Origin of the sequence: Amycolatopsis sp. NPDC089917 (assembly GCF_040684635.1) — a bacterium.
Lineage (GTDB): Bacteria > Actinomycetota > Actinomycetes > Mycobacteriales > Pseudonocardiaceae > Amycolatopsis.
Window position 1 is genome coordinate 1 of sequence record NZ_JBFBGL010000037.1, and the last position, 55,607, is coordinate 55,607.

60 protein-coding genes and 1 pseudogene (1 of these 61 running past the window's edge) are annotated in these 55,607 nt (G+C 68.7%); 33 read left to right on the forward strand and 28 right to left on the reverse strand.

Annotated elements, in window-relative coordinates:
• Positions 1-245: 245 nt before the first annotated feature.
• Entirely contained in the window at positions 246-1,418 is a 1,173-nt protein-coding gene (locus tag AB0N89_RS25430) for an acyl-CoA dehydrogenase family protein (protein ID WP_364208666.1), read from the reverse strand.
• Between the two features lie 105 nt (positions 1,419-1,523).
• Here AB0N89_RS25430 and AB0N89_RS25435 point away from each other — a divergent pair, with 105 nt between their 5' ends.
• A complete protein-coding gene (locus AB0N89_RS25435) occupies positions 1,524-3,173 on the forward strand; it encodes an AMP-binding protein (protein WP_364208669.1) in 1,650 nt (549 codons plus the stop codon).
• A gap of 3 nt (positions 3,174-3,176) precedes the next feature.
• On the opposite strand, the gene AB0N89_RS25440 is transcribed toward AB0N89_RS25435, so the two are convergent.
• The 10 genes from AB0N89_RS25440 to AB0N89_RS25485 all read right to left on the reverse strand — a co-directional run bounded on the left by AB0N89_RS25440 (position 3,177) and on the right by AB0N89_RS25485 (position 10,931).
• Positions 3,177-3,839: a DUF3558 family protein gene (locus tag AB0N89_RS25440; RefSeq protein ID WP_364208876.1), complete on the reverse strand. Its 663-nt coding sequence runs from the start codon at positions 3,837-3,839 to the stop codon at positions 3,177-3,179.
• On the reverse strand, positions 3,823-4,536 hold the full coding sequence (locus AB0N89_RS25445; RefSeq protein ID WP_364208672.1) for a hypothetical protein: 714 nt from the start codon (positions 4,534-4,536) through the stop codon (positions 3,823-3,825). The genes AB0N89_RS25440 and AB0N89_RS25445 overlap by 17 nt, the downstream gene beginning before the upstream one ends.
• Before the next feature lie 2 nt (positions 4,537-4,538).
• A complete protein-coding gene (locus AB0N89_RS25450; RefSeq protein WP_364208675.1) occupies positions 4,539-4,892 on the reverse strand; it encodes a hypothetical protein in 354 nt (117 codons plus the stop codon).
• Positions 4,889-5,197 carry a YbaB/EbfC family nucleoid-associated protein gene (locus AB0N89_RS25455; RefSeq protein ID WP_364208678.1) on the reverse strand — a complete coding sequence of 103 codons (309 nt, stop codon included), beginning with the start codon at positions 5,195-5,197 and terminating at the stop codon, positions 4,889-4,891. The genes AB0N89_RS25450 and AB0N89_RS25455 overlap by 4 nt, the downstream gene beginning before the upstream one ends.
• The gene (locus AB0N89_RS25460; protein WP_364208681.1) at positions 5,194-5,619 is read right to left on the reverse strand and encodes a YbaB/EbfC family nucleoid-associated protein; all 426 of its coding nucleotides are present in this window, start codon (positions 5,617-5,619) and stop codon (positions 5,194-5,196) included. Before AB0N89_RS25460 ends, AB0N89_RS25455 begins: the two co-directional genes overlap by 4 nt.
• Positions 5,620-5,753: 134 nt before the next feature.
• Positions 5,754-6,251, reverse strand: a complete 498-nt coding sequence (purE, locus tag AB0N89_RS25465; protein WP_364208684.1) for a 5-(carboxyamino)imidazole ribonucleotide mutase — start codon at positions 6,249-6,251, stop codon at positions 5,754-5,756.
• A gap of 8 nt (positions 6,252-6,259) precedes the next feature.
• The gene (locus AB0N89_RS25470) at positions 6,260-7,444 is read right to left on the reverse strand and encodes a 5-(carboxyamino)imidazole ribonucleotide synthase (protein WP_364208687.1); all 1,185 of its coding nucleotides are present in this window, start codon (positions 7,442-7,444) and stop codon (positions 6,260-6,262) included.
• Positions 7,445-7,457: 13 nt separating this feature from the next.
• The gene (locus AB0N89_RS25475; RefSeq protein ID WP_364208690.1) at positions 7,458-8,663 is read right to left on the reverse strand and encodes a glycosyltransferase 87 family protein; all 1,206 of its coding nucleotides are present in this window, start codon (positions 8,661-8,663) and stop codon (positions 7,458-7,460) included.
• Entirely contained in the window at positions 8,638-9,990 is a 1,353-nt protein-coding gene (locus tag AB0N89_RS25480; RefSeq protein ID WP_364208693.1) for a glycosyltransferase 87 family protein, read from the reverse strand. The genes AB0N89_RS25475 and AB0N89_RS25480 overlap by 26 nt, the downstream gene beginning before the upstream one ends.
• 80 nt (positions 9,991-10,070) lie before the next feature.
• Positions 10,071-10,931: a GGDEF domain-containing protein gene (locus AB0N89_RS25485; RefSeq protein WP_364208696.1), complete on the reverse strand. Its 861-nt coding sequence runs from the start codon at positions 10,929-10,931 to the stop codon at positions 10,071-10,073.
• A gap of 258 nt (positions 10,932-11,189) precedes the next feature.
• Here AB0N89_RS25485 and AB0N89_RS25490 point away from each other — a divergent pair, with 258 nt between their 5' ends.
• The 7 genes from AB0N89_RS25490 (at position 11,190) to AB0N89_RS25520 (ending at position 18,852) form a co-directional block, all read left to right on the forward strand.
• Positions 11,190-13,466, forward strand: a complete 2,277-nt coding sequence (locus AB0N89_RS25490) for a sigma-70 family RNA polymerase sigma factor (protein ID WP_364208699.1) — start codon at positions 11,190-11,192, stop codon at positions 13,464-13,466.
• 9 nt (positions 13,467-13,475) lie between these two features.
• Positions 13,476-13,976 carry a GtrA family protein gene (locus tag AB0N89_RS25495; protein WP_364208702.1) on the forward strand — a complete coding sequence of 167 codons (501 nt, stop codon included), beginning with the start codon at positions 13,476-13,478 and terminating at the stop codon, positions 13,974-13,976.
• Between the two features lie 85 nt (positions 13,977-14,061).
• Positions 14,062-14,601 (forward strand): GtrA family protein, encoded by a 540-nt coding sequence (locus AB0N89_RS25500; RefSeq protein ID WP_364208705.1) that lies wholly within the window; start codon positions 14,062-14,064, stop codon positions 14,599-14,601.
• A gap of 236 nt (positions 14,602-14,837) precedes the next feature.
• Positions 14,838-16,196 (forward strand): MDR family MFS transporter, encoded by a 1,359-nt coding sequence (locus AB0N89_RS25505; protein ID WP_364208708.1) that lies wholly within the window; start codon positions 14,838-14,840, stop codon positions 16,194-16,196.
• Positions 16,197-16,208: 12 nt separating this feature from the next.
• A complete protein-coding gene (locus tag AB0N89_RS25510) occupies positions 16,209-17,045 on the forward strand; it encodes an NAD(P)H-binding protein (RefSeq protein WP_364208711.1) in 837 nt (278 codons plus the stop codon).
• Positions 17,046-17,418: 373 nt separating this feature from the next.
• The gene (locus AB0N89_RS25515; protein ID WP_364208714.1) at positions 17,419-18,066 is read left to right on the forward strand and encodes a response regulator transcription factor; all 648 of its coding nucleotides are present in this window, start codon (positions 17,419-17,421) and stop codon (positions 18,064-18,066) included.
• A gap of 153 nt (positions 18,067-18,219) precedes the next feature.
• Positions 18,220-18,852, forward strand: a complete 633-nt coding sequence (locus AB0N89_RS25520; protein ID WP_364208717.1) for a response regulator transcription factor — start codon at positions 18,220-18,222, stop codon at positions 18,850-18,852.
• A gap of 48 nt (positions 18,853-18,900) precedes the next feature.
• On the opposite strand, the gene AB0N89_RS25525 is transcribed toward AB0N89_RS25520, so the two are convergent.
• Positions 18,901-20,184 carry an ATP-binding protein gene (locus AB0N89_RS25525; protein ID WP_364208720.1) on the reverse strand — a complete coding sequence of 428 codons (1,284 nt, stop codon included), beginning with the start codon at positions 20,182-20,184 and terminating at the stop codon, positions 18,901-18,903.
• 1 nt (position 20,185) lies between these two features.
• Positions 20,186-20,890, reverse strand: a complete 705-nt coding sequence (locus AB0N89_RS25530; RefSeq protein ID WP_364208879.1) for a response regulator transcription factor — start codon at positions 20,888-20,890, stop codon at positions 20,186-20,188.
• Between the two features lie 42 nt (positions 20,891-20,932).
• Here AB0N89_RS25530 and hisN point away from each other — a divergent pair, with 42 nt between their 5' ends.
• On the forward strand, positions 20,933-21,718 hold the full coding sequence (hisN, locus tag AB0N89_RS25535) for a histidinol-phosphatase (RefSeq protein ID WP_364208723.1): 786 nt from the start codon (positions 20,933-20,935) through the stop codon (positions 21,716-21,718).
• A 1-nt stretch (position 21,719) separates the two neighbouring features.
• Here the strand turns inward: hisN and AB0N89_RS25540 are convergent, their stop codons facing one another.
• From AB0N89_RS25540 to AB0N89_RS25560, 5 genes are all read right to left on the reverse strand, one after another.
• The gene (locus tag AB0N89_RS25540; protein ID WP_364208726.1) at positions 21,720-21,995 is read right to left on the reverse strand and encodes a hypothetical protein; all 276 of its coding nucleotides are present in this window, start codon (positions 21,993-21,995) and stop codon (positions 21,720-21,722) included.
• A complete protein-coding gene (locus AB0N89_RS25545; protein ID WP_364208729.1) occupies positions 21,992-22,825 on the reverse strand; it encodes a TNT domain-containing protein in 834 nt (277 codons plus the stop codon). Before AB0N89_RS25545 ends, AB0N89_RS25540 begins: the two co-directional genes overlap by 4 nt.
• A gap of 117 nt (positions 22,826-22,942) precedes the next feature.
• Positions 22,943-23,875, reverse strand: coding sequence for a hydroxymethylglutaryl-CoA lyase (locus tag AB0N89_RS25550; protein ID WP_364208732.1), 933 nt, complete (start codon positions 23,873-23,875; stop codon positions 22,943-22,945).
• Entirely contained in the window at positions 23,875-24,456 is a 582-nt protein-coding gene (locus AB0N89_RS25555) for a PH domain-containing protein (protein ID WP_364208735.1), read from the reverse strand. The genes AB0N89_RS25550 and AB0N89_RS25555 overlap by 1 nt, the downstream gene beginning before the upstream one ends.
• A 97-nt stretch (positions 24,457-24,553) precedes the next feature.
• Complete coding sequence (locus tag AB0N89_RS25560) at positions 24,554-25,378, reverse strand: biotin--[acetyl-CoA-carboxylase] ligase (RefSeq protein WP_364208738.1); 825 nt, start codon at positions 25,376-25,378, stop codon at positions 24,554-24,556.
• Between the two features lie 80 nt (positions 25,379-25,458).
• On the opposite strand from AB0N89_RS25560, the gene AB0N89_RS25565 reads away from it, so the two are divergent.
• The gene (locus AB0N89_RS25565; protein WP_364208741.1) at positions 25,459-26,574 is read left to right on the forward strand and encodes an NlpC/P60 family protein; all 1,116 of its coding nucleotides are present in this window, start codon (positions 25,459-25,461) and stop codon (positions 26,572-26,574) included.
• Between the two features lie 85 nt (positions 26,575-26,659).
• On the opposite strand, the pseudogene AB0N89_RS25570 reads toward AB0N89_RS25565, so the two are convergent.
• Positions 26,660-27,489: pseudogene (locus tag AB0N89_RS25570) on the reverse strand (alpha/beta hydrolase).
• A 27-nt stretch (positions 27,490-27,516) separates the two neighbouring features.
• Between AB0N89_RS25570 and AB0N89_RS25575 the strand changes: the two are divergent.
• The 5 genes from AB0N89_RS25575 (at position 27,517) to AB0N89_RS25595 (ending at position 30,087) form a co-directional block, all read left to right on the forward strand.
• A complete protein-coding gene (locus AB0N89_RS25575) occupies positions 27,517-27,912 on the forward strand; it encodes a nitroreductase family deazaflavin-dependent oxidoreductase (RefSeq protein WP_364208744.1) in 396 nt (131 codons plus the stop codon).
• Positions 27,913-27,952: 40 nt separating this feature from the next.
• Positions 27,953-28,348, forward strand: coding sequence for a MerR family transcriptional regulator (locus AB0N89_RS25580; protein ID WP_364208747.1), 396 nt, complete (start codon positions 27,953-27,955; stop codon positions 28,346-28,348).
• A complete protein-coding gene (gene trxA / locus AB0N89_RS25585; protein WP_364208750.1) occupies positions 28,349-28,684 on the forward strand; it encodes a thioredoxin in 336 nt (111 codons plus the stop codon). It begins immediately after the preceding gene.
• A 290-nt stretch (positions 28,685-28,974) separates the two neighbouring features.
• On the forward strand, positions 28,975-29,598 hold the full coding sequence (locus tag AB0N89_RS25590) for a LysE family transporter (RefSeq protein WP_364208753.1): 624 nt from the start codon (positions 28,975-28,977) through the stop codon (positions 29,596-29,598).
• Positions 29,599-29,652: 54 nt separating this feature from the next.
• On the forward strand, positions 29,653-30,087 hold the full coding sequence (locus tag AB0N89_RS25595; protein ID WP_364208756.1) for a VOC family protein: 435 nt from the start codon (positions 29,653-29,655) through the stop codon (positions 30,085-30,087).
• On the opposite strand, the gene AB0N89_RS25600 is transcribed toward AB0N89_RS25595, so the two are convergent.
• The 5 genes from AB0N89_RS25600 to AB0N89_RS25620 form a co-directional block, all read right to left on the reverse strand.
• Positions 30,084-31,838, reverse strand: a complete 1,755-nt coding sequence (locus tag AB0N89_RS25600; RefSeq protein ID WP_364208759.1) for a prolyl oligopeptidase family serine peptidase — start codon at positions 31,836-31,838, stop codon at positions 30,084-30,086. The genes AB0N89_RS25595 and AB0N89_RS25600 overlap by 4 nt on opposite strands.
• Positions 31,839-31,842: 4 nt before the next feature.
• Positions 31,843-32,283, reverse strand: coding sequence for an SRPBCC family protein (locus AB0N89_RS25605; protein WP_364208762.1), 441 nt, complete (start codon positions 32,281-32,283; stop codon positions 31,843-31,845).
• A complete protein-coding gene (locus AB0N89_RS25610) occupies positions 32,280-32,597 on the reverse strand; it encodes a metalloregulator ArsR/SmtB family transcription factor (protein ID WP_364208882.1) in 318 nt (105 codons plus the stop codon). Before AB0N89_RS25610 ends, AB0N89_RS25605 begins: the two co-directional genes overlap by 4 nt.
• Before the next feature lie 59 nt (positions 32,598-32,656).
• Positions 32,657-33,355: a lysoplasmalogenase family protein gene (locus tag AB0N89_RS25615; RefSeq protein ID WP_364208765.1), complete on the reverse strand. Its 699-nt coding sequence runs from the start codon at positions 33,353-33,355 to the stop codon at positions 32,657-32,659.
• Positions 33,356-33,416: 61 nt separating this feature from the next.
• Positions 33,417-34,427, reverse strand: a complete 1,011-nt coding sequence (locus AB0N89_RS25620) for a helix-turn-helix domain-containing protein (protein ID WP_364208885.1) — start codon at positions 34,425-34,427, stop codon at positions 33,417-33,419.
• Between the two features lie 43 nt (positions 34,428-34,470).
• Between AB0N89_RS25620 and AB0N89_RS25625 the strand changes: the two genes are divergently transcribed.
• From AB0N89_RS25625 to AB0N89_RS25665, 9 genes are all read left to right on the forward strand, one after another.
• Positions 34,471-35,241, forward strand: a complete 771-nt coding sequence (locus AB0N89_RS25625) for an NAD(P)H-dependent oxidoreductase (protein WP_364208768.1) — start codon at positions 34,471-34,473, stop codon at positions 35,239-35,241.
• A 52-nt stretch (positions 35,242-35,293) separates the two neighbouring features.
• A complete protein-coding gene (locus AB0N89_RS25630) occupies positions 35,294-36,112 on the forward strand; it encodes an SRPBCC family protein (protein WP_364208771.1) in 819 nt (272 codons plus the stop codon).
• Between the two features lie 68 nt (positions 36,113-36,180).
• Positions 36,181-37,332, forward strand: coding sequence for a sensor histidine kinase (locus tag AB0N89_RS25635; protein ID WP_364208774.1), 1,152 nt, complete (start codon positions 36,181-36,183; stop codon positions 37,330-37,332).
• Positions 37,329-37,991 (forward strand): response regulator transcription factor, encoded by a 663-nt coding sequence (locus AB0N89_RS25640; RefSeq protein ID WP_364208777.1) that lies wholly within the window; start codon positions 37,329-37,331, stop codon positions 37,989-37,991. The genes AB0N89_RS25635 and AB0N89_RS25640 overlap by 4 nt, the downstream gene beginning before the upstream one ends.
• Positions 37,992-38,127: 136 nt before the next feature.
• Positions 38,128-39,765: an acyl-CoA carboxylase subunit beta gene (locus AB0N89_RS25645; protein WP_364208780.1), complete on the forward strand. Its 1,638-nt coding sequence runs from the start codon at positions 38,128-38,130 to the stop codon at positions 39,763-39,765.
• The gene (locus AB0N89_RS25650; RefSeq protein WP_364208783.1) at positions 39,762-39,980 is read left to right on the forward strand and encodes an acyl-CoA carboxylase subunit epsilon; all 219 of its coding nucleotides are present in this window, start codon (positions 39,762-39,764) and stop codon (positions 39,978-39,980) included. Before AB0N89_RS25645 ends, AB0N89_RS25650 begins: the two co-directional genes overlap by 4 nt.
• Positions 39,981-40,098: 118 nt before the next feature.
• Positions 40,099-40,932: a helix-turn-helix transcriptional regulator gene (locus AB0N89_RS25655; RefSeq protein WP_364208786.1), complete on the forward strand. Its 834-nt coding sequence runs from the start codon at positions 40,099-40,101 to the stop codon at positions 40,930-40,932.
• A gap of 197 nt (positions 40,933-41,129) precedes the next feature.
• Positions 41,130-41,339: a DUF397 domain-containing protein gene (locus AB0N89_RS25660; protein WP_364208788.1), complete on the forward strand. Its 210-nt coding sequence runs from the start codon at positions 41,130-41,132 to the stop codon at positions 41,337-41,339.
• The gene (locus AB0N89_RS25665) at positions 41,336-41,656 is read left to right on the forward strand and encodes a hypothetical protein (RefSeq protein ID WP_364208791.1); all 321 of its coding nucleotides are present in this window, start codon (positions 41,336-41,338) and stop codon (positions 41,654-41,656) included. Before AB0N89_RS25660 ends, AB0N89_RS25665 begins: the two co-directional genes overlap by 4 nt.
• Here the strand turns inward: AB0N89_RS25665 and AB0N89_RS25670 are convergent.
• Entirely contained in the window at positions 41,653-43,032 is a 1,380-nt protein-coding gene (locus AB0N89_RS25670) for a serine hydrolase domain-containing protein (RefSeq protein WP_364208794.1), read from the reverse strand. The two genes, AB0N89_RS25665 and AB0N89_RS25670, sit on opposite strands and share 4 nt — an antisense overlap.
• A gap of 162 nt (positions 43,033-43,194) precedes the next feature.
• Here AB0N89_RS25670 and AB0N89_RS25675 point away from each other — a divergent pair, with 162 nt between their 5' ends.
• Positions 43,195-43,821, forward strand: a complete 627-nt coding sequence (locus AB0N89_RS25675; RefSeq protein ID WP_364208797.1) for a PadR family transcriptional regulator — start codon at positions 43,195-43,197, stop codon at positions 43,819-43,821.
• Positions 43,802-45,415: a DHA2 family efflux MFS transporter permease subunit gene (locus AB0N89_RS25680; RefSeq protein WP_364208800.1), complete on the forward strand. Its 1,614-nt coding sequence runs from the start codon at positions 43,802-43,804 to the stop codon at positions 45,413-45,415. Before AB0N89_RS25675 ends, AB0N89_RS25680 begins: the two co-directional genes overlap by 20 nt.
• Positions 45,416-45,515: 100 nt before the next feature.
• Here the strand turns inward: AB0N89_RS25680 and AB0N89_RS25685 are convergent, their stop codons facing one another.
• Positions 45,516-47,321 (reverse strand): glycoside hydrolase family 3 protein, encoded by a 1,806-nt coding sequence (locus AB0N89_RS25685; protein WP_364208803.1) that lies wholly within the window; start codon positions 47,319-47,321, stop codon positions 45,516-45,518.
• A 166-nt stretch (positions 47,322-47,487) separates the two neighbouring features.
• Here AB0N89_RS25685 and AB0N89_RS25690 point away from each other — a divergent pair, with 166 nt between their 5' ends.
• Positions 47,488-48,135: a nucleoside triphosphate pyrophosphatase gene (locus AB0N89_RS25690; RefSeq protein WP_364208888.1), complete on the forward strand. Its 648-nt coding sequence runs from the start codon at positions 47,488-47,490 to the stop codon at positions 48,133-48,135.
• 100 nt (positions 48,136-48,235) lie between these two features.
• Positions 48,236-49,603, forward strand: coding sequence for a dicarboxylate/amino acid:cation symporter (locus AB0N89_RS25695; RefSeq protein WP_364208806.1), 1,368 nt, complete (start codon positions 48,236-48,238; stop codon positions 49,601-49,603).
• Positions 49,604-49,916: 313 nt separating this feature from the next.
• Here AB0N89_RS25695 and AB0N89_RS25700 read toward each other — a convergent pair whose 3' ends face one another.
• A complete protein-coding gene (locus AB0N89_RS25700) occupies positions 49,917-50,606 on the reverse strand; it encodes a hypothetical protein (RefSeq protein WP_364208891.1) in 690 nt (229 codons plus the stop codon).
• Between the two features lie 83 nt (positions 50,607-50,689).
• On the opposite strand from AB0N89_RS25700, the gene AB0N89_RS25705 reads away from it, so the two are divergent.
• The 5 genes from AB0N89_RS25705 (at position 50,690) to AB0N89_RS25725 (ending at position 54,350) form a co-directional block, all read left to right on the forward strand.
• A complete protein-coding gene (locus AB0N89_RS25705; protein ID WP_364208809.1) occupies positions 50,690-50,974 on the forward strand; it encodes an SAV_915 family protein in 285 nt (94 codons plus the stop codon).
• Between the two features lie 108 nt (positions 50,975-51,082).
• A complete protein-coding gene (locus AB0N89_RS25710) occupies positions 51,083-52,870 on the forward strand; it encodes an acetyl/propionyl/methylcrotonyl-CoA carboxylase subunit alpha (protein WP_364208812.1) in 1,788 nt (595 codons plus the stop codon).
• Positions 52,871-52,916: 46 nt separating this feature from the next.
• The gene (locus AB0N89_RS25715; protein WP_364208815.1) at positions 52,917-53,381 is read left to right on the forward strand and encodes a DUF1707 domain-containing protein; all 465 of its coding nucleotides are present in this window, start codon (positions 52,917-52,919) and stop codon (positions 53,379-53,381) included.
• Positions 53,382-53,422: 41 nt separating this feature from the next.
• Complete coding sequence (locus tag AB0N89_RS25720; RefSeq protein ID WP_364208894.1) at positions 53,423-53,797, forward strand: DUF1707 domain-containing protein; 375 nt, start codon at positions 53,423-53,425, stop codon at positions 53,795-53,797.
• Between the two features lie 22 nt (positions 53,798-53,819).
• Positions 53,820-54,350 (forward strand): GNAT family N-acetyltransferase, encoded by a 531-nt coding sequence (locus AB0N89_RS25725; RefSeq protein WP_364208818.1) that lies wholly within the window; start codon positions 53,820-53,822, stop codon positions 54,348-54,350.
• Between the two features lie 34 nt (positions 54,351-54,384).
• Here AB0N89_RS25725 and AB0N89_RS25730 read toward each other — a convergent pair whose 3' ends face one another.
• Positions 54,385-55,607, reverse strand: partial view of a benzaldehyde dehydrogenase gene (locus AB0N89_RS25730; RefSeq protein WP_364208821.1) — the 3' portion only. 241 nt of this gene lie beyond the right edge of the window; the window shows 1,223 of its 1,464 coding nt (coding positions 242-1,464); its start codon lies beyond the right edge, outside the window — the gene reads right to left on this strand; the stop codon is at positions 54,385-54,387.

Here is a 55,607-nt window from a genome sequence, read left to right on the forward strand (position 1 = left end):
GAACTGCTCCGGATACTTCGAACGAGACACCAGGACATCCTCCCTCCAGACCACTGTCTGGAATCAAGGTGTCCGCACCACAGGGGCAACTCCACACACGTGTTCGCCGTTCAATCACGCGAGTTCGCCGTCTGATCACGGGTGCGCGCTCGATTCGTCCTCCGGTCGCGGCGGCCCCAGATACATGAAGGCCCCCTTCCTTGCGCCTGGCGCAAGGAAGGGGGCCTTCATGTACTTAGGCAGACTCAGCCCTTGAGCAGGGCGCGCGCCATGACCATGCGCTGGATCTGGTTGGTGCCTTCGTAGATCTGGGTGATTTTCGCGTCGCGCATCATGCGCTCCACCGGGAAGTCGCGCGTGTAGCCCGCGCCACCGAAGAGCTGCACCGCGTCCGTCGTGACCTGCATCGCGATGTCCGACGCGTACGCCTTCGCGGCCGCGGCCACGTAGCCGCCGCGCTTGTCGCCACGCTCGGTCGCCGCGGCGGAGGCGTAGACGAGGTTCCGGGCGGCCTCGATCTTGATGCCCATGTCGGCCAGCATGAACTGGACGCCCTGGAACTCCGAGATCGACTTGCCGAACTGCTTGCGCTCCTTGACGTACGCGACGGCCGCGTCGAGCGCGCCCTGCGCGATGCCCAGCGCCTGCGCGCCGATGGTCGGGCGGGTGTGGTCGAGGGTACGCAGCGCGGTCTTCAGGCCGGTGCCGGGCTCGCCGATGATGCGGTCGGCCGGGATGGTGCAGTTCTCGAAGTGGATCTCGCGGGTCGGCGAGCCCTTGATGCCGAGCTTCCGCTCCTTCGAGCCGACGGTGAAGCCGGGGTCGTCCTTGTGCACGACGAACGCGGAGATGCCGTTGGCCTTCTTCTCGGCCTCGGGGTCGGTCACCGCCATCACGGTGTACCAGGACGATTCACCCGCGTTGGTGATCCAGCACTTGGTGCCGTTCAGCACCCAGTGGTCGCCGTCGAGCTTCGCGCGGGTGCGCATCGAGGCGGTGTCCGAGCCGGCTTCGCGCTCCGAAAGCGCGTAGGACGCCGAGGCCTCACCGGAGGCGATCGAAGGCAGGACGAGCTTCTTGAGGTCTTCCGACGCCGAAAGGATGATCGGCACCGTGCCCAGCTTGTTGACCGCCGGGATCAGCGACGCCGACGCGTCGACGCGCGCGACCTCTTCGATCACGATGCAGGCGGCGATGGCGTCCGCGCCCTGGCCGTCGTAGGCCTCTTCGATGTGGACGGCGTTGAAACCCGACTTGACCAGCGCGTTGTACGCCTCGATCGGGTAGCGCTCGTCCTCGTCGACCTCGGCCGCGTACGGCTCGATCTCCTTCTCCGCGAGGGCACGCACCGCGGCCCGCAGCTCCTCGTGCTCCTCGGCAAGCTGGTACAGACCCGGGCCGTCAGACACCTTCGTCACCTCTTCTAAGCGCGTTTGGGAGTTTGTCCGATGTTAGCGCTCGTTCACATCGTGCGACATCGCGAGCGCTTGTGTCTTTGACCGCAAAGTCCGTACGTTCGGGTGATGCAGCTCACCCCGTTCCCCCGGTCGCTCGACTATCCCGAGGTCCCCGTCGGCTCGGTACTGGCCGGAGCCGCTGCCCGCTGGGGCTCCCGCACGGCCTTCGCCCACGGAGACCGCAGCCTCACCTTCGCCGAGACGTACAGCGCAGCCTGCCGGTTCGCGAACGCCCTGCGTGCCGAGGGCATCGGCCGGGGCGACGTCGTGGCGCTCCACCTGCCGAACTGTCTGGCGTACCCGATCGCGTACTACGGGACGCTGCTCGCGGGTGCCACCTTCAGCCCGGCGAATCCCCTGCTCCCGCCGGACGACCTCGCCTTCCAGCTGGCCGACGCCGGCGCCGTCGCCGCCGTCACGGTCGGCCCGGTCGCCCGCGTGCTGGCGTCCGTCCGTGACCGGACCTCGGTCCGGCTGAGCATCGTTGTTCACCCGCCCGAGGGTCTGGCCGAGGGCGAGGTCGAGTTCACGGAGTTCCATTCCGGTCACTCCGACCAGCGGCCGGACGTGGAGATCGACATCTACCGCGACCTCGCCCATCTGGCGTACACCGGCGGCACCACCGGACGATCGAAGGGTGTCTGCCTGCCGCACCGGAACGTCGTGGTCAACAGCCTGCAAAGTTCCTGCTACCGGCTGGGCGCGATCCCCGCCGTCGACGCCTCGGGCGAGGTGATCGTCGAGCAATTCGGCGATCCGGACGAATGGCCGTCCCGGATCGGCAGCGGGATCGCCCTCAACCTGACGCCGTGGTTCCACGCGATGGGGACCATCGCCGCGCTCAACGTGCCGCTGCTCGACGGCGGCACCATCGTCCTGCACGACCGCTTCGACCCGGCCGCGTACGTCGCCGACGCCGAGCTACTGCGGGTCACCACCATCGGCGGCGCGCCCGCGCTGTTCGCCGCACTGCTCGCCTGCCCCGAGTTTCACACAGCCGACCTGTCTTCGGTACTGACCATCGGTTCCGGCGCGGCGCCGATGAACCACGAGATGATCCGCGCCCTGCGGAACCGCTTCCCCGGCGTGCTCATCATCGAGGGCTACGGCCTGACCGAGGTCACCATGGGCGCCGTCATCGCGCCGTCCTATCGCTCCGCCGTCAGGAAGGTCGGGTCGGTCGGACTGCCGCTGCCCGACACCGAGGTCAAGATCGTCTCGGCCGAAGGCGGCGGAGATCCTTTGCCCGCCGGGGAAAGCGGCGAGGTGTGCCTGCGCGGCCCGCAGGTGATGACCGGCTACCGCAACCGCCCCGAGGAAACCGCGTCCGCGCTCGTCGACGGCTGGCTGCACACCGGCGACATCGGCCTCCTCGACGAGGACGGCTACCTGTCCATTGTGGACCGCAAGAAGGACATGCTGCTGTACAAGGGATACAACGTCTTCCCGCGCGAACTCGAAGAGCTGCTGATCACCCTGCCCGGCGTCACCGCCGCGGCCGTCGTCGGCAAACCGGACACCGAGGTCGGCGAACTGCCGGTCGCGTTCGTGGTCCGCAGCGACGAGAACGTCACGGCCGAGCAGCTCCTGGAGGCCGTCGGCGCCCGCGTGCTGCCGTACAAACGGCTGCGGGCGATCCACTTCGTCGACCAGATCCCGGTTTCGGCGGCGGGGAAGGTACTCAAGCTGGAGCTGCGAAAGCAGCTCGCCGACTGACGCTCAGCGACCGCGGAGGTTGCCGATCACGAACTCCGCGGCCTTGAGCGCCGCCGCGCACCGATCGTCGCCCCAATACTGCGACTTGGCGTCGTTGACCTGGGAGTACCGGAACTCCAGCAGTTCGGTGTCCGTGACTCCGACCTCGACGGTGCAGGCCTTGAGCGTGGAGCCGTTGTACTCGAAGACCGGCGGGTTCCCGACCTGTTCGACCGCGGGAAGACCGCTGATCGACAACTCCCGCCAGTGGGAAAACTTCGCCGGATCTTCGCTCCGCCGAGTGATCCGGTCGCTGAAGTTCCCCGTTGCCGCGTCCGGGATTCCGACCACCAACGAACCAGCTCGCGATTTGTCCCACTTACAGGCGCGGTCGTACCCGATGCTGTACGACTCCGATCGCACATCCTCCGGCGGATCAGCGATCAGCGCGGCGACGTCCGTGCGCTTCAGGGCATCGCAGGGATTCAACTTGAAAGAATCCAGAGGCAGCGGATCCCGCACCGGAGTAGCCGGAATCACGTCACCGACACGGGCAGCCGCAGGCCGGTCATCGAGGAGCGGCTTTGACTTCCCGATGCCGCAGCCCGCAGCCAAGGACGCCGCCAAGAAGATCGCGCCGGCCAAGTACGTCGAACGCACGGTGATTCCTTTACTCTGGAACGGCATCAGGTTCGATCTTCCACTGTTTCTGATTGTCCATACCGGAATTCGAAGGCAGGTCGGGAATTTCAATGAAGTTGGTACCGATCTGCTCGAATCCAACTGCCGCACCGAAAAACTTACCCATTTGCTCTGCGGCAGACGCGAGCAATCCAACGAAGCTTTCCACCAATGTCCCGAACGCTTCGATGATGGTGTCGATGACGTCGGACCACATGATGGCATTGAGACCGGGAACCACTGAGGCGACCGCCGCGAGCAGCGCTTTCACATCAATGGTCGCGAGTCGCCCGGCGCAGGTTCCAAGAAATTCGATGGCCTTGGCGTATGTCTCGACAATGATTTGTCGCACATCCGACAGCACCTCGGATACACTCGCGACGGCTTCCTGCTCCTTCTCAAGGGAATTGGTCACGCTGGAGGCGTAAGTGGTGAACTGATCCGCAGCACGACCCGACCAGGTGCCGGCCAGAGACTGCACCGCCTTGCCGACATCATCGTAGGCATCGCGCATCGCCCTGCTCGTCGCGAATCGGTGAATCATCTCTTGCATTCGATTGGGATTACCCAGAAGCTTGTCACGAACATCGTCCAGCAGATGCAAGATGTCCGGGCGACCGATAAAGGGAAGATTCGCGAATTCGCGAATCTTCGCGTCCGCAACCTGCGGATATTCCGGCGGAGAACCGATAGTAGAGGTCATTTTCAGTTTCCGCCCTTCTCAAGATCGCGCAGCCGCTTGTAGTACTCGTCATCCTGGGCGTCGTAATAGTCGGCAGCCTTGTCCATCGCGCCGCCGAGCGCCATCAAGCGTTCGAAGTTCCTCCTGCTCTTGTCCTGCATATCCGCGATCATCCTGGCGAAGGCTCCAGCGATATCCACCCGTTCGCCCAGCATTCCCACGTCATTCGGGCCGAGATACAAGTCATTCAAATCGCGATCGGCGAAATCGCGGAGAACTCCACCGGCATGATAGATGCCTTCTGTCGCATTACGCAGTGATTCCGGGTAGACCTCATAGCCGGAATCACTGGAGCCCAGAGGATTGGACAACGTCAACTTTCCACTCTCCTCGATGCTTCTGCGATCATCGCGTCCTGCCTGACGGACGCAGCGTGCTCCGCGTCGTTAATGGCTCGCAGGACGTGTCCGGCCAGACTGGCGCCAGTCTGTGTTCCCACCGCATCGCGATTCAAATCGATCGACAACAGGGAACCTGAGCCCGCCACGGTTACGGTCCCCAGGCCGGCGCCGATGTTCTTGATCAAAGGCGATCTGCGGCCGCTTTCAGCGGCCTGCTCCGTGGCGATGACACTGGCATCGATCTCTTTGGCCAGGTTGTAGAGCCTGTCGTAGGTGTTCACCGGCGGTCGTCCTCCTCGTCGGAAAGAAAGTCGACCTCGTCGAAGTTTTCCTCGTAATCGGCTTCGTCACGAGCCGACCTTGGCGTCGGCCTCGGACTTGCATGATCGGCTCTGTCCCGGGAAACGCCAGGATGCGAGCTGGGCCGCGTACCGAATAGAGCGTTCACTTCGGGACCGGATGCCTCCAGCGCCGCGTTACGAGCCGCTTGGACGGCCACCACGATGCCGACCCCCAGTTCGGGCCTGCGAACACCGCTCAGCGCGGCATCGTCGATGCGGAGATCGACCAGCCGTCCTCGTCCGGTTACCGTAGCCGCGATCAGGCCGTCGGCGGATCGGCCGGCATATCTGGCGGCGGCCAGCCGAGTATCCAGGTCCGCGGCCTTTTCGCGCAGAGCGCGCAGTCTGTTCGGTGCCGTCATGAGCGCACCACGAAACCAACCATCATGTCCCCTCCTCCACTACCGGCCATTCTGACCGGCAGTGCCCACCCGACACCCTACTGTGACGATCTACGTCCGCAAGTGGTTCCGGCGCATTCAGAGGACGAAATGCGTCAGCCTTCGACGCGTTTGCGCAGGGCCGCGTCCTTGTCGAGCACGAGCTGCGCGAGATCCGCCTGGAACTGCGCCATCTTCGCCTGCAGCCCCTCGTCGGACGCGGCGAGGATGCGGACCGCGAGCAGTCCGGCGTTCCGTGCCCCGCCGACGGAAACGGTCGCGACCGGGACGCCCGCCGGCATCTGCACGATTGACAGCAACGAGTCCATGCCGTCGAGGTACTTCAGCGGCACCGGCACCCCGATCACCGGCAGCACCGTCGCCGAGGCGACCATGCCCGGCAGGTGCGCGGCACCGCCCGCGCCCGCGATGATCGCACGCACGCCGCGCGAAGCGGCCGAAGTCGCGTAGTCAAGCATCCGTTGCGGAGTACGGTGCGCCGAGTAGACACCGACCTCGTATTCGACACCGAACTCGGCCAGCGCCTGCCCGGCCGCTTCCATCGTCGGCCAGTCCGAATCGCTGCCCATGATCAGGCCAACCTGCGGCGACATTCCTACTCCTAGTGGATCTCGTAGCCGTCGAGCCAGACGGCGTGGGAAAGCCAGTGCGCGGCGAGCAGCGCGCGGTCGCGCAACTCCTCCATGCGTTCGCCCACGAGGTTGACGTGGCCGAGTTTGCGGCCGGGACGTTCGCCCTTGCCGTACAGGTGGACGCGGATGTCGGGGTACCGCGCGAACAGGTGGTGCAGCCGCTCGTCCGGCCCCATCTCCGGCGCCTCGGGAGCGCCGAGGACGTTCGCCATGACACAGGCGGGGGCGATCAGGTCGGTCAGCCCGAGCGGGTAGTCGAGCACGGCCCGCAGGTGCTGCTCGAACTGCGACGTCCGCGAGCCGTCCTGTGTCCAGTGTCCCGAGTTGTGCGGGCGCATGGCGAGTTCGTTGACCAGGAGGCCTTCGTCGGTCTCGAACAGCTCGACGGCGAGCAGCCCGGTCACGTTCAGGGTGGCCGCGATCCGCAGCGCGAGGTCCTGCGCCTCCTGCGTGCGCTCGACGCTCAGCCCCGGCGCCGGGGCGAGCACCTCGGTGTTGATCCCGCCGGACTGCACGGTCTCCACGACCGGCCACGCCGCGCCCTGCCCGAACGGGGACCGGGCCACCAGCGCGGACAGTTCGCGCCGCATGACGACCTTTTCCTCGACCAGCAAAGGAGTTCCGGCGTCGAGCAGTTCGGGGACGGTCTCGCGCGCGTGCTGCGCGGTGTCGAGCATCCAGACCCCGCGGCCGTCGTAGCCGCCCTGCGCCGCCTTGAGCACCACCGGCCAGGAGTGCTTGTCGGCGAAAGAGATTACATCGTCCACAGAGGACACTTCGGCGAAGTCCGGGCCGGGGATCTCCAGTCCGGCCATCATCTCGCGCATGACGAGCTTGTTCTGCGCCATCGACAACGCGGCCGGATCGGGCCGGATGGTGACGCCTTCCATCGCGAGCGTCAGCAGGTGCTCGCCGGGAACGTGCTCGTGGTCGAAGGTCAGCACGTCGACCCCGGCGGCGAACGAGCGCAGCGCTTCGAGGTCGGTGTGGTGGCCGTGCACGACCTCGCCCGCGACGAGGCCGGCGGATTCGTTCTCCCCGGCGGCCAGCACGCGCAGGGACTGGCCGAGGGAGATCGCCGCCTGGTGGGTCATCCTGGCCAGCTGTCCGCCGCCCACCATGCCCACGATCGGAAGACCGGTTCGTTTGTCCATAACAGGGAGCAGATTACTTGGCCGCCACCGTCGCGACCTGGGCGGACCCGCGTCGCAGCTCCCGCACGGCCAGGCCTGTGATGGCGATCGCAGCGGTGAGGACGTAGACGTTGCCCAGCAGCGACCAGCCCGGTCCCCAGCCGAACTCGGTCACCCCGCCGTTGGGCACGAACATGATCACGCCGCTCGCGAACAGCACCGCGACGCCCGCGGCCGGAACCCACGACCGGCGGATGACGAGCAGGACGAGCAACGGCACCGTCCACACCCAGTGGTGTGACCACGACACCGGCGAGACCAGCAGCCCGTAGAACGCGGTCACCAGCAGCGCGCCGACCGCGTCGCCGCGGCGGTGCAGGCGCACGACCAGCCAGACGGCGGGGACGGCCAGGACGGCGGCGATCGCGATGGCCACCGTCAGTGACCAAGGCGCGAGTTCCGAAGCGCGGGTCACCAGGCCGTTGAGTGACTGGTTGAAGATCCAGTGCACGGAGCCGACCCGGCTGGGGTCGGTCGCCGACTCGGTCCAGAACTGGACGGCGTCGCCGGGGATCACCGCGAACATCACGGCTTCGAGCCCGGCGAACGTGCCGAGCGCGCGCAGCGCGTCCTTCCAGCGGCCGGTGAACAGCAGATGCGGCACGAAGATCAACGGCGTCAGCTTGATCGCGGCCGAGATCCCGATCAGGACCCCGGCCCAGCGCGAGCCGCGCGCCGAAAGCACCAGGACGTCGAGGACGATCAGCGCCATCAGAATCAGGTTGATCTGCCCGAGGAAGATCGTCTTCCAGACCGGCTCCAGCGCCAGCGCGCCCGCCGTGGCCAGCGGCAGAACCCACCATCGGGTGATCGGGGCGCCGCAGGCGCGGGCGACCACCGAGATCACGACGCTCAGGCAGACCAGGGAGAGCGCGCCGGCGACGCCCCAGGTCAGCCCCGCCGGGACGATCGCGAGCGGCAGGAACAGCGGCGCCGCGGCCGGGGTGTAGGTGAACGGCAGCAGCACCCACGGCGGCAGCGTCGTCAGCGCTTCGCGCGTGTAGAGCGGTTCGCCCTTCAGCAGCGTGAGGGCGCCGGCGCGGTAGACGGCGCTGTCCGCCCCCAGGTGCCATTCGCCGAGCCAGGCGACGACGCCCAGCGCGAGCATCGCCAGCGCGAGCGCGCCCGCCAGCGTGACCCCGACGAACCGGGGCTCAGCCGCCGGACGCGACTTCAGCATGTTTTTCTTCGTCCCCCGAGCCCTGCTTGCGGCGCAGGTACCACCAGCGTCCGGCCAGCGCGAGCGCCAGCACCAGCGGCATGAAGATGTACGCGCTGCCGAGGATGTTCTGCCACACCTTCCAGTGCAGCTCGACGTTGCGGCCGTTCGGCAGGATCAGCAGCACGCAACTGATGAAGACGAAGAACACCGCGAAGGTGCCGAGCCAGCGTTTCCAGGCGGTGGCGGGCGTGGTCTTCGGCAGGCGCGAGACCAGCAGGACGACCAGCGGCGCCACCCACACCCAGTGGTGGGTCCAGGAGATCGGCGAGATCAGCAGGATCCAGAACGCCGTCACCAGCATCGCCGCGAGCGCCTGCCCCTTGCGGTGGAACCGCAGGACCAGCCAGATCGCCGGGATCGCGAGCAGCGCGCCGATCCCCATCGCCGCCTTCGACGCCCAGGGCGCGAGCTCGGTGAAGCGGTTCATCAGCGCGTTCAGCGACTGGTTGCCCGCCCAGTGCACCGGGCCGATGCGGCCGGTGTCGGGCAGCGTGTAGGTCCAGTACCGGGCCGCGTCGTGCGGGATGATCAGGAACATCAGGCCCTGCATCACGATGAACGTGATGAGCCCGCGGACGGCGTCCATCCGGCGGCCGGTGATGAACAGATGCCCCAGGAAGACGATCGGGGTGAGCTTGACCGCGGCCGCGACGCCGACGAGCACCCCGCCCCAGCGGCTGCCCCTGGCCCCGATGACCAGGATGTCGAGCATCACCAGCGCCATCAGGATGATGTTGATCTGGCCGAGGAAGATCGTGCGCCACACCGGTTCGAGGCCGAGGAAGACCAGGAAGAACGCGATGGTGGACCGGGCGGGCGAGGCCCACCAGCGGGGACCGTCGGTCGAGGGCTTCGGCAGCGCGCCGATGGCGATCCGGACGCACAGCGCCAGCGCGAGCAGCGAGACCGCGGTCAGGAGCCCCCAGGCGACCTGCGTCGGGACCAGCGCGAGCGGGATGAACAGCAATGCCGCCGTCGGCGGGTAGGTGAACGGCAGCAGCGCCCACCACGGTTCCACCGGAAGGGTGTTCGCGTCGTACAGCGGATCGCCGTTGAGCAGTGTCTCGGCACCGGCGCGATACACCGCGCTGTCCACGCCGAGCACCCAGTCGTGCTGCCAGCCCCAGATACCGAAACCGATCGCGACCAGCGGGATCACCGACAGGATCAGGATCGACCTCGGCCGGACGGACAAGCGGGCGAGCGACCTCCGCAACGACAGACGATGCTGCGGTCGGCTCGCCGTAACGTCGCCGTTGGTGTCGGCGGGAACAGTCCGGGTCACGCAAACAGGAAATCATGAACCGGGTCGTCGCTGGTCCGCAGGGTCGCCGTGACCTGGAGAACGTCTTGCGATAACCCGGCTCAGGACCGCGCGAGGGAACCGAGGAGATCGCACGCCTGGTCGTAGGTCGCCGGGAGCCGGACGGCCGAGATCTGCGGACGGCCGGTGTCCCGCAACTGGGCGTCCACCGAAAGCCGCTCGTTGAGCGCCCTTCGCAGCGCGACGCCGGACGAAGCGAGCCTCGCGTCCTTCGACACCAGCGCGCCCGCGACGGACGGCCCGAGCGACGCGACGCTCTCCCCGCCGTCGAACACCTGCTTCAGCGCGTCCGCGACCAGGATCATCCCGGTCAGCCGGGGCCAGCCCGCGACCGAACTGAAGTCCATCGAGACCACGAGCAGGGTGTACACGTCCGCGACCGGCCGTTCGTCACGGCGGGCCTGGCGGTACAGCTCACTCAACCGGGTCCTCAGGTACGCGGCGGTGGGCAGTCCGGTGAGCGGTTCGGTGACCTCGGTGTTCACGAGCTGATCGGTCGCGACGTCCGCCCAAGCCAGCGCGGTCACCCGGAGTAACCGGGAAGGCGTGGTGTCGACATCCGGTGCGACGAACCCGTCGACCGCGTCCGGGTCGGCGAGCACGGCGTGCAACGCCGCGAGGTCCGCGAGCGTCTCCGCCAGCCCGGCACCCGCCGCGGCGCGCGCCCGGCCGAGTCCCGCGAGCGCGGTTTCCGCCACCTCCGCGGAGGCGACCCGGCCGTTCTTGATCACCGCGGCGCAGACGGCGTCGACCTCGGGGAGGCCCCAGTCGCTGGGGAAACGCCAGCCCGCGGCCAGACTGGCCGTCCGCCAGCGGGCCCGCAGGGCGCGAAGAGAGCGATCTCGTTCGAACCGGTTCCAGGCGGCTTGCCCGTCGGGCGCACCAGTCGCCGGTACGTCCACTGCCCACCGCCCCTTCCGTTCCGGATCTTTTCGATCTTGCGATCGCTTCACGGTGGGGACGCCGGTCCACGCCGTGCGTGACGGCGTTTTCCAAGGATCTTTCCGAACTCTTCGGTAACCCGTCACGGGTGAAGGTGTTGGGCTCTCCGGGTCATCGGCAGGGCCGCGAGGTGACGTGCGTCGCCCGGTCCGTCACACTGAGCGTGTTCGGGCGTTAGGAAGAGTAGACCCGCCTAACCCGCATGATGAAGGAGTCCCGTGTCCACCGTTCCCGCCGATCTCTCCGGTAAGAGTGACGCCGAGCTGATCGCCGAGGTGCGTGACGGGAAGATCGCGTCTTACGGAACGCTCTACGAACGTCACGCCGGCGCGGCCCACAATCTCGCCCGCCAGCTCGCCCGTTCGAGTTCCGAAGCCGACGACCTCGTTTCGGAAGCCTTCGCGAAGGTGCTGGACACGCTGCGCGGCGGCAAGGGCCCCGACGCCGCTTTCCGCGCGTACCTGCTGACAGCGCTCCGGCACACCGCCTACGACAAGACGCGCAAGGACAAGCGCGTCGACCTGAACGAGGACATGTCCGACGTCGGCGGCGCCGTCGGCGAAGCGCTGACGGTCCCTTTCTCCGACACCGCCGTCGCCGGGCTCGAGCGCACGCTCGCCGCGAAGGCGTTCGCCCGGCTGCCCGAACGCTGGCAGGCGGTGCTGTGGCACACCGAGATCGAGGGGCAGACCCCCGCCGAGGTCGCACCGCTGCTGGGGCTGACCGCGAACGGCGTCTCCGCGCTCGCCTACCGCGCCCGTGAGGGCCTGCGGCAGGCGTATCTGCAGGTCCACCTGGCCGAGAACTCCGCCGAACGCTGCCGCGCGAGCGCGGACAAGCTCGGCGCGTGGACCCGCGACGGGTTGTCCAAACGTGAACGCGCCCAGGTGGAGAGCCACCTGGACGAATGCGAGAAGTGCCGCGCGCTGGCCGCGGAGCTGGCCGACGTCAACACCGGTCTGCGCGGGATCATCGCGCCGATCGTGCTCGGTGGCGCGGCTCTCGGTTACCTGGCCACGGCCGGGGCGGGCAAGGCGGCCGCGGCCACCGCGGCCGGGGCGGCCGTCACCGCGGGCACGACTTCGGCCGCCGCGGCCGGTGCGGCGGGTTCGAACTCGGGCGGCGCCGCCGGTGCCGCCGCGGCCGGACCGCGCCAGTTCGCCACCGTGGCCGGATCGGGCGCGGCCATCGTCGCCGCCGTCGCGGTGGCGCTCGCCGCCGGTGGCGGCACCCAGGAGATCCCGGCGGCCGCGGCCGTCCCGCCGCCCGCCGTGGCACCGGCTCCCACTCCGGTGAACCCGCCTGCCGTTCCTCCGGTGGCCCCGCCCCCAAAGCCGGTGCCGCCGCCCGCTCCGCCCGCGGAACAGCCGCCGCCCGCCCAGCCGACTCCTCCGCAGCAGCCACCGCCCGCCGAGCCGCCCGCTTCTTCACCGGTGATCCCGGCGCCTCCGGCGATGACGGCGTCGACCCCGCCGGGCGGTGTCCAGCTCAAGCCCGGCGAGGCCGCCGACCTGCCGATCACAGTCCGCAACGACGGCGGATCGAAGTCCGAGCCCGTGGCGGTTTCCCTGAACCTGCCGAAGGGCGTGAGCGCCGTTCCCGCCGCCGGCGGCGGTGGCGCGATGGGCGTCAACGGTTTCCGGCAACAGGGACCGGCCCCGATCGCGGTGAGCTGCCCCGGTGGCACCGGCACGGTGACCTGCAAGACCGGTACCGGCCTCGAACCGGGACAGTCCGCGGTGCTGAAGTTCCGGCTGCTCGCCGACGAAACGGCCACGGACGGCAGCACGGTGACCGGTTCGGTGACGGCGGGCGCGCAGATCCAGGTGTCGGTCGCGGTGAAGGTCAAGGTGCCGAAGCCGAAGCCGCCGCAGGACGCGCTCACGCTCTCGGCCAAGACCGATCTCGTCTCGATGTACCCCTGGAACCGCCATCCGCTGGTGCAGGTGACCGTGACGAACACGGGCGAGTCGGCGAAGCCGGTGACGATCACCCTCGACCAGCGCCTGCTCTTCTCCTGGAGCTGGTCCGGCATCCGGTGCACTCCGACCGGCGAAGGGGCGTCATGCACTTCGCGCGGCTCGCTGGCCCCGGGCGGCAAGGCTTATCTGACGGCACAGCTGAAGAGTCGCCCTCCGCAGAACGTCCCCTTGACGGTGAACGCCACCCTCGGCACCGCGCAGGCGGTGCCCGCGCGGGTCTATTTCGACTGCTGGGGTCACTGGTGTGACGACGACAACGCGCTGCTTCCGCCGACCACGGCGCCTTCGCTGCCTTCGGTCACTTCGAAGCCACCGTCCACCTCGCAAGACCCCAAGCCGGGACGACCTGGGTGGCCTTCGCCGACGAAGAAGACTTCGCCGTCCGCGACCTCGTCGGAGCCTGCGAAGCAGGAGTCCACGCCGCCTGCCGCGACCACGAGCGCGCCGCCGCGGCCGGGCAAGTCCAAGCCGACCACGCGGCCCAACGGAGTGGTGGACCGGATCTTCGAGTAGCGTGCCCGCATGCTGGGGAGGCACCGGGAGTTACTGCGTTTCGCCGTGGTCGGGGGCGCGAGTTTCGTCATCACGATGACGGTCAACTACGGGCTGAAATTCACCGTGCTGACCGACAAACCGGTGACCGCGCTGATGATCGGCGTGCTGGTCGCGACCGTTTTCTCCTACGTCGCGAACCGTGAATGGTCCTTTCGTTTCCGCGGCGGTCGCGAGCGCGCCCACGAGGCGGCGCTGTTCTTTCTGCTCAGCGCGATCGCGCTCGGTCTCAACGCGCTTCCGCAGCTGATCTCGCGGCACGTACTCGATCTGGAACAGCCGCACGTCGGGCTGCTGACGCAGGAGATCGCCGATTTCGTCAGCGGCGCGATCATCGGGACCCTGCTCGGCACGGCTTTCCGCTGGTGGTCGTTCAAGAAATGGGTCTTCCCGGTCGCCGACGCGCGACCGCGTCTGGTGCGGGGCGAGCGGCAGGACGTGGCCGACCTCCCCGAGGAACCCGCGGCCTGATCCTGAAACCGCCCAAAGGGTCATATAACGCGCTGTCCATCCCCTCCCGGCCCATTCGGCGGCCCGCGCGAATTAGACTGGTCGGGTGACCGTGGTCGAATCCGTCCTTTCCCGGACGCCCGAGCCGCTCCGATCGGTGCTGATCAAGCACCGCGAGCTGCTGAAGTTCGCGATCGTGGGCGGCACCACGTTCCTCGTCGACAACGGCGTCTGGTACCTGCTGAAACTCAGCGTGCTGGAATCGAAGCCGACCACCGCGAAGGCGATCGCGATCATCGTCGCGACGATCGTGTCCTACATCCTCAACCGCGAATGGTCCTTCCGGACCCGCGGCGGCCGCGAGCGGCATCACGAGGCGGCGCTCTTCTTCGTGATCAGCGGGATCGCCGTGGTGGTGAACCTGATCCCGCTCTACACGTCGCGGTACATCTTCGATCTCGAAGTGCCGCACGTGACCCGGTTGGTCCAGGAGGTCGCGGACTTCACGAGCGGCTCGATCATCGGCATGTTCCTGGCGATGTTCTTCCGTTTCTGGGGTTTCAAGAAGTGGGTCTTCCCCGACGAGCTGGGCGAACGCCGCCGGGACAGCGACGAGCCGGACGACGACGTCGTTCCCCTCCGATAAGTACTTGTTAAAAGACATGTGATTGCCTAGAGTCATCCATGTCAACGTTCCTTCACTGATGACGCCGACCGGGTTCGCACGGTCGAGCGGGACGAATTCGAGGTGATCGCCAAGCGCGAAGAGGACCGCATCCGGTTCGGATGACGGTTGAGCCTTTTCCCGTCTTGGCGGGGATGCGGAGCAGCGCTCCGCGTCCTTCGCGTTCCCTCGTTTCTTCCAGTGAACGGATCCTTTTCTTGAGCACCACTCTCGGCGTGCCTCCGCGCGCCCGAAACACCCTTGCCCTCGTCGGGCTGTTCGCCGCCGTTTTCCTGGCGATGCTCGACGCCCAGGTCGTCGCGACCGCCCTGCCGCGGATGGTCGCCGAACTCGGCGGCGCCACGTCGTTCGCCTGGGTCACCACCGCGTACCTGCTGGCGGGCAGCGTCAGCGCGCCCGTCTACGGAAAGCTCGGCGACCTCTTCGGCCGCAAACGCGTCGTCGCCGTCGCGATCACGCTGTTCGTCCTCGGCTCCCTCGCCTGCGCGCTCGCGCCGACGATGCCGTTGCTGATCGCCGCCCGCGTCCTCCAGGGCGTCGGCTCCGGCGGCTTGTTCGTCGCGGTCGCCGCGATCATCGGCGAACTGTTCCCCGGCCGCGAAGGCGCCCGCTATTTCGCCTGGTTCTCGATCTGTTTCGCCGGGTCCTCGCTGACGGGCCCGGTCGTCGGCGGCGTGCTGACCGATCTCGCGGGCTGGCGCTCGATCTTCGCGCTCAACGTGCCGATCGGACTGGCCGCGCTCGTCGTCGTCGCGCGATTCCTGCGGCTCGAACGACGCCGGACGTCCGCGCCGTTCGATTTCGCGGGCATCGTCGTCCTTTCCGGCGCGATCGTCGGCCTGACCCTGGCGACGCCTTGGTCGGCGTCGATCGGCGCGGTGTTGCTCGTCGCCTTCCTGCTCATCGAACGCCGGGCGGCCGAACCGGTCATCCCGCTCCGGCTGTTCCGCGTCAGGATGTTCAGCCTGAGCGTGCTGGCCAGTGTCGCGGCCGGGTTCGTCTTCCTGGGTTCGGTCAACTACCTGGCGCTCTTCCTGCAGACCGCGGGTGGCGCCGGGCCTTCGGAAGCCGGACTCCTCCTGCTGCCCATGACGCTCGCGGTCGCCGCGGCGTCGATGGTCGCGGGCCGGGTCATCGCCAAGACCGGCGCGTATCGCTGGGCGCCGATCCTCAGCATGACCCTCGGCCTCGCCGCCGCGCTCGCGATGTCCACAATGGACGAAACCACGCCGCTGCCGCTCGTCGTCGGCTATCTCGTCGTGTTCGGCGCGGCGGCCGGGCTCAACATGCAGGTGCTTTCCATGGCGGCACAACAGAACGTCGCCCGGACCGACCTCGGCGCGGTGTCCGCGACCGTCGGCTTCCTGCGCTCCCTCGGCACCACGGCCGGACTGACCGTTTTCGGCGCAGTGTTCACGAATTCGTTCGACACCGACAGTCCCGCCGGGTACGCGTCCGCGCTCGACGGCGTGTTCTGGGTGATGGTCCCCGCCCTGGTGATCGGCCTCGCCGCCGCCCTCTTCCTGCCGCGCGTTTCGTTGCGGCGCAACCACTGAGGAGTTCTTTCGATGATTCTCGTTCTCGGTTCCACCGGCAAGATCGGCCGCGAACTCGTCCCCGCGCTGCTGGACAAGGGCGCCCGTGTACGCGCTCTGACCCGTGACCCCGCCCGCGCCCGGATCGACCCGCGCGCCGAAGTCGCCGTCGGCGATCTCGACGCTTTCGACCCCGCGCTGCTCGACGGCGTCGAGCGCGTCTTCGTCCTGACCTCCGGCCACGGCTCGGACCCGCTCGCCCAGGAACGCGCCGTGCTGAAGGCCGCCGCCGACGTCGCGCACGTCGTCAAGCTCTCCACCACCGGAGTCCACTTCGGACAGACCGATCCGATCTCCCTGGTACACACCGAAGCCGAGCAGGCCGTGCGCGAGGCAGAGCCGGACTGGACGATCCTGCGTCCCGGCACGTTCATGGACAACCGGTTCACCTGGCTGCACGCTGTGCGCGGCGACGGCGTCGTCCGGGTCCCCGAAGGCGATCCGGCGTCCGCGCTGGTGCACGTCCGCGACATCGCCGCCGTGGCCGCGACGGTGCTGACGACCGACGGCCACGGGGGCAAGACGTACCCGATCACCGGCGGCGAAGCGCTGACGACGCGGCGGCAGGTCGAGATCCTCGGCGACACTCTCGGCCGACGGCTGACCTACGTCGAAGAGCCCGAAGCCGACGCCCGCGCGCGGATGCTCGGCTTCGGCTGGCCCGCTTCGGCGATCGACGGGATGTTCGAGCTCAAACGGCAGTCCGCCGGGAACGAGGAGATCGTGTTCGACACCGTTCGCGACCTCCTCGGCCGGGCGCCGCTGACGTTCGGCGACTGGGCTCGCGAGCACGCCGGCGCCTTCGCCTGACCTGCACCTGACCTGCGGCTCGCAGGCCATCGGCGTTCCGTGAAGGGCCCCTTGAGGGACCCAGAGTCCGTGAAGGCCTCCTTCACTACCTTCAGGGTAGTGAAGGAGGCCTTCACGGACTTCCGCTTATCTCAACATCGAGAGAAACGATAGCAAGGGACCCTTGCTATCGTTCGTTAGCACGCTAACCAACGTGAGCAAAGGTCCCTTGCTCCCCCGCCTGGGCCGAAAGGGTTAATGACTTGGGCGGATCCCCGCGATACGCGACACTCATCAGGCGTTTAATTCACGCCGGTCCGCTGTCCGGACCACGCGTTGTCCGCGACCGGCCCTCTCGCTAACGTGCCGCGTCGGGGAGACAGGGGGAGTCCGTATGAACGAACGCCTGCGCGTGCTCGTGGTCGACGACCATCCGCTGTTCCGGTTCGGGGTCTGCACGCTGCTCGCCAACGAGCCCCAGGTCGACGTCGTCGGCGAAGCGTCGAGCGGGGCGCACGCGATCAGCGCGGCGAGCGCGCTCGGACCCGACGTCGTGGTCATGGACCTGCACCTGCCCGACATCAGCGGCGCCGAAGCGACCCGGCACATCGTCGCCGAACAGCCCGGTGTCGGCGTGCTCATGCTGACGATGGCGGACGAAAGCGAATCCGTTTTCTCCGCGATGCGCGCCGGAGCCCGCGGATATCTGCTGAAAGACGCGGAACCCGACGAAATCATCCGCGCCGTTCACGCCGTCGCGAGTCGCGAAGCGATCTTCGGACCTGATATCGCGACGCGGGTCCTCGGTTTCTTCAACCGAACGCAACCGAACGCGGACACCGTGTTCCCGGAATTGACCGTCCGCGAACGAGAGGTCCTCTCACTCATCGCCTGCGGCCACAGCAACGCCGTCATCGCCGGCACCCTTTGTCTCAGCCCGAAGACCGTGCGGAACCACATCTCCAACGTCTTCAGCAAACTCCACGTCGCCGATCGCGCGGAGGCCATCGTGCGCGCCCGCGAAGCCGGGTTGGGCCGCTGAAGAGCGGGCCGTTGAAAAATCGACCCCGATCGGGGCGGCTTTTCGGGCAATTTCGGGACCGGAGTCCCATGCGCTCGGGACACCTCACCCGGCAGGGTGGGTCGGGGTGCGAGGGGTGGGGCCCTCGCACAGTTCGAGGGGAATGGGAATCACATGTTCGAACCGAACAGGACACCGGTGGTCGTCCGCGCCACCGATCCGATCCTGCACAACGGCGTCTGCATGACGCTCCGCTCCCGTGACGACGTCTGGCTGGTGGACGGGGAGACCGCCGACCCGGGCATGGTGGCCCTCCTGGTCACCGATCGGCTCGACGAGGCCATGACGCAACTGTTGTCCGCGCTGCACCACCAGGGATTCACCCGCATCGTCCTCATCGCGGGCGAGGTCGACGACAACGAGATCCTCAACGCCATCGAGCACGGCGTCTGCGCCGTCGCCCGACGCTCGGAGGCGGGCGCCGACGTCCTGGTCCGGCTGATCAAGGCGGCCGCCGCCGGGGAAGGCGCGCTCCCGCCCGACCTGCTCGGCAGGCTCCTGCACCGGGTCTCACGGCTGCAACGTCAGGTCCTGCAGCCGCGCGGCCTGCATCTCGGCGGCATGAGCAGCCGGGAGACCGAGGTGCTCAAGCTGGTCGCGTCGGGGTTCTCGACACAGGAGATCGCCGACCAGCTCTGTTATTCGCAGCGCACGGTGAAGAGCATCCTGCACGACGTGACCAACCGGTTCCAGCTCCGGAACCGGTCGCACGCGGTGGCTTACGCCCTTCGTGAGGGTTTGATCTGACACCGTGAGACGCTTCGCCCCGCACGGCGCCGTGCGGGGCGAAGCGTCTCACCTGGGGACCCGCTCGGCGGGCCAGCGCACTTCGGCCACATCGCCCGGCCTCGGGACCTTCAGGAACAGGCTGAACACCGCGGGCTGTTTGCTCGACAGCTCCAGCCGTCCGCCGTCGGCCTCGATGAGCGCGCGGGCGAGGGCGAGCCCGACGCCGGTCGAGCCGCCACCGGAGAATCCGCGTTCGAAGATGTGCGGCGCCAGTTCGTCGGGGACGCCCGATCCGGTGTCGGCGACCTCGATGACGACGGTGGCCTCCGTTTCGCCGCGCCGGGCGGCGAGCGTGACCGTTCCCGCGCCATGGCGCAAGGCGTTGTCGAGCAGGACGCCGACGACCTCGCGCAGACGACCTGGTGTCGCCCTCGCGCGCAGTCCGTCAGTGACGCGAAGCCGCAGATGCCTGCCTTCGGCGCGTAGCAGCTGTCGCCATTCCTCCGAAATCTCGGGAAGCATTTCCGGCAGATTCACCGGTTCCGCGCCGACCTCGCGTGCCGCCCGTGCGGCGGCGAGCAGTTCGTCGAGCGCCTCGGCCAGCCGGTCCGCCTGTTCCTGCGCGGCCTTCGCCTCGTCGACGACGTCCTGATCCGGGTGGACGGTGAGCGGTTCGAGCCGCAGTTGCAACGCGGTCAACCGGCTTCGCAGCTGATGCGAAACGTCGCCGACGAGCTGACGTTCCCGCTGGACGAGCTGAGCGAGCGCCGTGCCGGACGCGTCGAGGGCTTCGGCGACCATGTCGAGTTCGCCGACGCCGTAGCGTTTCGGATCCGGCCGGAAATCGCCGCCGCCGAGTTTGACCGCGCGATCGGCGACGTGTCTCAGCGGTTTCGCGAGCCGTCGCGCGGTCACGGTCGCCACGACCGTCCCGGTGCCCACCGACAGCACGACCAGCAGCACCACGAGCAGCGTCACCTGGGTCTGGCGGGTGCGCATCGGCCCGGCGGGCATGGCCAGTTCGACCTCGCCGTGCAACGCGATCGGCGCTTTCTCGGACACGACGTCGGAGCCCGGATCGGAGCCGTACCGCTTCTCGATCTGCCCCTGCGCGCGGACGGTCAGCAACCCGCCCTGCGGGACGGCCACCCGCACCAGGTCGAGGTTGATCGGCTGGCCGACGGCTATCTCGTTGTCCAGCGTCGCCGCGATCCCCCGCGCCGAGGACGCCAGGTTCTCGCGGTTGAGGTTCTCGACCAGCTGCCAGGCGGTGATCCCCAGCGGGATGCCGAGCACCGCGGCGGTGACCGCGACGGCGAGCAGGATCGCCAGGAGGATGCGGCGGCGCATGCTATTCCGCGTTGAACCGGAAACCGACGCCGCGGACGGTGGCTATCCGCCGTTCGCCGTCGCCGTTGCCGCCGGTCTTGCCGGTCCGCCCCGCCGCTTCGTCGGCCGCGATGGCGAGCTTCCGGCGCAGCCAGGACATGTGCATGTCGAGTGTCTTCGAAGTCTTCGATTCGAGGTCGTTCCACACCTCGGCGAGGATCTCGTCGCGGCTGACCACCTGGCCCGCGCGGCTCATCAGCACCCGCAGCAGCTCGAACTCCTTGTTCGCCAGCTGCACCTCGTGCAGGTCCACGGTGACCATCCGGGCACCGAGGTCCATCCGCACTCCCCCGGCTTCCAGCACTTCGGGCGCGCGGCGGCGGAGCAGCGCCCGGATGCGGGCCAGCAGTTCGGCGAGCCGGAACGGTTTGGCGACGTAGTCGTCGGCGCCGGCGTCGAGGCCGACCACGAAATCGACCTCGTCCGTGCGCGCGGTCAGCATCAGCACCGGGACCTCGGTGCCGCTGGCGCGCAGGCGGCGGCAGACCTCGAGGCCGTCCATGCCGGGCAGGCCGAGATCGAGGACCAGCAGATCCACGCGGTCGCTCTCGGTCGCGTCGAGGGCGGCGGGCCCGTCGCCGACGACACGCACTTCGTACCCCTCTCGCTGGAGCGCTCGGGAAAGCGGATCGGCGATGGCCGGGTCGTCCTCGGCGAGTAGCACCATGCTCACCTGGCCAACTCTACGACTGCCGGGCGTGAAAGCATCGTGACCGTGCCTGGCTACGAGAATGATCTGGAACTCGCCACCCGGCTGGCCGACGCCGCCGACGCCATCACCACCGCCCGCTTCCGCGCGCTCGACCTGGCCGTGGAACGCAAACCCGACCGGACCCCGGTCACCGACGCCGACACCGCCGTCGAAGACGCCATCCGTGCGATCCTCGCCACAGACCGGCCGGAAGACGCGGTCCTCGGCGAGGAACGCGGCGGTTCGGCCGCGACCGGCCGCGCCTGGGTCCTCGACCCGATCGACGGGACCAAGAACTTCCTGCGCGGCGTCCCGGTCTGGGCGACGCTGATCGCCCTGGTCGAGGACGGGACGCCCGTGGTGGGCATGATCAGCGCGCCGCTGCTCGGCCGCCGCTGGTGGGCCGCCACCGGGGACGGCGCCTGGATGAGCGACTCCGCCGGGGAGCGCCGCATCTCGGTGTCGAAGGTCGCGTCGCTCGAAGACGCGTATCTGTCCACAACGGACCTGAACTCGTGGGTGGAGTACCACTCGCGGGAGAAGTACCTCGACCTCGTCAACGCGTGCTGGGAAAGCCGCGCTTTCGGCGACTTCTGGCACCACTGCCTGGTCGCGGAGGGCGCGCTCGACGTCACCGCGGAGTGCGTCGTGAACCCGTGGGACGTCGCGGCGGCGCAGGTGCTGATCACCGAAGCCGGCGGCCGCTTCAGCGACCTCGGCGGCGAAGCGCGCTACGACAACGGCTCGGCGCTCTCGACGAACGGCCTGCTCCACGACGAGGTGCTGGCCATCCTGAAACGCTGAGTCACTGCGCTCCGGGGAGGAGTCCGACGGCGCCTCGCGCGACCTGAGACCACGCGAGGCGCCCGAAGAGGTAGTGGCAGGCGACCTGTTCGCTGGTGAACCGTGCCCAGTCGTACCGGTTGCCCTGCTCACGCCAGAAGACCTCCCAAGCGGGCTCGGCCCCGTCTTCCCCGGTTCGCATGAGGCACCAGGCGTTGTCGGTCTCCGCGCCGACCGAGACCACCTCGGCGGGCACGCCCAGCGCCGCCAGCCACCGCAGGATCGTCCCCGTGTTCACCGAACCTCCCCCGTGACGTCCGCCAGGAAACCCAGCGTGACGAGCTCATCCGCGCCCAGCACCGCGCGAAAACGCACCCCGCCGCCCGGCTGGCCGAACCATTCGGCGGTCACCGAACGCCAGACCGGCAGCGGCCGGACGACACGGTAGCGCCGGTACCCGCCGATCCGGTCCGGCGGCAGCGAGCGCATCGCGAACACTGTCGCGTCCTCCGCGAAAACCCGGCCGTTCTGATCCCCGAAGCGGTCGAGATGGGTGCCGACGTCAAGCATCACCGGCGTCGCCGGGTCGATGCCGCCTTCACCGGGAGGCCACAGATAGCCCGTTCCGCCGACGAAACGCTCTCGCCAGTCCTCTGAGGACTCTCCGCCCCACGGGTCGTGTCCCCGGGTCAGCTCGGGCGGCGCGGCGGCGGCCGGAGTCGTCGGCGAGCGCCGGAAACCGCTGCTGACGTGCGACAACGCGTCCAGGTCGTCCAGCACACCCGCCTCGGGGTGATCCTGCGGGCCGGAACCGCCGTCGGGCAGCGGCAACTGCCGCGCGGGTTTCCCCATCGCGACCGGGAGATGCCCGATCGGGAACATGTGCACGAGGAACAGCGCGATCACGCTCTCCCGCTCGGTCCGCAAAGCCCCCATCGGCGGCGGAGCGGCGGGAACAGGAGGCGGAGGGACGGGCCGCGGCTGCGGGAAAGGCACCCTCAGCGGCGCCACCGCGGGCGGCCACGGCGAAGGCGCGTAGGAGGCGCGCACCCCGTGAGGTGGTGTCGGGGCGTCGTAGTCGGCGGGCAGCCGGATCGGGCCCGTTCCGGCCTCGCTCGGATCGGTCACCGCACCTCCCCCAAGGAATCGATCCCACCGTGATCGGGGGAGGCAGCGGACAGGACGCGTTACGACCTTAGCGCCGACCGGTGTCCTCGTCGGCGGATACCCGAAAGCGCGTGGACCTCAGCCGGCGAGCGCGTTGACCACCCGGGACGGGCTGGGCCTGCCGAGCTTCCCTGCCATCCACTTGCTCGTCGCCACCAGCGCGTCGAGGTCGACGCCGGTTTCGACACCCAGGCCGTCGAGCATCCACACCAGGTCTTCGGTGGCGAGGTTGCCCGTGGCCGATTCGGCGTACGGGCAGCCGCCCAGCCCACCGGCCGAAGAGTCCACAGTGGACACGCCGCAGCGAAGGGCGGCCAGCGTGTTCGCGAGCGCCTGGCCGTAGGTGTCGTGGAAATGGACGGCCAGCGTGCCGACGTCGGGGAACTGCCCGATCAGCGCCTCGACCTGCCCCGCCGTGGCGACGCCGATGGTGTCGCCGAGCGAGAGCTGCGAGCAGCCCAGGTCCAGGAGCCGTTTGCCCACTCCGGCGACCTGCTCGGCCGGGACGGCGCCCTCCCACGGATCACCGAAGCACATCGACACGTACCCGCGGACGTCGAGACCTTCGGCGCGCGCCCGGGTGACGACCGGCTCGAACATCGCGAACTGGTCGTCGACCGTCGAGTTGAGGTTCTTCTTGGCGAAGGTCTCGGTGGCGCTGGCGAAGATCGCGATATGCGAAACCCCGGCCTCCAGCGCCCTGTCCAGCCCGCGCTCGTTCGGGACGAGCACCGGATAACGGACGCCTTCGCGCTTGTCGAGCCCGGCGAGGAGCTGCTCGGCGTCGGCCAGCTGCGGCACCCATTTCGGGCTCACGAAACTGGTCGCTTCGAGTGTGGTCAGCCCGGAATCGGCGAGTTTGTCCAGGAATTCGAGTTTGACCTCGACCGGGACGATGGCTTTCTCGTTCTGGAGGCCGTCTCGCGGGCCGACCTCCCAGATCGTCACGCGCTCCGGCAGGGCCGCGGCGGACGGGACGCGGTCGGGCAGTCCCAGCTCTCGCGTGCCCATCAACGACGCCGGTTTCCGCGCGGCGGGGGGCCTTGCGGAGGAAGCGGTTCGGTCTGCTGCGGCGCCCCGGCGGGCGGCGCGTAGTCGTCGTACGGGTTGTCGTTGACTTCCCGGTAGATGACCGTGTGCACGCGCTCGACCTTGGGGATGTCGTCGAACTTCAGCGGTTCGTCCGAAGCGGACTCGATCACCAGCGTGCCGCAGCCGAACACGCGGTCCAGCAGTCCGTGCTCGAACTGGACGCTGTTGATCCGCGACATCGGGATGTCGATCCCGGTCCGCTTGAGCACACCTTCACGGGCGATCAGCCTGTCCGTGGTCACGATGAAGTGCGTCGTGCGCCAGCGGACGAACGGCGCCAGGAAGAGCCACACGACGAGCCCGAGCCCGACGGCGGCGATCGCGATCTCGGAGACGAGGTCCCACGGGGCCGTCGCGTCCTTCGCGATGACGGCCAGCCAGATCCCCAGTCCGAGCGTGACGATCAACGCGAGGAAGGGGAAGATCAGCATCTTGAAATGCGGGTGACTGTGCACCACGACGTGCTCGTTCTCGCTGAGCAAATCGTCCGGATAGGCCACGACGGACGCTCCCAAAGTGTGTTCGACGCTGGTGAGCTCACCGTACCGGCGAACGGTCCCGGTGGAAGACCGGACGCCGCAAAACACACCGCACGGATCAGGCCCCGGCGGGCCGCACGTGGACGACGTCCCCGGCGAACACCGTGTACCGCTCACCACCGGGAACGTCGACCTGGAGCTGGCCCGCCGGATCGATGTCGGCGGCGCGGCCGGTCAGCGCCGAACCGTCGGGCAGCTGGACCTCGACGTCCTGGCCCAGGGTGGCGCAGTGCCGCCGGTAGTCCCCGAGCAGCCCCGCCTCGGCCAGCGACCCGCCGGCGACCCGCCAGCGGTTCTCGAGTTCGGCGAATCCGGTGAGCAGGCGGGTCGCGATCTCGGCGCGGTCGGTGTCCGTCGCCCCCTGCTCCGCCAGCGAGGTCGCGGGCAGGCCACCGGGCCCGGCCGGGACGTTCTCGCCGAGCGGCAGCACGTTCAGGCCGATGCCCAGGATCACGGTGGTCTCGTCACCGGCGACGGCCTCCGCGAGGATGCCCGCGCATTTGGCGCGTTCCGGACCGGCGAGGACGTCGTTCGGCCATTTGAGGACGGCGTCGACGCCCAGGCTCTCGGCGACCTCCCGGACCGCGAGTCCCGCGACCACGGAAAGTGAACCCAAATTGGCGAACGGGACCCCGGCCGGACGCAGCAGGACGCTGACGTAGAGGCCCGATCCCTTCGGCGAGGACCACTGCCGCGCGCGGCGGCCGACCCCGGCCGTCTGCTCTTCGGCGATCAGCACTGTGCGGTCCTCAGCCCCCTTCGCGGCGGATTCCCGCAGGTCGGCGTTGGTGGACCCGGTGCTCGCCACGACCTGGATCGCGGCGTACCGGCCGGACAGCGCGGCACTCAGACGCTCGGCGTCGAGCGCTCCCGTCTCACTCATCTGCCCAGAATATGAGAGTCCCCCTAACGTGCAAGGCGTTCGCTCGTTACGCAGAGGTGGTCTCCAATAACCTGGACGGCGTGACCGAGCCCGAGTCAGCCCCGAGCGCGCCCGAAACCAGCCCGAAGAAGTCGTGGGCGCACGGCGTGGCGATGCGTGGCCTGGTCGCGCTCCCACTGGTCGCGGGGCTCGCGACGGCGGGCTGGCTGCTCGCGGGCGGCAACGATCCGGCGCCCGCCGACGGGAACCAGCCGGTGCCCGTCCCGGCCGCCAAACAGGATCCGGCCACGGTCGGCGGCGGCGCGGGTCCGTCGGTCCTCGAAGTCAGCGCGCCGGTCAAGGCGCAGGAGACCCCGAAGGGCGTCCGGCCGCTCGAAGAGTGGGCCGAGAAGCTCGCCGGGCCGCTCGACATCCCCGCGAAGTCGCTCATCGGCTACGCGAACGGCGAGCTGGCGCTGCGCGGCGAGCAGCCGAACTGCCACCTTTCCTGGGTCACGCTGGCCGGCGTCGGCGCGGCGAGCTCGAACCACGGACGCGGCGGGGACAACCCGCTCGGCCTTTCGGCTCAGCAGTGGAAGAAGCACGGCGCGTCGATCCCCGGGATCTCGAAGCCCGCGCTCACCGACCCCGACTCCGCTTCGGTCGCCGCCGGTCGCGCGCTGTGCTCCTCCGGGGCCGACCTCGGCGGCGGCAACGGCTGGTGGAAGGCGATCGCCGGCTACCAGGGCGCCAAGGGCAACGAGGCCGAACTGTTCCGCCAGCGCGTCCTGGGCAACGCCCAGCTGTACGCGACCCTGTCGCTCGACCCGGCGCAGTCCTCGACCCCGGCGGTGAAGGCGACCCGGTTCGCCCTCGGCCAGCTGGGGCTCCCGTACGTGTGGGGCGGCAACGGGCCGGAGGCGGGCGCGGCGGGCTTCGACTGCTCCGGGCTGACGAAGGCGTCCTACGACGAAGCCGGGGTCGCGCTCCCGCGGACCGCGGACAGCCAGTTCCGATCGCTGACGCAGGTGCCCGGCGAACCTAAGCTCGGCGATCTCGTGTTCTACGGGAACCCGGCGACGCGGATCCACCACGTCGGGCTGTACCTCGGGAACGGCCTGATGATCAACGCGCCCACCGAGGGTCAGGCGATCCAGATCCACACCTATCACTCGAAGGGCGACGACTACACCGGCGCCGGACGGCCCGCGGCTTAGCTGGTCGTGGGGGGGGGTGGTGGGTGGTTGTGGCACCACAACCCCCCCCCCCCCCACCACCCGCACCGACGCCTCCCTTGCCAGGTCACAGGTGACCGGCCAGCCAGTCGAGGGCGGCTTCCGCGTGGCGGAGCACCGAGATGTGCCCGTCGTCGGGAAACACGCGCGCCTCGGCCGTGGCGCACTGCCGTGCGAGCCACTCCCCGTGCCCGACGGGCGCGATCCGGTCGGCGCCGCCGTGCACGAGCAAGACCGGCGCCTTGACGTCGGACGGCTCTGGAATCCCCAAGGCGCGACGTACGCGAGATCGTCGTCGATCAGCGCGCCAGGGCCGCCTTCGAGAGCGGGGCCGACGACGTCGAGGAGCCACTTCCAGGCACCCGCCAAGGCCGCGTGATCCGACGGGGTGAACATCTCCGCGTCGTACTCAGCCGCCGCCTCGTGGCGTTCCTTCTCTTCCCGTCCCGCCAAGGCCGCCGACAGCGAGCCGACTCCGGCCGCGCTCATTCCCGCGAACCAGTCCCAGCTGTCGGAGTACGGAGCGATGCTCGCGACGCCGACCACGGCCGGAACTCGCTCCGGCAGCAGGGCCGCGCACGCGAACGCGTGTGGTCCCCCACCGGAATGCCCGAATACGGCGAATCGCTCGATTTCCAGGGCGTCGGCGACCTTCTCGACATCGGATGCCGCCGACGCGACATCCCGGCCAGGACGCGGAGACGAACCGCCGTAACCGGGCCGGTCGTAGGAGACCCACCTCAGTCCGAGCCGTTCGGCGGCCGGGAACAACGGTGACGGCGGGGCGCCGATGTTCGGGGTCCCGTGATGCCAGAACACCACCGGTCCCGTGCCGCCGGTGTCGTACGCGTGCAGGGTGGTCCCGTCCCCCAGGTCCACGTCGGACTCGTTCACCATCGGCCGAGCGTAGGGCACCCTGGACCCATGTCGCGCTATCACGAGATCAAGCACCGGGTGGCCACGACCTTCCAGCGCCACGTGGGCAACCCGATCCTCGGCCGCTTGCCGAACCAGCCGCTCCTGGAGACCACCGGCCGCAAGTCCGGGGAACCCCGGCGGACGCCGATCGGCGGCCGCAAGGTGGGCCGCGAGTTCTGGATCGTGTCGGAGTTCGGCGAGAAGTCGCAGTACGTCCGCAACATCCAGGCCGATCCGCGCGTCCGAGTCCGGCTCAAGGGCCAGTGGCACAGCGGTACGGCGCACCTGCTCCCGGGCGACGACCCGCGCGCCCGGCTGAAGGCCCTCCCCCGGTTCAACAGCGCCGCCGTGCAGGCGATCGGCACGGATCTGCTCAGCATCCGGGTCGATCTCGACGAGTGAGTTTTGCCTTGACGTCAAGGGCAAGGTTTACGCTCGGACCATGCGGATCGGTGAACTCGCCGCGCGGACCGGGACCACCACGCGCGCGCTGCGTTTCTATGAGTCACAAGGACTTCTCGACGCCCGGCGCGCGTCGAACGGGTACCGGGAGTACGACGAGGACGACTACCGCCTGGTGAACGAGATCCTGACCCTGCAAGCGGTCGGGCTCAGTCTGGAGGACACCAGGCCGTTCGTCGCATGCCTGCGCGCCGGGCACGAGACCGGCGACTCGTGCGCCGATTCGATCGAGGTCTACCAACGCAAACTCGCCGAGGTGGACGCCTGTCTTGCCAGGCTCAACGACGTGCGGGACGGCCTGCTGACCAAGCTGGCGGGCGCCTTGAAGACCCCGCCGGGACCGTGCGTCGTCGTGCCGCGAACCGAGGAGACCTGAATGTCCCTTTCCGTCGTCACCGACGAAACCTTCCGCGAACTGGTCCTGGACCAGGACAAGCCCGTCCTGGTGGACTTCTGGGCGCAGTGGTGCCCGCCCTGCCACATGATCGTGCCGGTGCTCGCCGAGATCGCCGAAGAACGCGCCGACGCGCTGATCATCCGCAAGCTCAACTCCGACGAGAACCCGCTCACGGCAAGGGACTACCAGGTCATGTCCCTGCCGACGCTGATCCTCTTCCGCAACGGCGGTCCTGTGTGGACGACCGTCGGAGCCAAGCCGAAGGCGCGGCTGCTGGCCGAGCTGGACGCCGTGCTGGAGACGGCCGCCGTGTGATCAGGCACGCGACTCGCGTGATTGAGCGCGTAACTCGCGTGATTGAGTACGCGACTCGCGTGATTGGAAGCGGAAACTCGGTGTGCGGCGTCCGATCACGCGAGTTCCGGCTCTGATCACGCGAGTGCGGTGTTCGGTCACGCGGTAATTGTGTTGCGCCCGGGGCCGTCCGTTCGCATCCTTCCGCCCATGACATCGACCCTCGCCTTCCTGCCGTCGCCCACCGTCGTCCGACGGGTGCGGGCGCAGCAGCAGAAGACGTCCTGGCGGAGGCCGGCACCAGTCCGACCGTGAGCGCCGCGCTCGTCGCGGGCCTGCTCGCCGGCTATGGCATCGCCATCCCGGTGGGCGCGGTCGGCACCTATCTCGTGGTGCTGACGGCTCGCGCAGGACTCAAGATCGGCGCGTACGCCGCGTTGGGCGTCGCCACGGCCGACGGCCTCTACGCCCTGATCGCGGTGCTCGGCGGCGGCGGTCTCGTCCGGATCATCCAACCGATCGCCGAACCGTTGCGCTGGATTTCGGTCGCGGTGCTCCTCGCACTGTCCGTCCACATAGGAATCACCGGTATCCGGAATTTCCGCGACTCGGCGAAACCCGCGGCGACCGAGCCTGCCGCGATCGGACCGCTGAAGGCCTACGCGAGCCTGCTCGGGATCACGCTGCTGAACCCGACCACGGTCATCTACTTCACCGCGCTCGTGCTCGGCAGCGAGGACATGGCCGCCGCGACCACATCGGAACACGTGGTCTTCGTGGCCGCCGCGTTCGCGGCGTCGGCCAGCTGGCAACTGCTCCTCGCGGGCGGCGGCGCGGTGCTGGGCAAAGCGTTGACCGGACGTCGAGGACGGCTGGCGACCGCGCTCACCTCCAGCGCGCTCATCGCCGTACTCGCCATCCGCCTGATCCGATGACACCGAAAGGAATCGAGGACCGTGGTTGTCCGCATCGGTTGCCAGGCTGTGCCCATGACCGAAACCCAGGAACGCCCCGCCGCTCTCCACTCCTACCTCGCCTACCGCGACGCCGCGAAGGCGCTCCGCTGGCTCGAAAACGCCTTCGGCTTCGAAACCGTCCTGGAATACCCGGACGACAAGGGCCTGATCCAGCATTCGGAACTGCGGCTGGGCGGGGCGTCCATCATCGTGTTCAGCGCGGAAGAGGACTACGACCGCGCGACCCGCAAGGGGGAAACGGTCGGCCACGGCCTCTACGTCAGCCTTCCGACGCAAGAGGCCGTGGACGCCGTTTTCGCCTCCGCCGTCGAAGCCGGCGCGACGACGGTCTGGAAGCCCGAGAGCACCGAATGGGGCAACTACCGCTTCCGCGTCGACGACCTCGAAGGCTACGAATGGACCTTCGGCACACACGTCCCCGGCGAGCCGCAGACCGACTGGAGCTAAAGCAACCGCGCGAACCACTCGCGGGTGCGGCGAAGCAGATCCAGCTGGTGCTCCCGCCGGTGGATCCGATGCCCTTCGCCGGGGTAGACGACGAGGTCGTGTTCGACGCCGAAGTGGCGTAGCGCCCGGTGGAAGAATTCCGCCTGGGACAACGGGACGTTCGTGTCTTCCGCACCGTGCACGATCAGCACGGGAGTCTCGATCTTCGACGCGTAGGAGATCGGGCTCAGCCGATCGTGCCGGTGCGGACCCGTTCCTTCCCAGCCGGTGCTTCCGCCGTACGCGGCTTCGAAAGGACCAAGTTCGCCGGTCGCGGCGAGCATCCCCCAGTCGCAGATCCCGGCCCCCATCAGGGCCGCCTTGAAGCGGCCGGTCTGCCCGACCGCCCAGGCGGTCGTGAACCCGCCGTGACTCCAGCCCGCGATCCCCAGCCGGGCCGGATCGGCGACCCCTTCGGCGACGAGGAGATCGATTCCGGTTTCGAGGTCCTGCCATTCTTCGAGGCCGACCCGTCCGCCGACCGACTCGGCGAATTCGCGGCCGTGCCCTTGTCCCCCACGGGGATTCGGCAGGAAGACGGCGTGCCCCGCCGACGCCAGCCACTGCGCGGACGGAAACCAGCCGAGCCTGAGGCCGTCCGCGTACCGGTCGTACGGTCCCCCGTGCGGAATCGTGATCAGGGAGAAAGGTCCGTCGTCCCGCGTCTTTCCCGGCGGCAGGACGAGCAACCCGTCCAGGTCGAGGCCATCGAAAGCCTTGTAGGACAAGCGTTCCCGCGATCCCCACGCGATACCGGCGAATTCCGGCACCAGGTCGCTGACTCGCGTCAACTCCCCGCCTACAGGTCCACAGTGGACGTCTTTCGGCCGATGAGCGGTGCTCAGCACGGTCGCCACGATCTCGCCGTTCGAGGCGATCGCGTCCGCTTGCCCGCGCCACAAGGACACCTCACCGGACCCGAGCCGGTGAAGCGCCGTGTCGAGACCGTCGGCGACGAGCACCAGCGGAGCGCCGGAATCGACCTGTGCGAGCCCGATCGGACAGGCCGATCCCGGTGTCAGGTCGCGATGTTCCCCCGTTTCCACGGGAACGTCGAAGACCAGATGGCCGCCCACCATGTCCGAGGTCGCGATATAGGCGACGTGCCAGCCGTCGTCGCCCCGCCACCAGACCGGGCTCTTGGACTCGACCCCGGTCCGCCCGAGATCCCGCCGCTCCCCGGATTCCAAGTCCAGCAAGGAAAGTCGGGGTTCGAGCCCGCCGGGGTCGATTTCGGGCGTCGACCAGGTGAGGACGGCGACCGCCTTGTCGTCCTGACGACCGGCGGCCTCGACCACGTGGTCTTCGATCAGTGTGGTGATCTCGCCGGTCCGCGGATCGAAGCTCCGCAGCCGCGCCGGGCGGAGGCTTTCGCTCCAGACCCAGATATCCGCGGCCGGCGTCTCGTCCTCGGCGATGAACACGATCCGATCGCGCATCGGGAGGAACGCGGTGATCTCACTCCCCCAGGTGAACAACGGGCCGTCCACCGTGTGGACCTCGCCGTCGCGCAGGAAGCAGAGGGACTCCGACGCCCACTTCGGCGACGACCCGTCGGCCAGTTTCCCGGGCTTCCCGTCGACGTCCGCGAGCCAGATCTCGGGGACGCCCTTGGAGATGCTCTCGACCTGGTAGGCGATCCGCCTCCCGTCCGGGGAGAGCGCGGGGTGCGACGGGACATGGCTGTCGACGATCAGCTCAGCGGTCAGCATGTGTTCATACTGCCGACAAAGCCTTCCCCAGGTTGTCGAGCCAGGTTCCGGTGCCCTGCTCCCGCCAGCTCGGTTCTTCCTGTCCGTCGAGGAAAGTGCCCTGTTCGATCAGCGTCAGCCGGGTGCCGTCGCCTTCGGCTTCGAGCAGCACCGTCGTGACCGACACGGTCGCGAGGACGTCCTTCGCGGAGAGCGTCCCCGAGTAGACGATCCGCTCGTTCTCGGCGATGTCCTCGTAGCGCGCGTCGAAGACCATGTCCTTCCCGTCGCCGGGAGGACCGGTGGTGATCTCGCGGCCGCCGACGCGGAAGTCCAGGGTGTGCCCGCCACCGGGCACGGTGAACCAGCCGGCTTTCGCGGCGGGGTCGGACCAGGCGGCGAAAACGCGTTCCGGTGACACGGGGTAGACGCGTTCGAGGGTGAAAGTGGCGTGTTTGACGGTCATGACCTTTTCCCTTCGTCGGACTCCAGAAAGCCACCAAGGCGGTCGAGCCGGTGTTCCCAGCCGGTGCGCTGCCCGCCGAGCCAGTCCTCGGCCATCCGCAGACCGTCCGGTTCGAGATGGCAGGTCCGCACGCGGCCTGCCTTTTCCGACCGGACGAGCCCGCAGGCCTCCAGCACCTGGAGGTGCTGCATCACCGCGGGCAGCGACATCGACAACGGCTGCGCGAGTTCCCCTACCGAGGCGGGTCCCCGGGTGAGGCGCTCGATCATTTCGCGGCGCGTCCCGTCGGAAAGCGCCTTGAACACCTGGTCCATCCGTTGGTTAGGCACATGCTTAACTATCCGCCCACGCCGAGCAATAGTCAAGCAGATGCTTAACTTTCCGCGGTCATGCCTTCGACGAGCAGCCACTGCGAGGCGAGGTACGACGTCAGCACGAAGGTCTCCAGATTGGCCCGCACCCGCTCGCTGGTGACGAAGTCGCGGCGGATCAGGATCGCCAGGTCGGACGCGGAGAACAGCAGCGCGCCGGCGGCGATCCAGGTCCGGCGATCGCCCGACGGGACGACCATGCCGCCCGCGACCTTGGCTTTCGGCGCCAGCACCGGGTCGGCCGCGAGGGTCGACGTCGTGCTCAGCAGGCCCCCATAGACCGAAAGCACCGAAGACACCGGAGACGGCTTCGGCAGCGCCATCGCGACGGCGGCCGCCGCCCACGCGCCGAGCCTGGGCGGCGCGGTCGCGGCGCGCGGACGAGCACCGCGACGCCACAGCAGCACGGAGTACAGCACCTGCATCACGCCGAACGACGTCGCACCCTTGATCAGTTCGCCGTCCTCGTCGGACCTGCCCATGAAGTGGTCGCCCGCCCCGGCAGCGACCAGCGCGGCGACGAGCAGGCCTTTCTCCCCCGGCGCGAGCCCGCGCGCCCGCGCGACCCGGGACGCGAGCACCGGGACGGCGGCGGGCTTGGCCGCCAGCTGCAGCTTCCGATTACCCGTCCTGGCCGAATACACCGTGCCGATCGCGGCGGCGCCGAACAGCACCCGTTCGGCGAACTTGAGGGCCTTCACCAACCACCTCCGGAACTTATTTCCGGGTAAGTTACCAGTCGGTCAGCTCACTGGACGTCTTCTAGACGGCCTCACGGAAGGTGTTCCGGTACGCGCTCGGCGAGACCCCCAGCGCCGCCTGCAGATGCTGGCGCAGCGACGCGGCGGTGCCGAAGCCCGCCTCGGCGGCAACCTTGTCCACCGGCAGATCCGTCTCTTCGAGCAGCTGGCGGGCCCGCTCGATCCGCTGCTGGGTCAGCCACTGCAACGCCGAGATCCCGACCTCGTCGCGGAAGCGCCGGGTGAACGTCCTCGTGCTCATCGCCTCTTTGGCCGCGAGTTCGCGCAAGGTCAGCGGCCGGTCGAGGTTCTCCAGCGCCCATGTCCGCGCCGCGGCCGTCGACGACGACTGCGGTTCCGGCACCGGCCGCCGGATGAACTGCGCCTGCCCGCCCTCGCGATGCGGCGAGACGACCGTGCCGCGTGCGACCTCGTTCGCGACGGCGGCGCCGTGATCGCACCGGATCATGTGCAGGCAGAGGTCGATCCCGGAGGCGACGCCTGCCGCGGTCAGCACGTTCCCGTCGTCGGTGTAGAGCACGTTGGGATCGAGCGCGACCTTCGGGAACTTCGCCTGGAAGTCCAGCGCCGAGCGCCAGTGCGTGGTCGCCTTCCGGCCGTCGAGCAGGCCCGCGGCGGCGAGCACGAAGGCGCCGGTGCAGATCGACGCGATCCGGGCGTCCGGCCGGATCAGCTCCAGCGCCCGCGCGAGCGGTTCGGTGAGGTCGTGCCCCGAGGGTTCGTACTCGGTGGACGACGCCGGGATGACGACGGTGTCGGCCTCGGCCAGCACCTCCGGACCGAGCGGGACCGAGACGGTGACGTCCGCGTCGGTCCGGATCTGCCCGGGCTCCGGCGTGCAGGTGACGACCTCGTACAGCGGCTCGCCGCCGGCCGATCTGGCCGTGCCGAACAGCCGGGTGACGATGCCCAGCTCCATCACCAGCATCCCGTGCCGGACCAGCACGGCGACCCGATGACGGCCGGGGCGCGCGAAAAAGCCCATGGCCTGATTCTTGCACATGTTGGCCATCGGGCCACTCGCGTCGGCCGCCGGGGCGCGCGACGGTGGGGACATGAACGTGCTGTGGATCTTCGCCCACCCGGAACCCCGGTCCCTCGGCGGCTCGCTGCGCGACGAGGGCGTGCGCACCCTTCGCGAGCAGGGTGCCGACGTCCGGGAATCCGATCTGTACGCGATGAAATGGAACCCCGTGGTCGACTCCGACGACTTCGGCGCGGCCGCCGGAAGCGACCGGCTGATCGTCGGCTCGACGTCGAAGAACGCCTTCAAGAGCGGCGAGCTCAGCGCGGACATCCGCGCCGAGCACGAAAAACTGGCGTGGGCGGACACGGTGATCGTCCAGTTCCCCCTGTGGTGGTACGGAATGCCGGCCATCCTCAAAGGCTGGTTCGATCGCGTCTTCGTCAAGGGATTCGCGTATGGCGTCCAACGCCCGGACGGCCGCACTGCCCGCTATGGCGAAGGAACGCTGGCCGGGAAACGCGCCATGGTCGTGCTCACCGCGGGCGCGCCGGAGGCCACGATCGGACCGCGCGGCGTGAACGGCGAGATCACCGAGATCCTGTTCCCGTTGCAGCACGGAACCCTGTGGTACGCCGGGATGTCCGTCCTTCCCCCGTTGACGATCTGCGGCGCCGACCGCGTGTCGCCCGAGGAATACGACGCCGCCGCGGAGGCGCTGCGGGAGCGCCTGCGGACACTGTCCACTCAGGACCCGATCCCGTTCCGGCACCAGAACGGCGGCGACTACGACGACAACCTGGTCCTGCGCGACGAGTTCGCGCCCGGCCGGGGCGACCTCGGCGTCCACCTCGGCGTTTGACCTAATATCACGTCGTGGTTATATTCCCTTGGAGGCACATTAGGAGGTAACCGTGAACCCTCGCGCCCGGTTGGAAACCGTCGGAGAGCGCCCCGCGCTGCGCATCGAACGCCGTCTCGCGCACCGCCCGGACCGCGTCTGGCGAGCGATCACCGCGCCCTCGGAACTCGCGAAATGGTTTCCCGCGGCGGTCACCGTGGACCTGCGACCGGGCGGAACGATCGAGTTCACCTTCGAGGGCGAAGACACCCCGACGGCGGGCAAGGTCCTCGAAGCCGACGAACCCCGCCTGTTCGCGTTCAGCTGGAACGAGGACGTGCTGCGCTGGGAGATCACCCCGGACGGTGACGGCAGCCGTCTGCTGTTCACGCATACGTTCGGCCGGGGCGAACCCGCCATCGCCCGGATCGCGGCGGGCCGCACCGCCGCGGGCTGGGACAGCTGCCTCGTCGCGCTCACCGCGTCGCTCGACGGCGAAGAGCACGAGCAGCCGAAGGACTGGGTCGGCCCGATCGAGGCCTACGTCGAGGAGTTCGGGCTCGCGGACGGCGAAGTCCTGGAATCCGGCGACGGCAAGGTGATCCGCTTCCGCCGCGACCTGGTCTGGAAACCCCTCGACGAGGTCTGGACCCTGCTCGCCGCGGAGAAGGCCGCGGGCACGATCATCCGCGAGGAACCCCCGCGACTACTGGAGTTCTCGCTGCCACAGGGCGGCGTCGTCCGCTGGGAGTTCACCCACTCCGACCTCGAAGGCACCATGGTCGAGGTGACCCAGACCGTCCCGGCCGGACACGACGACGTCGTCCCCGAGGCGCTGCGAAGCTGGCGCGAGAAACTGAAGGAGTTCTTCGCGGCGGCGCACGGAAGCTGATCTCCCCCCAGGGGTTGACCTCCGCCGGACGGACGCGGACAGCTCGTCCGTCCGGCTAGGTTTTCCGTATGAAACAACCGTCGGGGCTCTCCCGCCGCGTCGCGAACACGATCGACGCCCTCCTCGCGTTGGTCCTCGTCGTGGCCGTCGGCGGGAACCTGTCGGCGGGCACCTGGATGTTCATCGTCCCCATCCCGATGTGGCTCGCCTGGGCGACGGTCGCCGCCAGCGGTCTCGCGATCGCGCTGCGCCGCCACCGGCCGCTGATCGCCTACGGCCTCGGCCTGGGCAGCTTCGTTCCGGCGCTGATCGCAGGCAACGGGCTGGGCCCGGCCGCGCTCCTCGCCACCGGATGCGCCCTGTACACCGTGGCGCTGGAGCACCCCCGGTCCCGCTCGCTGATCGCGATGGGCCTCGGCCTGGTCGTCGTCATGATCTTCGAGCTCCTGCGGCTCGGTCCGAACACGATCGCGTCGACGGCCTTCGCGGGCGGCGGGGTGGCGGGCTCGTGGGCACTGGGCTGGATGACGCGGCAACGACGCGCGAACCTGGCCCAGCTCTCCGAAACCCAGGCGAATCAGGCCGTCTCCGACGAACGGCTGCGGATCGCCCGTGAAATGCACGACGTCGTCGCGCACAGCATGAGCCTGATCGCGGTCAAGGCGGCCGTCGGCAACCACGTCGCCCGGGAACAACCCGAAGAAGCGCAGGAAGCGTTGCGGGTCATCGAACTCACCAGCCGCGAAACCCTCGTCGAGCTCCGGCGGATGCTCGGCGTCCTGCGCTCCGGCGACGGAACGCCCGAGGCCGCGCTCGGTCCCGCGCCGAAACTCTCCGACCTGCGGACGCTGGCCGAACGCGCCGGACAGGCCGGGGTGCGCGTCGAGCTGACCGGCGAGCTGATCGACGACCTTCCCGAAGGCGTCGCGCTTTCCGTCTACCGCATCACGCAGGAAGCGGTGACCAACGTCGTGAAGCACGCGGGGCCCTCGGCCTGCCGGATCACGATCACCGAGGAGCCAGGCGAGGTCAGCGTCGAGATCGTCGACGACGGCCGCGGCGAGGGCTCGCCCGCGACCGTCGGCGGCCACGGTCTGATCGGCATGCGCGAACGCGTCGCGGTCTACGGTGGTGACTTCGAGGCAGGGCCCTTGCCCGCTGGGGGATTCCGGGTTCACGCGCGGCTGCCGTACGCCGCCAAGGAAGTGGGGACGCGATGATCCGCGTACTGATCGCCGACGACCAGGCGCTGCTGCGCGGCAGTTTCCGCGTGCTCGTCGACAGCGCGCCGGACCTGGAGGTCGTCGGGGAGGCGGGCGACGGCGCGGAGGCGGCGGACCTGGCCGAGAAGGAACGCCCCGACGTCGTGCTGATGGACGTCCGCATGCCGGAGCTGGACGGGATCGAGGCGACCCGGCGGATCTGCTCGTCGCCCGCCACCGAAGGCGTCCACGTGCTGATGCTGACGACCTTCGACCTCGACGCCTACGTCTATTCGGCGCTGCGCGCGGGCGCGAGCGGATTCCTGCTGAAGGACACCCCGCCCGCCGAACTGCTGACCGCGATCCGGGTCGTCGCGGCTGGAGAAGGCCTGCTCGCCCCGTCGATCACGCGCAGGCTCATCGCCGAGTTCGCCCGGCTGCCCGAACCCGGCCAGCGCGTCGCGGCCTCGCTCGACAACATCACCACGCGCGAGCGGGAGGTCCTGGGCCTGATCGCGCGGGGCCTGTCGAACGACGAGATCGCCGGGTCCCTGCACCTCGGGCTGGCGACGGTGAAGACGCACATCAGCCATCTCCTGCACAAACTCGCGGCCCGGGACCGGGCGCAGCTGGTGATCGCGGCCTACGAGTCCGGGCTGGTCCGGGCGTCGGTCTAGTGGGACGCGGCGGGTGGGGCGTCGGTCGAGCTGGGGCCGCCGCCTCCCTCCCCGACCCCCTACGCCCTTCCACCTGACGTGGGACGTTGCCTACGCCACACGCGAAGTGACCGTCGAGTAGCTAGGCTGCGGTTTCATGAGCAGTGCGACGGAGCCGCTCGGGACGCCGCCCGAGAACGAACCGGACATCCACACCACGGCCGGCAAGCTGGCCGACCTGTACCGCCGGTACGACGAGGCGGTGCACGCGGGTTCCGCGAGGGCGGTGGAGAAACAGCACGCCAAGGGCAAGAAGACCGCCCGCGAGCGGATCGACCTGCTGCTGGACGAAGGCTCGTTCGTCGAGCTGGACGAGCTGGCGAAGCACCGCTCGGTCAACTTCGGCCAAGAGAAGAACCGTCCCTACGGCGACGGCGTCGTCACCGGCTACGGCACCGTCGACGGCCGCCCGGTCTGCGTGTTCAGCCAGGACGTCACCGTCTTCGGCGGCTCGCTCGGCGAGGTGTACGGCGAAAAGATCGTCAAGGTGATGGACCTGGCGATCAAGACCGGCCGCCCGATCATCGGCATCAACGAGGGCGGCGGCGCGCGCATCCAGGAAGGCGTCGTCTCGCTCGGGCTGTACGGCGAGATCTTCAACCGCAACGTCAAGGCGTCCGGCGTCATCCCGCAGATCTCCCTGATCATGGGCGCCAACGCGGGCGGGCACGTCTACTCCCCCGCGCTGACCGACTTCGTGGTGATGGTCGACAAGACCTCGCACATGTTCATCACCGGCCCCGACGTCGTGAAGACCGTGACCGGCGAAGAGGTCTCCTTCGAGGAACTCGGCGGCGGGCGCACGCACAACACCCGTTCGGGCAACGCGCACTACCTCGGTTCCGACGACGAGGACGCCATCGCCTACGTCAAGGAGCTGCTCTCGTTCCTCCCGGCGAACAACCTGTCCGAAGCGCCGCTCTTCGAAACCGACGCGGCGCCCGGAGGGTTCTTCGACGACGTCAGCGAGTCCGACCGCGAGCTCGACACGCTGATCCCGGACTCGCCGAACCAGCCGTACGACATGCACGAGGTCATCAACCGCGTCGTCGACGACGGCGACTTCCTCGAAGTGCACGAGCTGTTCGCGCCCAACATCCTGGTCGGCTTCGGCCGGGTGGACGGGCGCAGCGTCGGCATCGTCGCGAACCAGCCGACCCAGTTCGCCGGCTGCCTCGACATCGACGCGTCCGAGAAGGCCGCTCGGTTCGTGCGCACCTGCGACGCGTTCAACATCCCCGTGCTGACCTTCGTCGACGTCCCGGGCTTCCTGCCCGGCACCGACCAGGAGTGGAACGGCATCATCCGGCGCGGCGCGAAGCTGATCTACGCCTACGCCGAAGCGACCGTCCCGCTCGTCACCGTCATCACCCGCAAGGCGTACGGCGGCGCGTACGACGTCATGGGGTCGAAGCACCTCGGCGCGGACGTCAACCTGGCCTGGCCGACCGCGCAGGTCGCGGTCATGGGCGCGCAGGGCGCGGCGAACATCGTGCACCGCAAGACGCTCGCCGCGGCCGCCGCCGACGGCAAGGACGTCGACGCGCTGCGGGCCGAGCTGATCCAGGAGTACGAAGACACACTCCTGAACCCGTACGCGGCGGCCGAGCGCGGTTACGTCGACTCGGTGATCGTGCCCGCGCACACCCGCGGCCACATCGCGAAGGCGCTCTCGCTGCTCCAGGGCAAACGCGAGACGCTGCCGCCCAAGAAGCACGGGAACATCCCGCTGTGAGCGCGCCGGAAACCCCGCTGCTGCGGGTCGTGAAGGGCGATCCGAGCGACGTCGAGCTCGCCGCGCTGACCGCCGTCGTGGCGGCGGCGGCGAGCGCCCGGGCACCGGAACCGGCGCCGAAACGGGACTCGTGGTGGGCGGACAAGGCGTCGCTGGTGCGGGCCCCGCTCGCTCCCGGCGACGGTGCTTGGCGGGCTTCGGCTCTTCCCCGCTGACAGCTTCGCCGCTGACGGCGCGGAACGGGCCTTCGCGGGTTATCGTGGCAGATCTGGCAGTCCGGCTCGTCCGGTTCGCCAGGTCTTCGGTATCCGCGATCGCCCCAGAAAGCCGTGCGTGACGAACCAAGACCATCTTTCCGCCGAATTGCGCCGTCTGCGCAAGGCCGCCGGGCTGTCCGGAACCGAAGCGGCCAGGCTCACGAGCCTCAGTCAGTCGAAGGTTTCACGAGTCGAGACCGGCGCTTTCATGCCCACCGAGGACCAGGTCGTCGCGCTGTGCCGCGCGTACCGGGCACCCGCCAAGATCCGGCGGGCGCTGGTCGCGATCACCAGGGACCTCCGCGAGGAGGCGTCGTCCGCCCGCGTCGTCTTCCAGCGCGGCGCCTGGCGGATGCAGCAGCGCATCGGCAAGATCGAGACGGCGTCCGCCCGTATCCGGAGTTTCCAGCCGACCATCGTGTTCGGCCTGCTCCAGACCCGCGCCTACATCACCGCGTTGTTCGGCGACTCCCTGCCGGACGCCGAACGCGACCAGACCGTCGACGCCCGGCTGGACCGCCAGCGGATCCTCGACTCGAACCGCGAGTTCCACTTCGTGGTGACCGAAGGCGCCCTGCGCTGGAACATGGGCGGGGCGACGACCATGCAGGCCCAGCTCGACCACCTCATCCAACTGTCGTGCCGCGGCCGGGTGCGGCTGGGCGTGATCCCGTGGACCACGGCGGTGTCGGTCCCCGTCCTCCACGGTTTCGACATCTACGACTCCCGCGCGGTGCTCCTCGGGACGCAGACGGCCACCGCGCTCGTCACCGACGAACGCGAAGTCGCCGACTACGAAAAGAACTTCGCCGAAGTCGAGCGCTACGCCACCTACGACGATGTCGCCTGCTCGCATCTGGCGCGGATCGCGGCCGACTACCGACAGCTCACGGTCGAACCACTTCGGTGACCAAAGACCCTTTGCGCTATGCACCCTGAGGGTGCATCGTGAGTAAAGCGGCTTTCGGTGAAAGTCCCGTTTCGTGCGCCGAACGCGATCGGCCGAGCCGTTCACCGACCATCCGGGACAGATCACCCGATCTCGCCAACCTTGCTGCGCCGCAACCCGTCTACTTGCCGAAACAGTCACTGGGGAAAGGCCCTCCTATGACCACCACATGGCACGAGAACATGACCGGCTGGCACAAGTCGACCTACACGCACTGGGAAGAGAACGCCTGTGTCGAGGTGGGCGGCGCGCCCGGCCTCGTCGGCATCCGGGACACCAAACAGTGGGCTCTGCCGGAGGAGACCCGGCCGATCCTGGTGCTCCCGGCCCGCTCCTTCGCCGCGCTCCTCGATCACCTCGGTCGATGAACGACGTCGCGGAGCCGTACATGGTCCACCATCCGCAGGAAATGGCGGGCCAGCTGATCAACGGCAACTGGATCGTCGCCCGGTGGGAACACCTCGGCGAGAACGAGGATCTGGACCACTGGACCGCGATCCTGCGCGAGTACTGCGAGGACCTCGGCGTCGATCCGTACGTCATCAACATCCCGCGGAAGAGCCTGACGATCGTCTTCAACGGCGCGCTCCCCGCGCCGACGTTCGAACAGCTCGAGAATTCCGTCGCGGCGATCGAGTACCACCGCTTCCTCGAACGCGAAATCGGTCCGAGACCGCTGAATTAGGCGTCTTTCGGCGCGGCACGCATTCCGATGTAAACACATTCGGCGCCGGTCGAAAGCGTCGAGAACACCACAGGCATCCAGTCTTCGCTGAACGACGGCCCGGCCCCTGCCGCGGCGAAGACCGTGTCCGTGACGGGGACCAGGACCATGTCCAGCGGCGGCGAGTAGTCCGCCATCCCGCCGACGAAGGCATACGTCAGCTTCAGGTCTTCCGTCACCGTGATGACCACGCCTTCCCGCCGGTAGACACCCGCGAACCGCTTCATGTCCACGACCGGTGGTTCCGCGGGCGGCGCGAAGGCCTCGGGCATCCGGACGCCGGCGAATTCGCCGAGCAGTTCCCGGAACAGGTCCGCGTAAAGCTGCCGCGCACCGCCGCCGTTGGTCACCAGCGCGACGGCCACACCGGCCGACGGAATCACCCGCAAGTAGGCGTACTGCCCGATGGCCGCGCCGTCGTGCCCGAAGCCGGACGTGCCGTCCCAGTCGTAGAGCGTCCAGCCGAGCCCCCAGCCGTCCGCGCTGACCGTCCACTTGTCGGGGACGTCGGTTTCCCGGCGCTGCATGGCTTCGACCGTTTCCGGTGCCAGGACCCGGGTCCCGTCCGGCGCCAGACCCCCGTCGAGATGCATCCGCGCGAGCCGGACGACGTCACCGGCGGAGGCGACGACCCGCGCACCCGGCCCCGCCGAACGCGGCATCAGATCCCACGCGGGGGCGGGCTCCGGATCCTGCCCCGGTTCGCCGAGGTGACTCATCGCCGCGCGGAAACTCAGCGCCTCTTCGGGCAGGGTCATCGACTGTTTCAGCCCGAGCGGCGCGAAGACCAGGTCTTTCAGCGCCTGATCCCAGGTCGATCCGGTCAGCACCTCGGCGATCCGGCCGAGCACCTGGTAGGCGACGGTGCTGTAGGAGACCGCGGTCCCCGGCGGGCAGTCCATCGCGACACCCTTGCTCGCCTCGACGAAACGGGCGATGCAGTCGTCACCCCGGCCGGTGTCGAGGGTGAAGTCGCAGGTGAGGCCGCTCAGGTGGCTCAGCAACTGCCGGGTGGTGATCGTCTTGGTGGCCTCGGGATCGATCGTCTCGAAGTCCGGCAGCACCTCGACGACCGGCGCGTCGAGGTCCAGTTCGCCCGCTTCGGCCAGCCGCATGATCAGGGTGGCGGTGTAGACCTTGGCGATCGAACCGAGCTGGAACACCGAATCGGTCGTCGTCTCGACCCCGGTGCCGCGGTGCAGGACGCCGCTCGCGAGCTCGTGGATCTCGCCGCCCGTGAGCACGGCGAGCGCGGCGCCCGGAACGTGGTGCACGGCGCGAAGCTCGTCCAACCGGGCCTGCCAGCGCGCGACGTCCCAGGTCACGGAGTTCGTCATGCTTCTTTCCTCTTTCCTATGAGTACGTTGTTCTCGTCTTGCGCACACTGTACGCATCTGCGCTCAGTGTACGCAAGGCTCGGAATCACTTGAGCACGGCGCCCGTCGTGCCATATAGTCCACGCGGAATAATCGATACGGAATCTCCCGAGAGGAACATGCATGGCCGCGAAGCTCACCCCGCTCGCCATGGCGGTGCTGGAACTCCTCCACGAGCGGGCCATGCATCCCTACGAGATGGCGCAGCTGATGAAGGAGCGGTACGTCAGCACTCGCGTCAAGGTGAAGGCCGGATCGCTGTACCACACGGTGGATCGCTTGGTACAGAACGGTTTCGTCGAAGCCGTCGAGACACAACGGGACGGGAAGCGCCCCGAGCGCACCGTGTACGCGATGACCGAGGCCGGTCGCGACGAGTTCGTCGACCGCGCGCAGGACATGCTGGCCACTCCCGCCGAGGAGTACCCCGAGTACCTCAGCGCACTCGCCGTCATCGACGACCTGGGCGCGGAAAAGTCGATCACCCAGCTCAAGCACCGCGTGCTGCGGCTCCAGGCCTCCGTCGCCTCCGACCAGGTCCTTCTCGAAAACCTGGTCAACGAACACAAACTCCCCGAGGTCTATTGGCTCGACTGGTCCTACGCCACCGCGCGGCGGGCCTTCGAGCTCGAGTGGACCCGAAAACTGCTCCAGGACCTGGAATCCGGCCGCATCCGGTTCCAGGGCCACTGCAAGCCACACCTGAACCTGGTCACCGAGGAAGACAGCGATGAACGCAAGACAAGCTAGTCCCTGGGCCGCGCTTTCCGCGCTGTGCCTGGGTTTCTTCATGATCCTGCTGGACACCACGATCGTCTCGACCGCGATTCCCGCGATGCTGCGCGAACTCGGCGCCGGGTTGAACGCCATCGTCTGGGTGATCAGCGTCTATCTGCTCACCTACGCGGTGCCGATGCTGTTCGCCAGCCGTCTCGGTGACCGCTTCGGACCGAAGCGCGTCTACCTGGCCGGGCTCGTGGTGTTCACGCTGGCCTCGCTGTGGTGCGGCCTGTCCGGCTCGGTCGAGATGCTCATCGCCGCGCGCGCGGTGCAGGGCCTCGGCGCCGCGTTGATGACGCCGCAGACGCTGGCGTTCATCAGCCACCTGTTCCCGCCGTCGAAGCGCGGCCCCGCGATGGGCCTCTGGAGCGGTGTCGCCGGGATCGCGGCCATCGTCGGGCCGGTGCTCGGCGGCGTGCTCGTCGACCACCTCGGCTGGGAATGGATCTTCTTCGTCAACCTGCCGGTCGGTGTGGTCGCGCTGGCGCTGGCGCTGCTCAAGGTGCCGGACTGGCAGCCGAAGCACTCGCATTCCTTCGACGTGCCGGGAATCCTGCTTTCCGGCGCGGGCCTGTTCTGCGTCGTCTACGGCGTCCAAAATGGACAGCACTACGACTGGGAGCGGGTGTTCGGGCCGATCACCGTGTTCGAGATCATCGGCTTCGGTGTCGCCCTGCTGGTCGCTTTCGTGGTGTGGCAACGGTTCAACCGCGAGGAACCGCTGGTGCCGCTGAGCGTTTTCGGGAACCGCAACTTCTCGGCCGGGACGCTGACCTCGGTCACCGTCGGCTTCGCGATGACCGGCATGTTCCTGCCCCTGGTGATCTACATCCAGGCGGTGCTGGGCGAATCGCCGACGATGTCCGGGCTGGTGTTCGCGCCGATGTCGTTGCTGGCCGGCCTGATCGGCCCGTTCGTCGGCCGCGCCTCGGACAAGGTCAACGGCAAGATCCTGCTGATCATCGGGCTGACCGCGCTGGGCGCGGGGATGGTCCTGATCACGATCATCGCCCGGGCCGGCGCGAACGCGTGGGCGCTGACGCCGGCGTTGCTGGTGGCGGGTGTCGGTATCGGGTTCATCTTCGCGCCGATGAGCAACCTGACGATCAGTTCGGTCGAACCGCGGCTCATCGGGACCGCGTCGGGCATCTTCAACACCGCCCGGCAGGTCGGCGGGGTACTCGGCAGTGCCGCCGTCGGCGTGCTGCTGCAGGCGCGGATCAGCGCTTCCATCGCCGACGAGGCCGCGATCGCCGCGAACGCCTTGCCGGAGCAGTACCGGGCGCCGTTCGCGGAAGGCATCGCGAAGGCCGCGGAATCCACCGGGGAGTTCGGTTCTTCCGGCCCCGCCACGATGCCCGGCCTGCCGTCCGGCGTCGCCGAGCAAGCCCAGCGGCTCGCGCTCGAAGCCGTCCACAATGGACTCACCGACGCCGCCAGAGTGACGTTGCTGCTGCCGGCGGCGGTGCTGGTGCTGGGCGTGCTGGCCGCGCTCACCATGCGGCGCCCGGTTCCGCGGGCTCACCGGTCACCTTCTCCGGAACCCGTCACCAGCGCCGCCTGACCCTGCCACGTGTCAGGTGCCGAGCGTTGATGAACGGTCCTTTCCTTGCGAATTTCGCAAGGAAAGGACCGTTCCTCTCATCCGCGGGAGGGCGGAGGTCCTACCGGCGGTACCGCAGGCCGTAGCCGTACGGGTACAGCGCCTTCTTGCCGTCACCGACGTTCACCGGTTCCTGCGCCGCGCTGGACGGCCAGCTGAACGTCAGCTTCCCGGTCGGGTTGTAGTCGCCGTAAAGGACATCGGCGACACCGGCGCCTTCGCTACCAGGGAGCCAGGCGGCGACGAGCCCGTTGAACTGCGGCAGCTGCGAAGCGATGTCGAGCGGGCGTCCCGACACGGTCACCACGACGACCGGGACCCCGGACCCCTTCAGCTTGGCGATCGTGGCGAGGTCCTCCGCGTCGAGTCCGAAGCCGTTCGGCCGGTCTCCCTGTCCCTCGGCGTACGGCGTTTCGCCCACCACGGCGACCGCGACCCGGTAGCTCTTGTCGATTCCCTCACCCGCACGGTCATAGGTCACCGTGGTTCCCTTCCCGGCGCCCGATTTCAGGCCGTCGAGGATGGTCGTGCCCGGGATGACCGGGCCGCTCTGGCCCTGCCAGGTGAGCGTCCAGCCGCCCGCCTGGTTGCCGATGTCGTTCGCGTTCTTGCCCGCGACGAAGATCTTGTTGTCCTTCTTCGCCAGCGGCAGCACACCGTCGTTCTTCAGCAGCACCTGGGATTCGCGGACGGCCTGCCGGGCCAGTTCGCGATGTTCCTTGCCGCCGAACGTCTTCTGGAGCGAGCGGTCGGTGTACGGATGCTCGAACAGGCCGAGCTCGAACTTCTCCGCGAGGATCCGGCGGTTCGCGTCGTCGATCCGGTCGCGCGAGACGCGGCCCGCCTCGACCTCGGCCTTGAGGTAGGAGATGAACTGCGGCGCGTCCCACGGGACCATGAACATGTCGATGCCCGCGTTGACCGAAAGCCGCACCTCTTCGGGGGTGAAGCCCTCCTTGCCGTCGATCTGGTTGATCGCGTTGTAGTCCGAGATCACCAGGCCCCGGAACCGCAGTTCCTTCTTGAGGACGTCGGTGATCAGGTACTTCTGGGCGTGCATGCGCACCCCCTGGAAGCTGGAGAACGAGATCATCACCGAGCCGACGCCGCGGTCGATCGCCTCGCGGAACGGCGGCAGGTGGATCTGGCGCAGTTCGCGTTCGCTGATCGCGGCGTTGCCCTGGTCGACGCCGTTGGCCGTCCCGCCGTCGCCGACGTAGTGCTTCGCCGTCGCGAGCACCGAACCCGGCTTCTCCCCGAGCTCGCGCCCTTGGAGCCCGGTGATGGCCGACGCGTTCGCGATGGCGTCACGCGGGGATTCGCCGAAGGATTCGTAAGTCCGGCCCCAACGGTCGTCACGGGCGACGCACAGGCACGGCGAAAAGTCCCACCGCGGACCGGTTCCGGCGACTTCCAGCGCCGTCGCGCGGCCGATCTTCTCGACCAGGCGCGGATTGTTGGCGGCGCCCAGACCGATGTTGTGCGGGAAGATCGTCGCGCCGTAGACGTTGTTGTGGCCGTGCACGGCGTCGACGCCGTACAGCGTGGGAATGCCGAGCGGCGTCGAAACCGCCGCCTTCTGGTACGAGTCGACCATGTCGGCCCAGCCGTTGGGCGTGTTGCTGGCGGGCACCGAGCCACCGCCGGACAACAGGGATCCCAGTTTGAGCGCGGCGGCCTGGTCGGGGGTGACCGCGCCGCGTTCGGCCTGCGTCATCTGGCCGATCTTGTCGTCGAGGCTCATCCGCTTGAGCAGGTCGTTCACCCGCGCGGACGTCGAAGCGTGAGGGTTCTTGTACACCGGCCCTGGACTGGCCGACGCCATCGGCGCGAGGGCCGAACCGGCCACGAGCAGGCCTGCGAGCACTGTGGTTTGCGTCGTGCGAAGTGATCTTCTGACGCGGAGGCGGGGCGACATTGGTTCCTCCGTAGCTCGAAACATCCATATGTTGCGCGCCACAACAAACTAACCGCACGTTCGGGTGTTCCAGGTCACAATCGGGCAACGGAGGGCCGTCGAGTACCTTCCGATGGTGCGTTTCGTCCTCGCTTCCCAGTCCCCCGCCCGCCTCGGTGTCCTGCGTTCGGCCGGCTTCGATCCGAGCGTCGTCGTCTCCGGCGTCGACGAGGACGCGGTGGCCGCGTCCCTGACAGATCCGGCCCCGGTGGAGCTGGTCCGCGCGCTCGCCGTCGCGAAGGCCGAAGCCGTCCACGAGACGCTCGCCGGGATCCATGGCGACCATGCCGGGCACGCCGACATGGTCATCGTGGGCTGCGATTCGATGCTGTCGATCGACGGCGAGATGGTCGGGAAGCCGCACACGCCGGAGGCCGCGCGCGAACGCTGGGCGTCGATGGCGGGCAAGACCGGTGAACTTCTCACCGGGCACTCGATCATCCGCGTCGAGAACGGCGAGAAGACGAAGGAAGCCTCCGGTACCGAAGGCACCACTGTTCGTTTCGGCACACCTTCGCAGGAAGAGATCGAGGCATACATCGCTTCCGGCGAGCCGCTTCAGGTCGCCGGCGGCTTCACGCTGGACGGCCGCGGCGGCTGGTTCATCGAGGGAATCGACGGTGATTTCTCGAGTGTCATCGGGATCAGCCTGCCGCTGACCCGGCGTTTGCTCACCGAGGTCGGCGTGAGTGTCATCGATCTCTGGACGCGTCCCGCATCCTGAGACAGCTCCCACACGATCGGGTGATCCGGAAGAGTCCTGCTTCGCCGAACGTTCTTCACGTTCGGCCAATCAGGAAACTTTCACGCACCGGAGTCGCCCCGTGTCTTTCATTCGGACCTACACCAGGCCAAAAGTCTTCGCGGTGGCAGTCCTCGGCTCGCTCGTCGTGGGTGCCCTTCTCGGCGTCCTAGCCAGGAGCACCGAAGCGAGCTGGCTGACCGAACTGCTCGCCCAGATCGGCTCGATCTTCACGACGCTGCTGCAGATCGCGGTGATCCCGCTGGTCTTCACGGCGATCGTGGTCGGCATCAGCAGCCTGCGCAACCTCGGCGGCGGCAAGAAGGCCGCCCGGCTGGGCGGCAAGACCGTGCTGTGGTTCGCGATCACCTCGTTCATCGCGTCGCTGATCGGCATCGCCGTCGCGAAGCTGTTCAACCCGGGCAGCGGCGGCCTCGGCGAGGGCGTCGCCGCGACCGCGAAGAACACGGACAAGGCCGCCAAGGCGACCTGGGGTTCGTGGAGCGACTTCATCAACGGGTTGCTGCCGAAGAACTTCTTCACCGCCTTCGCCGAGGGCGAGACGCTTCAGGTGCTGTTCCTGGCCGTCCTGATCGGCGCGGCCGCCTACAGCCTCGGAGACAAGGCGAAGCCGTTCGTCGACTTCACGAGCAGCGTGTTCGAAATCATCCAGCGCTACCTCGGCTGGATCGTGCGCCTGGCCCCGATCGGCATCATCGGCCTGATCGGCAAGGCCGTGTCGACCTACGGTGACTCGCTGTTCAAGCCGCTGTTCACCGCCACCCTCGCGGTGTACGTCGGCTGCTTCCTGGTGCTGCTGGTGGTCTACCCGATCCTGCTGCAGTTCGTGGCGAAGGTCAGCCCGCTGAAGTTCTTCTCCAAGGCGGGCACGGCGATCCAGTTCGCGTTCGCGTCGTCGTCCTCGGGCGCGACCCTGCCCCTGACCCGCCAGGCCGCGGTGAACCTGGGCGTCCAGCCCGGCTACGCGGGCTTCGCGACGCCGCTGGCGAGCGCCACGAAGATGGACGGCTGCGCGGCGGTGTTCCCCGCGATCGGCGCGATCTTCATCGCGAACCTGTCCGGTGTTTCGCTGAGCTTCTGGCAGTACATCGGGATCGTCGCGGCCGCGGTCTTCGGCGCGCTGGCGACCGCGGGCGTCACCGGCTGGCTGGCCGCGCTGACCCTGACCGCGTCGGTCATCGGACTCGACCCGGCGCAGGTCGCGCTCGGCATCGCGCTGATCTACTCGGTGAACCCGATCATGGACATGATCCGGACCGCGACCAACGTCGCGGGGCAGATCGTCGTGCCGGTCGTCGTCGCTCGCGGCGAAGGCATCCTGGACGACGATGTGCTCAACTCGCCGACGGACCCTTCGCCCACTGAAGACGGCGAAGCGGCTGTTGGCTCTTCGGCTTCGGCTAAGGAACCGGCTACCGCTGGGGCCTGACTGACGGCTCTCTTTTAGTGCGTGGAGGCCCCCTTCCTGGCGCCAGGAAGGGGGCCTCCACGCGCACTCGCTGTGACGCATGGGGTTTCTGTGGCGCCTGAGGTTCCTGGGGCGGTGCCGCAGTCCGTGAAGGCCCCCTTGAGGGACCCAGAGTCCGTGAAGGCCTCCTTCACTACCTTCAAGGTAGTCAAGGCCCCCTTCACGGACTTCCACCTCTCTCAACATTAAGAGAAGCGATAGCAAGGGACCCTTGCTATCGTTGCTTAGCACGCTAACTAACGTGAGCAAAGGTCCCTTGCTACCGCTCCGAGGGCTATCGCTCCGGGCAAGGGCGCAAGTCGGCCTTCGTGAGCCGCACGTCCGGCCACCCCTTCAGTTCCGACGGCGAGGTGTACCGCCGCGTGCAGCCCACCGAGCCGCGGCCGACGTCGTAGACCTCGGCGAGCACGGGCGCCGCCGCGCACCGGGCCGATCCGGATTGCGCGCCGGGGCATTCGTGGCGCACGACGATGACGTCCGCGACGCCGTCGGCGGTCACGTCGCTCAGCGCGACCGTGCCGGCGTCGGAGAAGTACGGCTTCCCGGTGTCCCGCCAGATCCCGCCGCGCGCGACGAACAGTTCGCCCGCCGAGCCGCCGTTGGCTTCGCCGCGCACCAGGCAGACCGGCGTCGCGCCGTCGACACAGCGCAAAGAATCGCCCTTGAGGGTGACCCCCATGTCATTGGTCATCAGCGGGATCACCGTGTCCGCCCCGATCTTGACCACGCCCTGCTTCCCCGCGTCGTCGGCCAGCAGCACGACGGGCAGGCCGCCGACGGTCATCGCGCCGATCTCCCGGCAGGCCGAGTGCCCGCAGTTGACCCCGGGCGTGGCGGGTCCGGGTTCGGGAACCGTGTATCCACCAGGCGGTCCGTCGAGCGTCGGAGCCTTCGGGCGGAGCAGGACGACGGCCACGATCACGCCCGCCGTCACCACCACCGCCAGCAGCGCGGTGAGCAGCACGGATCGCGACGCCCGCGCTTCCTGAGTCCGCATATCCGAGAGCGTAAGTGATCTAGCGCAGAGTGCACGTCTATGTTGTTCCTGTGACGAACCCCGGACTGCCCAACGCCCTGTTCCTCCCCACGGCGAAAAAGCCGAAGGACTTCACGAGTGCGGAGATCGAACTCCGCGCGACGAGGGACGGCCGGATGGCGCTGGTCGCCTTCAGTTCGGTTCAGCGCCTGGTCGAGTGCTGCGGCCCGCACCAGCCGTGGGCACTGGTCAAGGCGGAGCACCTCGGCCGCGTCTACCAGACCCAGCCGTACGACCTGATCGTGCTGGATTCCGACCTTCCAGAAGAACTGCGGCACCGCGAAGCGCTGGTATAAACAATGGTCACCGGGTGGCCTTGCTCTCATTATTCGGGGCGGGAACTTCCGTAAACTGCTGCGGAGCCGCATCGGGGCGGCCCGACGTGCGAACGCAGGAGGTACGGCGTGACCGAGCAGGCCGGCACAGGTGGTCCGGTGACCAAGATCCTGATCGCGAACCGCGGGGAAATCGCGGTACGGGTGATCAGGGCGGCGAAGGACGCCGGGCTGACCAGCGTGGCCGTCTACGCCGATCCGGATCGTGACGCACCCCATGTCCGCCTCGCCGACGAGGCCTTCGCGCTCGGCGGCACCACCGCGGCCGAGAGCTACCTCGTCTTCGACAAGCTGCTCGACGCCGCCAAGCGCTCGGGCGCGGACTCGGTCCACCCCGGTTACGGCTTCCTGTCCGAGAACGCGGACTTCGCGCAGGCGGTGATCGACGCCGGGCTGACCTGGATCGGGCCGAGCCCGCAGGCGATCCGCGACCTCGGCGACAAGGTCACCGCGCGCCACATCGCGCTGCGCGCCGGCGCCCCGCTCGTGCCCGGCACGAAGGACCCCGCCAAGAACGCCGACGAGATCGTCGCCTTCGCCGACGAGCACGGCCTGCCGGTCGCGATCAAGGCGGCGTTCGGCGGTGGCGGCCGTGGCCTGAAGGTAGCCCGCACCCGTGAGGAGATCCCGGAGCTCTTCGAATCCGCGACGCGCGAGGCGATCTCCGCCTTCGGCCGCGGCGAATGCTTCGTCGAGCGCTACCTGGACAAGCCGCGGCACGTCGAGGCCCAGGTCCTCGCCGACCAGCACGGCAACGCGATCGTCGTCGGCACCCGCGACTGCTCGCTGCAGCGCCGCCACCAGAAGCTGGTCGAAGAGGCGCCCGCGCCGTACCTGACCGACGAGCAGCGCAAGCGCATCCACGAGTCCGCGAAGGCGATCTGCAAGGAAGCCGGGTACTACGGCGCGGGCACCGTCGAGTACCTCGTCGCCGTCGACGGCACGATCTCGTTCCTCGAGGTCAACACGCGGCTGCAGGTCGAGCACCCGGTTTCCGAGGAGACGACGGGCCTCGACCTCGTGCGCGAGATGTTCCGCATCGCGCGCGGCGAGAAGCTGCGCATCACCGAGGATCCGGAACCGCGCGGCCACTCGATCGAATTCCGCATCAACGGCGAGGACGCCGGCCGGGGGTTCCTGCCCGCGCCCGGCACCGTGACGAAGTTCGTCGCGCCGAGCGGCCCGGGGGTCCGGGTCGATTCGGGCGTCGAGTCCGGCAGCGTCATCGGCGGCCAGTTCGACTCGATGCTCGCGAAGCTGATCGTCACCGGTTCGGACCGGCAGAACGCGCTCGAGCGCAGCCGCCGGGCGCTGGCCGAGATGGTCGCCGACGGGATGGCGACGGTCCTGCCGTTCCACCGCGTGATCGTGGACGACCCGGCCTTCATCGGCGACGAGAACGGGTTCAGCGTGCACACCCGCTGGATCGAGACCGAGTTCGAGAACAAGATCGAGCCGTTCGTGGCACCGGAGACCGAGCCCGAAGAGGAGCAGGCCCGCCAGAACGTCGTCGTCGAGGTCGGCGGCCGTCGTCTCGAAGTGTCGCTTCCCGGCGGGTTCTCGCTCGACGCCGGTGGCGGCGGGACGGCGGTCAAGGCCAAGCCGCGCAAGCGCGCGGGCGGCACCAAGGCCGCGGTGAGCGGCGACGCGGTCACCGCGCCGATGCAGGGCACCATCGTCAAGGTCGCCGTCGAAGAGGGCCAGCAGGTCGAGGCGGGCGAACTGGTCGTCGTGCTCGAAGCCATGAAGATGGAGAACCCGGTCACCGCGCACAAAGCGGGTACCGTGACCGGCCTTGCGGTCGAGGTCGGCGCCGCTGTGACGCAGGGAACCCAGCTGTTCGAGCTGAAAGACTGACGAATGTCGTGGATGACGGGCCCTCGCTCCGCCTACCATCGGAAGGGTGAGCGAGGTTCCGTCTCCGCAGCTGCGGATCAGTGATCAGGATCGCGAGTCCGCGCTGACCGCGCTCGGCGAGCATATGAGCGTGGGCAGGATCGACATCGACGAGTTCGGGGAGCGGTCCGCCCGGATCACCGCGGCCAAGACGCGCGGTGAGCTGTCCGAGGTCTTCATCGACCTGCCCGAACCGCATCCGGTGTTCGACGTGCCCAAGAAGGTCGTGAGCGAACCGGAGAAGCCGGCCTCGCCGTTCGCGGGCAGCTCGCCGGCGCAGCGGGTCATGGGCGCGCTCCTGCCGCTCCTGTTCATCGCCACCATCGTGTTCATCATCGGCACCGGCGCCAGCTGGTGGTTGATCGCCATCCCGATCGGGATCAGCGCCGTCGGCGAAGGCATCTGGGGCAAGGGCTGGGAGAACTCCCACAAGAAGCTCGCGAAGCGCCGTCGACGGGAACTGGACGGCTGATCCGCCCGTAGACTCGGGACGTGAGTGCCGAGAGACCGGACATGCGGCTGAGCGACGCCGAACGCCAAGACGCGCTCGAAGCGCTGGAAGAGCATGTCCGCACCGGCAGACTCGACCTCGACGAGTTCGGTTCGCGATCGGCCAAGGTCAGCGCCGCGCGGCTGGCGAGCGACCTGGAACCGCTGTTCACGGACCTGCCCTCGCCCCGCCCCAGCGCCCTGCTCCCCTTGCCGCCGATGCCCGGCGTCGCCCAGGCGTCGGCGAAGAACGAGGTCCAGCCGTCGAAATGGCTGACCGCCAGCGCCGTGCCGATCGCCGCGGCGGTCGCGATCGCGCTGTTCTTCTTCACCCGCGGGACGTTCCTGGTCTTCCTGCTCCCCTTGGCGGTAGCGCTGATCATGAGCCGCCGTCGCTGATCGGCCCGGTTACCCTCGAAGGGTGGAACCGGTGGAGATCAACGCGGGCGAGTACTACTTGCGGCAGCTGCGGGCGGACAAGGCCCTCGACGACCGTCCGGCGCTGGTCGCGGCCTTCGCCGATCCGACGCACCGCAAGTACGTCCTGAACTACCGCCTGCGGGACATCGCCGAGGCGACCGAGTACGTCGCGTTGCGCGCGGCGCAGTGGGCCGGTGACGAACGCTGTTCCTGGGCGGTGGCCGAGCCGACGACCGGGGATCTGCTGGGCGAGGTCGGCCTGCGGGATCTCGATCTCGACGCCGGGTACGCGGAGGCGTCGGTCTGGGTGCGCGCGGCGTCGCGGGGCAAGGGCGTCGCGAGCACGGCGCTCAACGCCGCCCTGCGCTTCGGTTTCGGCGGGCTCGGCCTGCGCGAGGTCAGCTACCGCTACGAAGAGACGAACGAGGTCTCGGCCTCGGTCGCCCGCAAATGCGGGTTCACCCTGGTCGGGCCCGAGCTGGACCCGGCCCCGACCGGGGAACGCCTCATCCGCTGGCGCCGCACCGCCTGACCCGCGTTTAGCGGGCTAAACGCGATCCGGCTGGTCAGAAGGGGTAGGTCGGCGGCAGGTTCCGGACGGTGACCCAGCGGGTCTCGGTGAACGCCTCGATGTTCGCCGCAGCGCCGCCGAAACGGCTTCCGGTGCCTGAAGCGGCGACGCCGCCGAAGGGGCTGTTCGCCTCGTCGCTGACGGTCTGGTCGTTGATGTGCACGATCCCGGTCGGGACGCGATCGGCCAGCTCCAGTCCTTTGAGGACATCGCGGGTGACGATCCCCAGCGACAACCCGTACTCGCTCGCCGTCGCGAGGCGGATGGCCTCCTCCGCGTCGGAGAACCGGACGACCGGCGCGACCGGGCCGAAGATCTCCTCGGCGACCGCGGGCGCCGTCGGCGGCACGTCGGCGAGCACCGTAGCGGAGTAGAACAGCCGGTCGTACTCGGCGCCGGCGGCGACCCGCGCCCCCGCCGAGACACTGGCCGTGACCAGCTCGTGGATCTTGTCCCGCTGCCCGGCGTCGATGATCGGCCCGAGCGCGACCTCGTCCCGCGCCGGGTCGCCGACCCGCAACGCGGCCGCCTTCGCCGCCAGCCGCTCGACGAAATCGTCGTAGAGCCGCTCGTGCACCAGGTGCCGCCCGGTGGTCATGCAGATCTGGCCCTGGTGGAAGAAGGACCCGAACGCGGCGACCCCGGCGGCTTCGTCGACGTCGGCGTCGTCGAGCACGATGAGCGCGGAGTTCCCGCCCAGCTCCAGATGCGCCCGCTTCAGATGCTTTCCGGCGAGTTCGCCGACCTTGCGCCCGGCGCCGGTCGACCCGGTGAACGAGATGACCCGGACCGCCGGATGCGTCACCAGCGTCTCGCCGACGTCCGCGCCGCCCGGCAGCATCTGCAGCACGCCCGGCGGCAGACCCGCTTCCTCGAAGATCCGCGCGAGCACCACGCCACCGGTGACCGCGGTGCGCGGGTCCGGCTTCAGGATGACCGCGTTCCCCAGCGCGAGTGCCGGGGCCACCGAACGGATGCCGAGGATGATCGGCATGTTGAACGGCGAGATGACCGCGACCACCCCGGCCGGGACGCGACGCGCCATCGAAAGACGCGGTTCCTCACTCGGCAGGAGTTCGCCGTACGGACGGGCGGGCAGCGCCGCCGCCTCGTAGCACTCCTGCTCCGCGACGTGCAGCGAAAAGCCCGCCACCCCCGGCACGGCGCCGACCTCGCGGACGTTCCACCAGCGGATCTCGTCGGCGTACTCGGACCACA

What these genes read in the sequence shown, in the direction of transcription:
- AB0N89_RS25625 (WP_364208768.1), top strand. Translation starts at nt 34,471, where the DNA reads ATGAACGTGCTGTGGATCTTCGCCCACCCGGAACCCCGGTCCCTCGGC.
- AB0N89_RS25495 (WP_364208702.1), top strand. Translation starts at nt 13,476, where the DNA reads ATGCTGGGGAGGCACCGGGAGTTACTGCGTTTCGCCGTGGTCGGGGGC.
- purE (WP_364208684.1), bottom strand. Translation starts at nt 6,251, where the DNA reads ATGTCGCCGCAGGTTGGCCTGATCATGGGCAGCGATTCGGACTGGCCG.
- AB0N89_RS25530 (WP_364208879.1), bottom strand. Translation starts at nt 20,890, where the DNA reads ATGGTGCTACTCGCCGAGGACGACCCGGCCATCGCCGATCCGCTTTCC.
- AB0N89_RS25720 (WP_364208894.1), top strand. Translation starts at nt 53,423, where the DNA reads ATGCGGCTGAGCGACGCCGAACGCCAAGACGCGCTCGAAGCGCTGGAA.
- AB0N89_RS25435 (WP_364208669.1), top strand. Translation starts at nt 1,524, where the DNA reads ATGCAGCTCACCCCGTTCCCCCGGTCGCTCGACTATCCCGAGGTCCCC.
- AB0N89_RS25510 (WP_364208711.1), top strand. Translation starts at nt 16,209, where the DNA reads ATGATTCTCGTTCTCGGTTCCACCGGCAAGATCGGCCGCGAACTCGTC.
- AB0N89_RS25610 (WP_364208882.1), bottom strand. Translation starts at nt 32,597, where the DNA reads ATGGACCAGGTGTTCAAGGCGCTTTCCGACGGGACGCGCCGCGAAATG.
- AB0N89_RS25605 (WP_364208762.1), bottom strand. Translation starts at nt 32,283, where the DNA reads ATGACCGTCAAACACGCCACTTTCACCCTCGAACGCGTCTACCCCGTG.
- AB0N89_RS25645 (WP_364208780.1), top strand. Translation starts at nt 38,128, where the DNA reads ATGAGCAGTGCGACGGAGCCGCTCGGGACGCCGCCCGAGAACGAACCG.
- AB0N89_RS25475 (WP_364208690.1), bottom strand. Translation starts at nt 8,663, where the DNA reads ATGCTGAAGTCGCGTCCGGCGGCTGAGCCCCGGTTCGTCGGGGTCACG.
- AB0N89_RS25445 (WP_364208672.1), bottom strand. Translation starts at nt 4,536, where the DNA reads ATGACCTCTACTATCGGTTCTCCGCCGGAATATCCGCAGGTTGCGGAC.
- AB0N89_RS25460 (WP_364208681.1), bottom strand. Translation starts at nt 5,619, where the DNA reads ATGACGGCACCGAACAGACTGCGCGCTCTGCGCGAAAAGGCCGCGGAC.
- AB0N89_RS25640 (WP_364208777.1), top strand. Translation starts at nt 37,329, where the DNA reads ATGATCCGCGTACTGATCGCCGACGACCAGGCGCTGCTGCGCGGCAGT.
- AB0N89_RS25660 (WP_364208788.1), top strand. Translation starts at nt 41,130, where the DNA reads ATGACCACCACATGGCACGAGAACATGACCGGCTGGCACAAGTCGACC.
- AB0N89_RS25575 (WP_364208744.1), top strand. Translation starts at nt 27,517, where the DNA reads ATGTCGCGCTATCACGAGATCAAGCACCGGGTGGCCACGACCTTCCAG.
- AB0N89_RS25665 (WP_364208791.1), top strand. Translation starts at nt 41,336, where the DNA reads ATGAACGACGTCGCGGAGCCGTACATGGTCCACCATCCGCAGGAAATG.
- AB0N89_RS25470 (WP_364208687.1), bottom strand. Translation starts at nt 7,444, where the DNA reads ATGGACAAACGAACCGGTCTTCCGATCGTGGGCATGGTGGGCGGCGGA.
- AB0N89_RS25440 (WP_364208876.1), bottom strand. Translation starts at nt 3,839, where the DNA reads ATGCCGTTCCAGAGTAAAGGAATCACCGTGCGTTCGACGTACTTGGCC.
- AB0N89_RS25580 (WP_364208747.1), top strand. Translation starts at nt 27,953, where the DNA reads ATGCGGATCGGTGAACTCGCCGCGCGGACCGGGACCACCACGCGCGCG.
- AB0N89_RS25600 (WP_364208759.1), bottom strand. Translation starts at nt 31,838, where the DNA reads ATGCTGACCGCTGAGCTGATCGTCGACAGCCATGTCCCGTCGCACCCC.
- AB0N89_RS25525 (WP_364208720.1), bottom strand. Translation starts at nt 20,184, where the DNA reads ATGCGCCGCCGCATCCTCCTGGCGATCCTGCTCGCCGTCGCGGTCACC.
- AB0N89_RS25550 (WP_364208732.1), bottom strand. Translation starts at nt 23,875, where the DNA reads ATGGGCACGCGAGAGCTGGGACTGCCCGACCGCGTCCCGTCCGCCGCG.
- AB0N89_RS25635 (WP_364208774.1), top strand. Translation starts at nt 36,181, where the DNA reads ATGAAACAACCGTCGGGGCTCTCCCGCCGCGTCGCGAACACGATCGAC.
- AB0N89_RS25675 (WP_364208797.1), top strand. Translation starts at nt 43,195, where the DNA reads ATGGCCGCGAAGCTCACCCCGCTCGCCATGGCGGTGCTGGAACTCCTC.
- AB0N89_RS25620 (WP_364208885.1), bottom strand. Translation starts at nt 34,427, where the DNA reads ATGGCCAACATGTGCAAGAATCAGGCCATGGGCTTTTTCGCGCGCCCC.
- AB0N89_RS25520 (WP_364208717.1), top strand. Translation starts at nt 18,220, where the DNA reads ATGTTCGAACCGAACAGGACACCGGTGGTCGTCCGCGCCACCGATCCG.
- AB0N89_RS25515 (WP_364208714.1), top strand. Translation starts at nt 17,419, where the DNA reads ATGAACGAACGCCTGCGCGTGCTCGTGGTCGACGACCATCCGCTGTTC.
- AB0N89_RS25560 (WP_364208738.1), bottom strand. Translation starts at nt 25,378, where the DNA reads ATGAGTGAGACGGGAGCGCTCGACGCCGAGCGTCTGAGTGCCGCGCTG.
- AB0N89_RS25680 (WP_364208800.1), top strand. Translation starts at nt 43,802, where the DNA reads ATGAACGCAAGACAAGCTAGTCCCTGGGCCGCGCTTTCCGCGCTGTGC.
- AB0N89_RS25670 (WP_364208794.1), bottom strand. Translation starts at nt 43,032, where the DNA reads ATGACGAACTCCGTGACCTGGGACGTCGCGCGCTGGCAGGCCCGGTTG.
- AB0N89_RS25595 (WP_364208756.1), top strand. Translation starts at nt 29,653, where the DNA reads ATGACCGAAACCCAGGAACGCCCCGCCGCTCTCCACTCCTACCTCGCC.
- trxA (WP_364208750.1), top strand. Translation starts at nt 28,349, where the DNA reads ATGTCCCTTTCCGTCGTCACCGACGAAACCTTCCGCGAACTGGTCCTG.